The 49,181-nt window shown below is 69.4% G+C and carries 43 protein-coding genes; 18 read left to right on the top strand and 25 right to left on the bottom strand.

Annotation, left to right across the window (positions count from 1 at the left end):
- From Q0R13_RS13060 to Q0R13_RS13040, 5 genes are all read right to left on the bottom strand, one after another.
- Positions 1 to 894: beta-ketoacyl synthase N-terminal-like domain-containing protein (locus Q0R13_RS13060; protein WP_293904564.1), on the bottom strand; the 894-nt coding region annotated here is incomplete at its 3' end.
- 334 nt (positions 895 to 1,228) lie between these two features.
- Positions 1,229 to 1,792: a hypothetical protein gene (locus Q0R13_RS13055; RefSeq protein WP_293904562.1), complete on the bottom strand. Its 564-nt coding sequence runs from the start codon at positions 1,790 to 1,792 to the stop codon at positions 1,229 to 1,231.
- A gap of 49 nt (positions 1,793 to 1,841) precedes the next feature.
- On the bottom strand, positions 1,842 to 3,890 hold the full coding sequence (locus tag Q0R13_RS13050; protein ID WP_293904560.1) for a prolyl oligopeptidase family serine peptidase: 2,049 nt from the start codon (positions 3,888 to 3,890) through the stop codon (positions 1,842 to 1,844).
- A 4-nt stretch (positions 3,891 to 3,894) separates the two neighbouring features.
- On the bottom strand, positions 3,895 to 5,304 hold the full coding sequence (locus Q0R13_RS13045) for an amidase (protein ID WP_293904558.1): 1,410 nt from the start codon (positions 5,302 to 5,304) through the stop codon (positions 3,895 to 3,897).
- A gap of 498 nt (positions 5,305 to 5,802) precedes the next feature.
- On the bottom strand, positions 5,803 to 6,495 hold the full coding sequence (locus tag Q0R13_RS13040; protein WP_293904556.1) for an N-formylglutamate amidohydrolase: 693 nt from the start codon (positions 6,493 to 6,495) through the stop codon (positions 5,803 to 5,805).
- A 104-nt stretch (positions 6,496 to 6,599) separates the two neighbouring features.
- On the opposite strand from Q0R13_RS13040, the gene Q0R13_RS13035 reads away from it, so the two are divergent.
- Together Q0R13_RS13035 and Q0R13_RS13030 are read left to right on the top strand one after the other, a co-directional pair.
- On the top strand, positions 6,600 to 7,514 hold the full coding sequence (locus Q0R13_RS13035) for a transglutaminase family protein (RefSeq protein WP_293904554.1): 915 nt from the start codon (positions 6,600 to 6,602) through the stop codon (positions 7,512 to 7,514).
- 16 nt (positions 7,515 to 7,530) lie between these two features.
- Positions 7,531 to 8,355 carry a transglutaminase family protein gene (locus tag Q0R13_RS13030; protein WP_293904552.1) on the top strand — a complete coding sequence of 275 codons (825 nt, stop codon included), beginning with the start codon at positions 7,531 to 7,533 and terminating at the stop codon, positions 8,353 to 8,355.
- A gap of 81 nt (positions 8,356 to 8,436) precedes the next feature.
- On the opposite strand, the gene Q0R13_RS13025 is transcribed toward Q0R13_RS13030, so the two are convergent.
- A complete protein-coding gene (locus Q0R13_RS13025; protein WP_293904550.1) occupies positions 8,437 to 8,778 on the bottom strand; it encodes an XRE family transcriptional regulator in 342 nt (113 codons plus the stop codon).
- The gene (locus Q0R13_RS13020; RefSeq protein ID WP_293904548.1) at positions 8,775 to 9,095 is read right to left on the bottom strand and encodes a type II toxin-antitoxin system RelE/ParE family toxin; all 321 of its coding nucleotides are present in this window, start codon (positions 9,093 to 9,095) and stop codon (positions 8,775 to 8,777) included. The genes Q0R13_RS13025 and Q0R13_RS13020 overlap by 4 nt, the downstream gene beginning before the upstream one ends.
- 191 nt (positions 9,096 to 9,286) lie before the next feature.
- On the opposite strand from Q0R13_RS13020, the gene Q0R13_RS13015 reads away from it, so the two are divergent.
- Positions 9,287 to 11,299, top strand: coding sequence for a redoxin domain-containing protein (locus Q0R13_RS13015; RefSeq protein WP_293904546.1), 2,013 nt, complete (start codon positions 9,287 to 9,289; stop codon positions 11,297 to 11,299).
- Positions 11,300 to 11,398: 99 nt separating this feature from the next.
- Entirely contained in the window at positions 11,399 to 13,120 is a 1,722-nt protein-coding gene (locus Q0R13_RS13010; protein ID WP_293904544.1) for a phospholipase D-like domain-containing protein, read from the top strand.
- A 3-nt stretch (positions 13,121 to 13,123) separates the two neighbouring features.
- On the opposite strand, the gene Q0R13_RS13005 is transcribed toward Q0R13_RS13010, so the two are convergent.
- The 3 genes from Q0R13_RS13005 to Q0R13_RS12995 form a co-directional block, all read right to left on the bottom strand.
- The gene (locus Q0R13_RS13005; RefSeq protein WP_293904542.1) at positions 13,124 to 14,425 is read right to left on the bottom strand and encodes an MFS transporter; all 1,302 of its coding nucleotides are present in this window, start codon (positions 14,423 to 14,425) and stop codon (positions 13,124 to 13,126) included.
- Between the two features lie 128 nt (positions 14,426 to 14,553).
- The gene (locus tag Q0R13_RS13000) at positions 14,554 to 14,958 is read right to left on the bottom strand and encodes a GNAT family N-acetyltransferase (RefSeq protein WP_293904570.1); all 405 of its coding nucleotides are present in this window, start codon (positions 14,956 to 14,958) and stop codon (positions 14,554 to 14,556) included.
- A gap of 100 nt (positions 14,959 to 15,058) precedes the next feature.
- Positions 15,059 to 15,322, bottom strand: a complete 264-nt coding sequence (locus tag Q0R13_RS12995) for a DUF1778 domain-containing protein (RefSeq protein WP_293904540.1) — start codon at positions 15,320 to 15,322, stop codon at positions 15,059 to 15,061.
- A gap of 283 nt (positions 15,323 to 15,605) precedes the next feature.
- On the opposite strand from Q0R13_RS12995, the gene Q0R13_RS12990 reads away from it, so the two are divergent.
- Complete coding sequence (locus Q0R13_RS12990; RefSeq protein WP_293904538.1) at positions 15,606 to 16,106, top strand: cupin domain-containing protein; 501 nt, start codon at positions 15,606 to 15,608, stop codon at positions 16,104 to 16,106.
- Here Q0R13_RS12990 and scpA read toward each other — a convergent pair.
- Positions 16,063 to 18,222 (bottom strand): methylmalonyl-CoA mutase, encoded by a 2,160-nt coding sequence (gene scpA, locus Q0R13_RS12985; protein ID WP_293904536.1) that lies wholly within the window; start codon positions 18,220 to 18,222, stop codon positions 16,063 to 16,065. The two genes, Q0R13_RS12990 and scpA, sit on opposite strands and share 44 nt — an antisense overlap.
- A gap of 157 nt (positions 18,223 to 18,379) precedes the next feature.
- Complete coding sequence (locus tag Q0R13_RS12980) at positions 18,380 to 19,771, bottom strand: methylmalonyl-CoA mutase family protein (protein ID WP_293904568.1); 1,392 nt, start codon at positions 19,769 to 19,771, stop codon at positions 18,380 to 18,382.
- 195 nt (positions 19,772 to 19,966) lie between these two features.
- Between Q0R13_RS12980 and Q0R13_RS12975 the strand changes: the two genes are divergently transcribed.
- The 7 genes from Q0R13_RS12975 to Q0R13_RS12945 all read left to right on the top strand — a co-directional run bounded on the left by Q0R13_RS12975 (position 19,967) and on the right by Q0R13_RS12945 (position 26,819).
- On the top strand, positions 19,967 to 20,971 hold the full coding sequence (locus Q0R13_RS12975) for a nitronate monooxygenase family protein (RefSeq protein ID WP_293904534.1): 1,005 nt from the start codon (positions 19,967 to 19,969) through the stop codon (positions 20,969 to 20,971).
- Positions 20,972 to 21,102: 131 nt separating this feature from the next.
- Positions 21,103 to 22,692, top strand: coding sequence for a porin (locus Q0R13_RS12970; protein WP_293904532.1), 1,590 nt, complete (start codon positions 21,103 to 21,105; stop codon positions 22,690 to 22,692).
- Positions 22,693 to 22,717: 25 nt separating this feature from the next.
- On the top strand, positions 22,718 to 23,752 hold the full coding sequence (locus tag Q0R13_RS12965; RefSeq protein ID WP_293904530.1) for a sulfate ABC transporter substrate-binding protein: 1,035 nt from the start codon (positions 22,718 to 22,720) through the stop codon (positions 23,750 to 23,752).
- 80 nt (positions 23,753 to 23,832) lie between these two features.
- Positions 23,833 to 24,639, top strand: a complete 807-nt coding sequence (gene cysT, locus Q0R13_RS12960) for a sulfate ABC transporter permease subunit CysT (protein WP_366852911.1) — start codon at positions 23,833 to 23,835, stop codon at positions 24,637 to 24,639.
- 68 nt (positions 24,640 to 24,707) lie between these two features.
- Complete coding sequence (gene cysW / locus Q0R13_RS12955; protein WP_293904567.1) at positions 24,708 to 25,505, top strand: sulfate ABC transporter permease subunit CysW; 798 nt, start codon at positions 24,708 to 24,710, stop codon at positions 25,503 to 25,505.
- 7 nt (positions 25,506 to 25,512) lie between these two features.
- Positions 25,513 to 26,553: a sulfate/molybdate ABC transporter ATP-binding protein gene (locus Q0R13_RS12950; protein WP_293904566.1), complete on the top strand. Its 1,041-nt coding sequence runs from the start codon at positions 25,513 to 25,515 to the stop codon at positions 26,551 to 26,553.
- Between the two features lie 32 nt (positions 26,554 to 26,585).
- Positions 26,586 to 26,819, top strand: a complete 234-nt coding sequence (locus tag Q0R13_RS12945) for a DUF5961 family protein (protein WP_293904526.1) — start codon at positions 26,586 to 26,588, stop codon at positions 26,817 to 26,819.
- On the opposite strand, the gene Q0R13_RS12940 is transcribed toward Q0R13_RS12945, so the two are convergent.
- The 6 genes from Q0R13_RS12940 to Q0R13_RS12915 all read right to left on the bottom strand — a co-directional run bounded on the left by Q0R13_RS12940 (position 26,816) and on the right by Q0R13_RS12915 (position 33,830).
- Positions 26,816 to 28,261 (bottom strand): Fic family protein, encoded by a 1,446-nt coding sequence (locus Q0R13_RS12940; protein WP_293904524.1) that lies wholly within the window; start codon positions 28,259 to 28,261, stop codon positions 26,816 to 26,818. The two genes, Q0R13_RS12945 and Q0R13_RS12940, sit on opposite strands and share 4 nt — an antisense overlap.
- 126 nt (positions 28,262 to 28,387) lie before the next feature.
- Complete coding sequence (locus Q0R13_RS12935; protein ID WP_293904522.1) at positions 28,388 to 30,292, bottom strand: M1 family metallopeptidase; 1,905 nt, start codon at positions 30,290 to 30,292, stop codon at positions 28,388 to 28,390.
- A 12-nt stretch (positions 30,293 to 30,304) separates the two neighbouring features.
- The gene (locus tag Q0R13_RS12930) at positions 30,305 to 30,997 is read right to left on the bottom strand and encodes a hypothetical protein (RefSeq protein WP_293904520.1); all 693 of its coding nucleotides are present in this window, start codon (positions 30,995 to 30,997) and stop codon (positions 30,305 to 30,307) included.
- A gap of 60 nt (positions 30,998 to 31,057) precedes the next feature.
- Positions 31,058 to 32,515 carry an MFS transporter gene (locus tag Q0R13_RS12925; RefSeq protein ID WP_293904518.1) on the bottom strand — a complete coding sequence of 486 codons (1,458 nt, stop codon included), beginning with the start codon at positions 32,513 to 32,515 and terminating at the stop codon, positions 31,058 to 31,060.
- Positions 32,512 to 32,955, bottom strand: a complete 444-nt coding sequence (locus Q0R13_RS12920; RefSeq protein WP_293904516.1) for a MarR family transcriptional regulator — start codon at positions 32,953 to 32,955, stop codon at positions 32,512 to 32,514. Before Q0R13_RS12920 ends, Q0R13_RS12925 begins: the two co-directional genes overlap by 4 nt.
- Positions 32,956 to 33,065: 110 nt before the next feature.
- A complete protein-coding gene (locus tag Q0R13_RS12915) occupies positions 33,066 to 33,830 on the bottom strand; it encodes a PhoH family protein (RefSeq protein ID WP_293904514.1) in 765 nt (254 codons plus the stop codon).
- Positions 33,831 to 34,155: 325 nt separating this feature from the next.
- Between Q0R13_RS12915 and Q0R13_RS12910 the strand changes: the two genes are divergently transcribed.
- A complete protein-coding gene (locus Q0R13_RS12910) occupies positions 34,156 to 34,686 on the top strand; it encodes a gamma carbonic anhydrase family protein (protein ID WP_293904512.1) in 531 nt (176 codons plus the stop codon).
- Positions 34,687 to 34,749: 63 nt separating this feature from the next.
- Here Q0R13_RS12910 and cysN read toward each other — a convergent pair whose 3' ends face one another.
- Both cysN and cysD read right to left on the bottom strand, forming a co-directional pair.
- Positions 34,750 to 36,651 carry a sulfate adenylyltransferase subunit CysN gene (gene cysN / locus Q0R13_RS12905; protein ID WP_293904565.1) on the bottom strand — a complete coding sequence of 634 codons (1,902 nt, stop codon included), beginning with the start codon at positions 36,649 to 36,651 and terminating at the stop codon, positions 34,750 to 34,752.
- A gap of 14 nt (positions 36,652 to 36,665) precedes the next feature.
- Entirely contained in the window at positions 36,666 to 37,586 is a 921-nt protein-coding gene (cysD, locus tag Q0R13_RS12900) for a sulfate adenylyltransferase subunit CysD (RefSeq protein ID WP_293904510.1), read from the bottom strand.
- A 296-nt stretch (positions 37,587 to 37,882) separates the two neighbouring features.
- On the opposite strand from cysD, the gene Q0R13_RS12895 reads away from it, so the two are divergent.
- Entirely contained in the window at positions 37,883 to 39,190 is a 1,308-nt protein-coding gene (locus tag Q0R13_RS12895) for an MFS transporter (RefSeq protein ID WP_293904508.1), read from the top strand.
- Here the strand turns inward: Q0R13_RS12895 and galE are convergent.
- From galE to Q0R13_RS12880, 3 genes are all read right to left on the bottom strand, one after another.
- Positions 39,187 to 40,221 (bottom strand): UDP-glucose 4-epimerase GalE, encoded by a 1,035-nt coding sequence (galE, locus tag Q0R13_RS12890; protein ID WP_293904506.1) that lies wholly within the window; start codon positions 40,219 to 40,221, stop codon positions 39,187 to 39,189. The two genes, Q0R13_RS12895 and galE, sit on opposite strands and share 4 nt — an antisense overlap.
- Before the next feature lie 89 nt (positions 40,222 to 40,310).
- Positions 40,311 to 41,201, bottom strand: coding sequence for a glycosyltransferase (locus tag Q0R13_RS12885; protein WP_293904505.1), 891 nt, complete (start codon positions 41,199 to 41,201; stop codon positions 40,311 to 40,313).
- Between the two features lie 90 nt (positions 41,202 to 41,291).
- Positions 41,292 to 42,371: a right-handed parallel beta-helix repeat-containing protein gene (locus tag Q0R13_RS12880; RefSeq protein ID WP_293904503.1), complete on the bottom strand. Its 1,080-nt coding sequence runs from the start codon at positions 42,369 to 42,371 to the stop codon at positions 41,292 to 41,294.
- A 325-nt stretch (positions 42,372 to 42,696) separates the two neighbouring features.
- On the opposite strand from Q0R13_RS12880, the gene Q0R13_RS12875 reads away from it, so the two are divergent.
- The 3 genes from Q0R13_RS12875 (at position 42,697) to Q0R13_RS12865 (ending at position 45,562) form a co-directional block, all read left to right on the top strand.
- The gene (locus tag Q0R13_RS12875) at positions 42,697 to 44,208 is read left to right on the top strand and encodes an AlkA N-terminal domain-containing protein (protein WP_293904501.1); all 1,512 of its coding nucleotides are present in this window, start codon (positions 42,697 to 42,699) and stop codon (positions 44,206 to 44,208) included.
- The gene (locus Q0R13_RS12870) at positions 44,189 to 44,722 is read left to right on the top strand and encodes a methylated-DNA--[protein]-cysteine S-methyltransferase (protein ID WP_293904499.1); all 534 of its coding nucleotides are present in this window, start codon (positions 44,189 to 44,191) and stop codon (positions 44,720 to 44,722) included. Before Q0R13_RS12875 ends, Q0R13_RS12870 begins: the two co-directional genes overlap by 20 nt.
- A gap of 132 nt (positions 44,723 to 44,854) precedes the next feature.
- Positions 44,855 to 45,562, top strand: a complete 708-nt coding sequence (locus Q0R13_RS12865) for a bifunctional 2-polyprenyl-6-hydroxyphenol methylase/3-demethylubiquinol 3-O-methyltransferase UbiG (protein ID WP_293904497.1) — start codon at positions 44,855 to 44,857, stop codon at positions 45,560 to 45,562.
- An 80-nt stretch (positions 45,563 to 45,642) separates the two neighbouring features.
- Here Q0R13_RS12865 and Q0R13_RS12860 read toward each other — a convergent pair whose 3' ends face one another.
- Entirely contained in the window at positions 45,643 to 46,473 is an 831-nt protein-coding gene (locus Q0R13_RS12860) for a hypothetical protein (protein ID WP_293904495.1), read from the bottom strand.
- A complete protein-coding gene (locus Q0R13_RS12855) occupies positions 46,470 to 47,927 on the bottom strand; it encodes a flippase (RefSeq protein WP_293904493.1) in 1,458 nt (485 codons plus the stop codon). Before Q0R13_RS12855 ends, Q0R13_RS12860 begins: the two co-directional genes overlap by 4 nt.
- A gap of 408 nt (positions 47,928 to 48,335) precedes the next feature.
- Between Q0R13_RS12855 and Q0R13_RS12850 the strand changes: the two genes are divergently transcribed.
- Positions 48,336 to 49,181: right-handed parallel beta-helix repeat-containing protein (locus Q0R13_RS12850; RefSeq protein ID WP_293904492.1), on the top strand; the 846-nt coding region annotated here is incomplete at its 3' end.

Below are 49,181 nucleotides of genomic sequence, written 5' to 3'. Positions count from 1 at the left end.
CCGGGCGCGCGGCTTCAGGCCGTTCTTGCGGGCATACTCCGGCGAGGCCATCAGCACCGCGGCCGCCCCGTCCACCACGCCTGAGGAATTGCCGGCATGGTGGAAGTGCTGGATCTTCAGGTCCGGATAGACTTGGTTGATCAGGCCCGCGAAGGTGGTGCCCTGGTCGTCCAGCGGCGCATTGGCCATGGCCTCGAACGAGGGCTTGAGGGCTCCGAGGCCTTCCATGGTGGTCTGCGGACGCGGAAACTCCTCACGGTCGAGGGCGAGGCTGCCGTCGAGGTGATAGACCGGCACCAGGGCGCGGTCGAAGTAGCCGTTCTTGATGGCGTGGTCGGCGCGCTGCTGGCTGACATAGGCCAGCTCGTCCAGGGCTTCCCGGGGAATCCCCTCAAGCGTGGCGATGGCGTCGGCGCAGATGCCCTGATGCGACTGCGGGTGCAGCTTGCGCAGGTGGACATTGCCGGCGTCCATCAGCGGCGGGCCGTCGCCGGGCTGGCGCGGCGGCGCCGACGAGGCGGTGTAGGACATCATCTCGCAGCCGCCGGCGATGACCAGGTCTTCCATACCCGACATGATCTGGGCGGCGGCCAGGTTCACCGAGGTGATGCCCGAGCCGCAGAAGCGGTCGAGGGTGACGCCCGAGGCGCGGACGTCGAAGCCGGCGTCGAGGGCAGCCATGCGGCCCATGTCGCTGCCCTGCTTGCCGCGCTGGGACGAGCAGCCCCAGATCACGTCGTCGACTTCGGCGGTGTTGAGGTCGTTGCGCTTGGCGAGCGCGGCCAGGACGTGGGCGGCCAGGCGCTGGGGATGCTCGTCGGCGAGCGCGCCCTTGCCAACCTTGCCGATGCCGCGCGGGGTGCGGCAGGCGTCGATGATGTAGGCTTCGGGCATGGTCGTTCCTCGTGAGCTGGCGCGGGGCCTTCGAGCGGAAAATCCGCCCTCGACCCTAGGTCAGTCCAGAGGGAATTGGATCGGCTGTCGATCGCCATCGCTCAGGGGCGCTGACGCCGGGCCTCCGTTGGGCGTGTCCCGCCCTAACCAGGCTTCCAAGCGTCGTCATCCCGCGGCCTGTCCGCGGGACCCATGCCGCGCATCGAACGCCGGGCATGCCGAAGGGCCGCGAGCGGCGAGGCTGCGGTTGATCCGATTTGTCCGGGATGTGGATCCATGGGTCCCGCGAACACGTCGCGGGATGACGCTCAAGGGTCAGATGACGCTCAGGATCTCAATGGGGCGGGCCACGGGGTGCGGCGATGGCCACGTCGGTGGCCCCGGCGGCGGCGCGCCACGCCTCGTCGGGCGAAGGCGCATCCGGCTCCATGCGTGAGAGGCGGCAAGCCTCGGTCACGAGCGCCTTGCAGCGATCGCGGTAGTTGCGGGCCGCTGGCAGGGCCCCGGCCGCCGAGGCCAGGGCGCGGGCGACGGTGGCGATCTGAACGTCCAGGTCGCCGGACGGCAGGCGGTCGAACAGATTTTCGCGGTCGTCGAGGCGTTCGGGTCGTTCCTCGATGAAGTCGGACTCGTCGCGCTCGGTCTCAAGTTCGAGGTCGCGGTCATCGCGGTTCCCAGCGGCCGGGGCCAGGGCTTCGCCCCGCCCAAGGCGCATCGCGAGCGCCAAGGACATGCGCAGGCAGCGGCCGACCTTCGCGAAGGCCTGGGTCAGGCCCATCATCTGGCCGTCGTCGTCGCTCTCGTGGATCGCGGCCGCAAGGTCGCGGGCCACGGCGAGGCTGAGCTCTGCGAGCTCTCCCAACAGGCGTTGCGCGGCGATGTCCAAATCGGACGACATGGAACAAAACTAGAACATATCGGCGACGCCGTCAAGTCGCGGGCGCCCATCAGCGCCCCGCCGCCGGGGCCTTCCCCGCGAAGGCGTCGGCGATGAAGGCAATCATCCGGCGGCGCAGGTCGACGCCGTGCCAGGGTTCGCGGGTGGGGCCGGCGGAGAAGGCGCGGCCGAGGGTGGCGTGGGTCTCGCGGGGGTAGGTGACCAGGACGACCGGCGCCCCGACCTGGGCCATGGCGCGGCGCATCTCCTGGGACTGGCCCAGCGGGTCGGTGGGGTCGTCTTCGCCCTGCAGCAGCAGGAGCGGCGTCCTGGCGTGGCCGACCCGGGCCAGCGGGCTCTGGCGCCAGGCGTCGGCGAAGTGCTCCCAGGGTTTGCCGTAGTACCAGCGGTCGTAGAACGAGCCATCCTCGGTCCCGTATTCGCTGAACTGGTCGATCACCGGGGCGCCGGCGACCAGGGCCTTGAAACGGTCGGTGCGGCCCTCGACGAAGCCGGCCATCTCGCCGCCGTAGCTGTAGCCGATCAGGGCCATGCGGGCGGCGTCGACCGGGTATCGCGCGATCACCGCGTCCACGCCGCTGATGATGTCGGTGTAGTCGCCGCCGCCGAGGTCGTTCCGGTTGGCCGCCGAGAAGGCCGCGCCATAGCCCAGGCTGCCGCGCGGGTTCGGCTGGAAGACCGCCCAGCCCTGGGCCACCAGCAGGTTCACCAGGTTGGCGTAGCGGTCCTGGAACACGCCGGTGGGCCCGCCGTGGACGTTGACCACCAGGGGCACGCGCACGCCGGTCACGGCCTTGGGCAGGTAGAGCAGGCCCTGCAGCGTCATCGCGCCATTGGTCCATTCGACCCGCTGGCTGGGGGTGGCCGGCCATTCGGACGGGACCAGCACCGGCCCGGCCAGCTTCACCAGAGGCGCGCCCAGCTTCGGGGCGAAGAAGGCCGTCTGCGGCTGGGTCGGGCCGCCGGCCAGCAGCACCCAGCCGGTCTCGCGCGGATTGGTCCAGGCGGCGGAGACCACCGGCTGGGCGGCCTCGATCCAGGTCAAGGCCCCGGTGGCGAGGTCGATGCGGGCCAGCTTCTGGTCCACGCCCGCCATCACCGGGGTCACCAGGGTCTTGCCGCCGCGCTCCACAACGAAGCTGTCGGCCAGGGAGCCCTTCAGCCCGCGGGTCAGGCCGTGCGCCATGCGGCGGGCCGGGTCATAGGCATAGAGCTCGAGGCAGCCGGGCGGGGCGTCCTCCTCGCATTGCGCCAGGTAGACGACGCCGGCGGCGGTCCAGGCGGCCTGGCGCACGGTCGTCGCCACGCCGGTCAGCTCGACGGCGGCGGGGTCGGCGGCCTTGACCCGCCACAGGCGCGCGGCCGAGGCCAGGTCCTCGTCGTCGGGGGCGGTCACCACCACGAGCTCGTCCGACGCCGCGTTCCAGCGGGCGGACTGGACGTTGTCGGGCAGGGCGACCTCCCGCGCCTCGCCGCCCGCGGCCAGGACCAGGTAGAGCCGGACCTTGTCGACCCCGTCATGGCCGAAGCGGACGGCGTCGTCCTTCTTCTTGACCTGGGCGGCGCGGTCGGCCGCCTCGCCGTCGGTGGCGAGGACGGCGATGAGCTTATCGTCCGGGGCCACTTCATAGGCGCGGACGGCGGTGTCGACGACGTCCTCGGCCTTGCGGCTCCAGCCGGCGGTGAGGTCGCCCTTGGCGGAGCGCGCCAGGGTCAGGGATTGGGCCTCGCCGCCGGCCATGGGCAGCCGGTGCAGGCGCATGACCTCGCCGCGCTTGGCCAGGAAGAACAGGTGGGCGCCGTCGCCGGACCAGGCGGCGGCCCGCTCGCCCGGCTCCTTGTCGCCGGTCGAGGCGGTGACCTGCCGCGCCGCCTGGCCGTCGGTCCCCAGCAGCCACAGGTGGGTCTGGCCGCCCTCGGCGGTGGAGGCGGTGATCACGGCGGCGGCCTGCGCGCCGTCAGGCGATAGGGCGACCTCGCGGACGTCGCGGATGTCGCGGGCGCTGTCGTCGAGCGGCGGTTCGGCGGCGCGCGCGGCGACGGTCATGGCACAGGCGAGGGCGAGCGCGGCGGCGCCCCGGTGGAAAACTCTGATCATGGGTTCAGCGGTCCCAGAGCTGGTGGGCGAGGATGCCGACGCGGGCCTCGATGGCGGCGGCGGCATCGAGGCAGACGTCCTCGCGGTAGCGCGAGCCGATGAGCTGGCAGCCGACGGGCGCGCCGGCCGCGAAGCCGATGGGGGTGGTGGCGACGGGCAGGCCCAGCACGCTGATGGCGGCGTTGAAGCGCAGGTCATTCTCGAACAGCGTGCGGACCGCGGCGTCGCCCCTGAGGTCGGCGTCGAAAGCCGGGGTGGGCTTGACCGAGACCGGCGCCAGGACCACCGGCCAGGTCTCCAGGAACAGCAGCCACTCGCGCAGCAGGCGGGCGCGGAAGGCCACGGCCCGCATGTAGCCGGCGGCGTCCAGGATGTCGGCGATGTGGAGGATGCCCTCCAGGGCGCCGATGAAGGGCGGGCTGCCCAGGGCCCGCATCTGCTCGGCCTGCACCGTATCGATCTCGGTGGAGATCAGGTCGACCCACAGCTTGAAGGTGGCGGTGATGTCGGGAACGTCGACCTCGGCCACCTCGTAGCCGGCGTCGGCCAGGTAGCCGGCGGCCGCGTCCAGGCGGGCCAGGACTTCGGGGTCGCAGACCATGTCGGCGGGGATCTTCGCCTTGGCGGCACGGCGGGGGACCGCCGGGCCGTGGAGCGGGGCCGGGACCCACCAGGGGTCGCGGACGTCGCGGCGGCTCATCACCTCCAGGGCCAGGCGGACATCGGCCACCTCGCGGCAGATCGGCCCCTGGACGGACATCAGCTGGGCCATCGGCGGGCGCTCGGCGGCGGCGCTGGGGTTGAAGGCGGGGACGCGGCCCAGCGTGGGCTTGATGGTCGAGACGCCGCAGCAGAAGGCCGGCCAGCGCAGCGAGCCGCCGATGTCGTTGCCGTGGGCGATGGCCCCGATGCCGGCCGCCACCGAGGCCCCGGCGCCGCCCGACGAGCCGCCGCAGGTGATGGTCGGGTCCCAGGGGTTCAGGGTCTGGCCGTGCAGCGGGTTGTCGGTGAACCCCCTCAGCGAGAACTCCGGGGTGTTGGTGAGGCCCAGGATGATGCCGCCCGCGCCCTTCAGGTTGGCGACCACCGGGGCGTCGCCAGGCGCGATGACGTGGCTGAGGCCGGGCACGCCGTTGGAGTTGGCCTGGCCCTCGACGTCGACGTTAATCTTCACGGTGACCGGGACGCCGTGCAGCGCGCCCAGGGCCGCGCCCGCCGCCTGGGCGCGGTCGGCGGCGCGGGCGGCCTCCAGGGCCGGGCCGGTCAGGTCGACGACGACGGCGTTGAGGGCGGGGTTGGCGGCGTGCAGCCGCGCGATGTGGGCCCCGACCACGGCTTCCGAGGTGGCCCGGCCGGCGCGGATCGCCTCGGCGGTTTCCACAGCCGACCAGCGCCAGATTTCCGTCGACGACATGTTGGGGATCCCGACTCTTGCCAGCAGGCCACAGGGTAGGGGCCGGCGCATCCCGCGCGTCAACTCCGTACGCCCGCCTCACCGCGGCGGGGGTCTCGCGGGGGCGTTTTCCTCTCCCCCGCCGCCGGTTGAAGGATTCACCGATCCCGCCAAGGCTGGCCGTAAACCCTTCTACATGCTGGCCACACGTCGTCGCGCCGCACCCGCCGCGACCCACCAAAGAGTGTCATCCCGGTTTCGCCGCCAGGCGAAGACCGGGACCCACGACCGGGCGCATTCGCCATCCCGTCTTGCGCGGCGGCGGCGCGGCGAAACGGCCGCCCGTGACGATCGTGGATCCCGGTCTTGGGCTTTGCCCAAACCGGGATGACACCGCGTGGGGGATGGCGTTACGCCATCCATACCTCCTCGCCGCAAGGGGCCGGGCCAGGCGCCGATCAAATCCACCGAATTCAGAGATGTGTGAACGCCGTGGCGCGCCGCGGGAGAGGAAGGGAGTCAGGTGAGGTCGCTGAGCGCCGCCGGGAGCACCCGCGCCAGGCGTTCGGCGACCGCCGCTTCGCCCGCGTCGTCGGCCATCAGGTCCTGGCGAACCTCCAGTTCCACGTAGTCCAGCCCCCGGCCGATCGCGTGATGGGGGACGGTGAAGTCGACCTCGTCCATCTGGTAGGGCTCGTTGTCGCCGACGTCGGGGGCGTCGGACTCGGCGCGCAGGCGGGCCAGCATGGCGTCGGAGAAGGGGCAGGCGCCCAGGTGCAGGATGCCGAACCGCCACGGGCGGGCGACGCCGGCCATGACCGGGGTGAAGGAATGCAGCGCCACCACGATCGTGCGCAGGCCGCGGGCCGCGCGGGCGTCGAGCTCGGCGGCGATCCGGGCGTGGTAGGGCGAGAAGACCTGGGCGATGCGGGCCGCGCGCTCGGCGGCTGTCAGGTCGGCGTTGCCGGGGATCGCCGAGCCGTCGCTGACCTGCGGCATGGAATCGGCGCGGGCCGGATCGCGGTTGCAGTCGATCACCAGGCGCGAATAGCGCTGGGCGATGAACGGGGCGTCCAGGGTCTGCGCCAGGCGGCGGCCGAGGCCCGCGACCCCGATGTCCCAGGCGATATGGCGGGTCAGGTCGGGGCCCGAGAGGCCCAGGTCGGCCAACCGCGACGGCATGCCGCGTCCGGCATGGTCCCCGAGGAGCAAAAAGGGTGAATCGGCGCCCGTTTTCGTAACAACGGCGGCCGCAGGCTCAGCGGCGTCGAAGAGGCCCTTGGACCCGGCGTCGGAATCGACGGAGCTTCGCTGCAATGCCTGTCGTCTCCATCCGCCATCGGACGACCTACCGCTACCGCAACCCGGTGGCGTTCGGCGAGCATCGCGTGATGTACCGGCCGCTGGAAAGCTTCGACCAGCGGGTGATCTCGGCGACGCTGGAGATCGGCCCGGAGCCCTCGCTGCTGCGGCATGTGCAGGCGGCGAGCGGGGGCGTGGTGGCGGTGGCGCGGTTCGACACGCGCTCCGAGCGGCTGCAGTTCGAGAGCCGCGTGGTGGTCGACCACACCCCGGGCGTCGCCTTCGAACTGGAGGGCGAGCGCATCGCCATCGGCGCAGGCGCCTTTGCCTATGCGCCCGACGAGGCGCCGGACTTGGCGCGGGCCATCGCGCGGCGGCACCCCGACCATGGCGAGCTGGAAGCCTGGGCGCGGCGGTTCGTGCGGCCGGTAGGCCGCACGCGCCTGTCGACCGTGCTGTCGGACATGACCCATGCGATCCGCGGCGGCTTCACCTACGGCACGCGCCTGCATGGCCCGCCGCAGACGCCGGCCGAGACCCTGGCGCTGGGGACCGGAAGCTGCCGCGACTTCGCGGTGCTGATGGCCGAGGCGGCGCGCAGCCTGGGTCTCGCGGCGCGCTTCACCTCCGGCTACGTCTATTCCGGATCGGGCAAGTCCGGGCGCCGGGGCGGCGGCCACAGCCACGCCTGGACCCGGGTCTACCTGCCCGATTGCGGCTGGACCGACTTCGACCCCACCAACGGGATCGTCGGCAATCACGACCTGCTGCGGGTCGCCGATGTGGTCGATCCGCGGGCGGCGCTGCCCTTGCATGGGGCATGGTCGGGCCTGAAATCCGATTTCCTGGCCATGGAGGTCGAAGTCGACGTCAAGGCCGCATCTTCGACGCAACCGGCGTCCATCGTGAGAGTTGCGCAGTTGCGTTAGCCTCAGGGGACTGTCGATGAGAATTCGAGCCGGATACCAGATCACCTACGACTGTCCGGCGCCGACCCCCATGCTGCTGATGCTGAACGTGCGTCCCGAGCGGCTGTCGGACCTCGAGACCCCGGACCTGATCCACACCCAGCCCCACGTGCCGCTGCGCCAGTATCGCGACCAGTTCGGGAACCTCTGCGCCCGCATCCTGGCGCCCGCCGGCCGCATGGTTCTGAGCGCCGACTTCGTGATCCGCGACAGCGGCCGGCCCGACCCGGTGTTCCCCGACGCCGGGCAGATGCTGATCGACCAGCTGCCGGATGACGTGATCGTCTTCCTGCTGGGCTCGCGCTACTGCGACACCCAGGAGCTAAACGACCTGGCCTGGAAGCTGTTCGGCGATATCGCGCCGGGCTGGGCGCGGGCCCAGGCGATCGTGAAGTACGCCCACGAGCGGATCACCTTCGGCTACGAGCACGCGCGGCCGACGCGGACCGCCTTCGAGGCGCACGAGGAGCGGCTGGGCGTCTGCCGCGACTACGCCCACCTGGCGATTACGCTCTGCCGCTGCATGAACATCCCGGCGCGGTACTGCACCGGCTACCTCGGCGACATCGGCATTCCGCCGTCCGGTCCGGGGGACTACAGCGCCTGGATGGAGGTCTATCTGGGCGGCCAGTGGCGCACCCTGGACGCGCGGCACAACAAGCCGCGGATCGGCCGGATCATGATGGCCCTGGGCCGCGACGCCACCGACGTGGCCATCGTCACCAACTTCGGCCCCGCCACCCTGGCCGACTTCCAGGTGATCACCGACGAACTGCCGGAGACCCTGGCCCGGGTGGGGTAGGGCGAGCAAGGGGCTGCGGCGCCGGTTCCTCCTCCAACGTCGCAATTCAGGCCGGCCGTCGCGCGTTCGGACAGGCTGGACTCAGCGTGAAGACCCCGGCGGCAGATCACCAATCGCCGCAAAATTGCTGATCGTCACCGCGCCCTCGGGAAATTGCGCCACAATATGAAGCTCGCCGCCCATCGCTTCGATAAAGCGGCGCAGGTTGCTCACATACATGTCCGCCCGTTTCTCCATTTTCGCGACGGCAGCCTGGCCGACGTGGAGCGTCTCGCCCAGCGTTTCCTGGGTGAGCAAGCGGGCCTGGCGAAGCTCGGAGAGCGACATCTCTTCACGCAACGCAGCCGCCTTCGTCGCGGCGTTCGCGCGCTGCGCCGGCGTCATGGCGTCCCGCAGAGATTGAAACGAGTTGCGTCCGGTCATGGCAGCGACCCTTCCCTTCTGAGCCCTTCAATATGTTCGTCGTACAGGCGGTCCGCCACCGGGACGAAGGTCTCGTAGAACCGGTCGTCACCGGTCTTGTCGCCGCCGATCAGGAGGATCGCCATCCGTCGCGGATCGAACGCGTAGAAGATCCGAATAGGCCTTCCGCCGCTTTGCACCCGCAGTTCGCGCATAGGGCTGTGACGCGATCCGTTGATCCCCGACGAATAAGGATGGCCCAACCGCACGTCGCGCTCTTCCAACAGCGCGACATGGGCTGAAACATCCTCCTGCTCAGCCTCGTCAGGGCATTCCACCACGCCCCGAGCTGATCGATGTATTCGACCTCACATGCCACTCATGGAATATTCCATCAACGGAATTTCCCGTCAAGGGCGTCGCGCCCCTGCGGCGGGGGAAATATTCATGTAATGTGGGTTCGGCATACTGCGTAAGCGGTTGCGACTCTGACACAGGGTCGCCCGCGATCAACTGGGGGAATAGCCTGATGACCACCGCCCGCCTCAGCGTCCTGGCGCTGCTTGCCTCGACCGCCCTGGTCGCCGGCTGCGCCAGCGACACCGGCGCGCCACAGGCCATGGGCAAGGCCTCGGCCGTGAACGCCTCGGCGACGATGCGGGCCAACGTCGACAACTTCATGCTGGTGGACGCCAACCTCGAGGCGCACGAACTGTACCGGCTGTCCGACGCGCCGGCGGTGGTGATCGTCACCCAGGCCAATGGCGACGCGGTGCTGCAGGGCGAGGCCCCGGCGCTGAAGACCCTGGCCGCCCGCTACGGCGCCAAGGGTGTGGAGTTCATGATGATGAACTCCAGCCTGAAGGACAGCCGCGAGGCGATCCAGGCCGAGGCCCGGAAGGCCGGCTACGACCTGCCGATCCTGATGGACGCCTACCAGATCGTCGGCGAGAGCCTGGGCGTCACCCGCTCGGCCGAGGCCTATGTCATCAACCCCAAGACCTGGGCCGTGGTCTACCACGGCCCGGTGTCGGGCGCGGCCGGGGCGCTGGACGCGATGCTGGCCGGTCAGCCCGCGCCGGCGGCGACCGTGGCCTCGACCGGCGCCCTGGTCGCCTTCCCGGAACGCGGCGCGCAGAAGATTTCCTACGTCAGGGACGTGGCGCCGATCCTGGAAGCCAAATGCGTCGCCTGCCACCAGGAAGGCGGCATCGGCCCCTTCGCCATGACCAACTACGACATGGTCAAGGGCTTCTCGCCGATGATCCGCGAAGTGCTGCGCACCGACCGGATGCCGCCCTACAACGCCGACCCGCACGTGGGCAAATTCTCGGACAGCAAGAACCTGAGCCCCGACGAGGTGAAGACCCTGGTCCACTGGATCGAGGCCGGCGCGCCGCGCGGCGAGGGGACCGACCCGCTGGGCGCCGTCAGGCACGTGGCCGCCGAGTGGCCGCTTGGCAAGCCGGACCTGATCCTGAACGTGCCGAAGTACACGGTCCCCGCCTCGGGCGTGGTCGACTACCAGCGCCCCTACGTGGTCAATCCGGAGACCGAGGGCCACTGGATCCGCGCCACCACCGTCAAGCCGGGCGACCGCCAGGTGGTGCACCACCTGCTGACCGGCTGGATGAAGGACGTGCCGGCCGACGGCCATTCCTCGGAGATGAAGTGGCAGGGTTCGGTGGGCGGCTATGCGGTCGGCGCCGAGAGCAATATCCAGCCCAAGAACGTCGGCGGCTACCTGCCGGCGGGCGGGGCCATCGGCATGCAGGTCCACTACACGCCGGACGGCAAGGAGACGGTCGATAACAGCCAGATCGGCGTCTACTTCTACGACAAGCCGCCGGAGCTGATGATGCGCAACGTGGTGGTGATCGACCCCACCATCGAGATCGGCCCCAACGAGGCGCGCCACCAGGAAGTGGCCTATGTCGAGTTCCCGAACGACGCGCTGCTGTACTCGGCCTTCCCGCACGCCCACTACCGCGCCTATTCCAGCGACCTGTGGCTGCAGACGCCGGACGGCAAGAAGACCCTGCTGCTCAGCCTGCCGCGCTACGACTTCAACTGGCAGCGTTCGTATACGTTCGCCACGCCGATCAAGGTCCCGGCCGGCTCGAAGCTGATCGCCCACTACGTTTACGACAACTCCAGGCGCAACCCCGCCAACCCCGACCCGAACCGCAAGATCACCTGGGGCGAGCAGTCGTGGGAGGAGATGTTCTTCACCTCCGTGGCCTTCCGCTGGATGGACGAGACGGCGGCCAGGAAGGTCGATTCCGACGCCCGCTTCGCCGGCACGCGCATGCTGGGCATGCTGGACGACAACATCGACGGCAAGATCGAGAAGTCGGAGCTGCGGCACGGCCCGATGGGCGACATGCTGGGCAAGTATTTCGCCGTGCTCGATACCAACCACGACGGGGCGCTGGACAAGGCCGAGCTGGCCAAGGCCCAGGCGATGATGGGCGCTCGCCGGCGCGGATCGGAAGCGACGGTCGACGGGCCGTCCGCCTCGACGCCGCTGGGCGGGCGCTAGGCTTTCCGACCCGCCCGGTTGTCATGGAAGCTGCGCGAGCCCTGACGTAGTCTGGGTTGTGTGGGCCGGGCGTCGCCGCGGCCCGTCCGGAGGCTGGCGATGGCTGATGCCGCGATCGCGTTCGCGAACAACGACATGGTGCTGCTGGTCTGGCGCTATGGCCAGAAGCTGGACGGCTGCCTGGGGTTCAGCGTGCAGCGCAGGGCCGGGACGGCCAACGCGCCGGGCCGCTGGATCCCGCTGCCGGCCTGGGTGGGCTTCGAGGGCCAGGACAATCCCGCCTGGAAGGCCAGCGACACCGACATCTGGCCGATCCAGAAGTTCTCCTGGAAGGATCTCACCGCGCGGCGGGGCCGGACCTACAGCTATCGCATCGTGCCGATGATGGGGGCGGTGGGGGCGCTGACGCCTGACCTGGGCCGGGCGGTGGAGACGCCGCACCCGGTGGTCCTGTCGCCCAAGCGCGGCGTGTTCCGGACCTTCTTCAACCGCGGCATCCTGTCGACCCAGTTCGTCACCCACGCGCTGCCGAAGGCGGCGGACGGGTCGCCCGACACGGTGAGCCTGCTGACCCACGGGACCACGCCGGGCGACCCGCTGCGCGAGGCGCTGGCGGGCGACATCCTGACCGGTCTGCTCACCCTGCTGCGGCGGGTGAAGGTGTATGGCGGACGCTGCTACGCAGCGCTGTACGAGCTGGCGGACAAGCAGCTGCTGGCCGCGCTGGTGGAGTCTCCGGCGCTGAGCATCATTCTCAGCAACACCGGCGCCGACGACGCCGAGAACCATGACGCGCGCACCGCCCTGCACGCCCAGGCCGACACCCAGGTCACCGACCGCTTCATCACCAACGGCATCGGCCACAACAAGTTCGTGGTCTACGAGGATGCGCGCGGGGTCGCCCAGGCGGTGCTGCTGGGCAGCACCAACTGGACCTGGACGGCGCTGGTCGGCCAGTCGAACAACGCACTGATCGTGGAGTCGCCGGAGCTGGCGGCCCGCTATCTGGACTATTGGCGGCGGCTGAAGGCCGACACCCGCGCCGACGGCCATGGCCAGCAGGGCGAGCCGCTGCGGACGTCCGACAACCAGCCCGGCGACTGGTTCGCCATCGATCCCAAGGGCGCGCCGGACGCGCGGGCCAGGGTGTGGTTCTCGCCCAACACGGCGCGCAAGCGGGCCAGCCCGGTCCCGGCCCAGGAGCCCGCGCCCGGCGACCTGGCCGAGGTGTTCGCGCTGATGGACGCCGCTCAGCACGCGATCCTGTTCCTGGAGTTCCAGCCCGGCTCGCCCAGCGTGATCGACCATGCCGCGGCGATCTCCCTGGCGCGGCCGGACCTGTTCGTGCGCGGGGCGGTGACCGATCCGGCCGCGGCGCAGAACTTCCGCACGGTGCTGTTCCACCGGCCGGGCGCGGATCCCGAGGCGGTGGCGCCGGCCAGCGCGATCAAGGACCAGTTCGCCTTCTGGCAGGCGGAGCTGCTGAAGAGTTCGGCCGGCGCGCACGCCATCATCCACGACAAGATCGTGGTGATCGACCCGATCTCGCCGGACTGCGTGGTGGTCACCGGCAGCCACAACCAGGGCTACACGGCCTCGCACAACAACGACGAGAACCTGCTGATCGTGAAGGGCCACGGGCCGCTGGCCCAGGCCTATGCGGCCCATGTGATGGACATCTACGACCACTACCGGTTCCGGTTCATCCTGCAGGAGAAGGGGCATCAGGCCTTCTCCGGCCTGCACCGCGACGACGGCTGGCAGGACCCCTATTTCACCGGCACGCGGCTGGCGGACGAGAGCCGGCCGTGGGGGCTGTGAGCGCTAACCCAGAGCCAGGGCGGACCGCCGCGCGCGGGAGCGCAGCACCAGGATGATCACGGCGGCGATCGCGACGTTGCCCGCCACCACCGCGAGCCCGGCGTGGTAGGTCCCGGTCGCGTCCTTGGCGACGCCCCACAGCGCCGGGATCACGAACGAACCCAACTGACCCAGCGAGTTGATCGCCGCCACGCCGACCGCCGCTGAACGCGGGTGCAGTATCGCGCCGGGCGTCGTGAAGAACAGCGCAATGGCGGCGACATTGAACGCCGTGAAGGCGACGTAGCCGGCGATCACCAGAGCGGGCGCGTCGGTCAAGGCCATGAGCGCGAAGGCGGCGGCGATGACGACCATCGGCGCGGCCACGAAGGCGCCGCGGTGGCCGGTTCGGTCGGAGAGCCAGCCGTTGGTCAGGATCAGGGCGGCCCCGAACAGGTTGGCGCCGGCGGCGATGTAGCCGATGGCGTCGGCCGAAAGGCCGGTGGCGGTCCGGACGATCTGCGGCGCGGACAGGGTGAAGGCATAGCCCGATCCCAGGGCCAGGAAGTTCACCGCCACCAGGGCGGCGAAGGTCGGATTGAGCAGGGCGCGGAACGGATTGTGGTGATCGCCCGCGCGCCCCTCGGCGTCGGCGGCCAGCCGCTCCCCAAGCCAGGCCTTCTCGGCCGTCGAGAGCCAGCTGACCGTCTCCGGGCCGTCGGGCAGGCAGAACAGGATGACGCCGCTCAACAGCACCGCCGGCAGGCCCTCGGCCAGGAACAGCCACTGCCAGCCGGCCAGGCCCAGGCGGCCCTGCAGCCCCAGCAGGCTTCCGGCCACAGCCCCCATCAACGCCGCGCCCAGGGGCACGGCGAAGTAGAACCGGGTGATCGCCCGCGCCCGATACGTCTCCGGAAACCACAGGGTCACGTAGTAGAGCACGCCCGGGAAGAAGCCGGCCTCGGCCGCGCCCAGCAGGAAGCGTATCGTGTAGAACTGCCAGGGCGTCCGCACGAAGGCCATGCCCATGGCCAGGACGCCCCAGGTGATCATGATCCGCGCGATCCAGCGCCGCGCGCCGACCTTGGCGAGGATCATGTTGGAAGGGATTTCCAGCGCCGCGTAGCTCAGGAAGAACAGGCCGGCGCCCAGGCCGTAGACCGTGGCCGAGAACCCAAGGTCGCGGTTCATCTGCAGGGCCGCGAAGCTGATGTTGACGCGGTCGACGTAGGCGATGGCGTAGCCCAGCGCGATCAGCGGCAGCAGGCGCCAGGAGATCTTGCGCAAGGTCGCGGCCTCCGAGACCCCCTCGGCGGTCGTGGTCATAGCAAAGTCCCCCCGAACTCAGGCCGGCTACGGCGCCCGGTAGACCTCGATGGCATGTCCATCGGGATCGCGACAGCCGAACCATACGAAGGCGGTCTCTTGCGATGGGTGAAAGACAAGCTCACCCCTTAACTGCTCGCCAGAGAGGCTCGGATGTCGTCGAGGCTCCGAAGCAGTTGGAAGGGGTTGCTCGGGGAGGGGACAAAACCCCATCCGCGCCAGAACCCGACCGCCGCCTGATCGACCGCGTTCACGATCACCGCCCGTCCGCCTGTGAGATCGGCGCTGAGCACGATCCGCTCCAGGGCGTGAAGCACCAGCAGTCCGCTGAGACCTCTCCCCTGATGGCGGCGGTCCACCGCGAGTTGGCCGATGAGCAGGCAGGGCAGGGGATCGGGAGGCTGGCCGGTTCGGATCTTCCGCGGCGCCGCGCGAGGCGCGACCGCCGTGGGCGCCAACCCGTAGTAGGCAATGACCCTGCCCTCATCCCGGATCACCATGACGACAGAGAATCCGCGTTCCTGGTTCCGCAGCGCGCGTTCGCTGAGCCATCGATTCAGCGACGGCTTTCCGCAGTCGAAGTCGGAGATGTCGTGATGCGGGCCCAGCCGTTCGGGTTCGACGAGCAGGGCGCTACGCTCCCCGCAGCCGACGGGCCTTGCGCAGCCGATCGACCATTTCCGGAACGAGCTTGCCGGGCGCCGAGATCAGCGCCTTGAACGCGGCGAAGTGCTCAGCGGACATCCGGATCGTGGACTGCTCCATCAGCACCTGCTCCGCCGCCTGCACAGCCGCGTCGCGCATGAAGTCGGTTCGCGAACGCCCGCGCAGCTCCGCCGCCTGATCGATGATCGCCAGATCATCTTCGGGAAGGCGCATTGAGATGGGGGCTGGCATGGGCGGCTCGCTTCTGGACACCGGACTATAGTGCAAAATGCACTACAGATCAACGGTCCGAGCTCTCTGAGTGGCGGAGATGAAGCCGCCACGCTCCGGGCAGAAGTCCCAGCTTACAAACGTCCTACCGCGTCGCCGGCGCATGCGCATAGCCCAGCTGGTCGTTCAGGCGGTCCGGTACGGCGCCCGCCGTTTGCGCCGAACGCCGGGTCCGAAACCGGCGAGCGAATCGGAGCGCAACGTGATCAAGGATTGCATATCCCCTTGGCCCGGAGCCTTCGCCATGCCGACAAGACTCTTCATCGCCGCCCTGTCCGGGGCGTTGACGCTGTCCGGCGGCGCGATGGCTCAGGAGACGTCCGCAGCCTGGGACCCTGACCACATCGCCTGGCAGCGCACCGACCCGCAGGGAACCAGGTTCGCCCTGCTGGAGGGCGTTCGCGACAAGGCCGGCGTGTCATTCTCCTACGCCTTCTTCATTCCCGCCGGCGTCTGGAACGCGCCGCACTCGCATAGCGCCACGGCGCGGGTGTTCGTCGCCCGAGGCGTTCTGCGCATGGGATACGGCAACGTGCTGGATAAGGCCTCGGCCACCGCCTATCCGGCCGGCAGCTATGTGCTGGTGCCGGCGGGCGCGCGTCACTTCGACGGTTCGGACCAGGACACCGTGATCTTCGGCGTTGCGGTGGGGCCCTGGAGCACGACCTACCTCGATCCCAAGGCCGCAGGCTCCGCCGGGACTATTGCGCCGCCTGTTCCTGGGCGTAGCCGAGCTGCTCGTTGAGGCGTTCGAGGACGGTGATGGCCGCCTCCGGGATCACCGTGCCAGGGGTGAAGATGGCGGCGACGCCCATCTGCTTCAGGGTCTTGAAGTCCTCGGGCGGGATGACGCCGCCGACGAAGACCAGGATGTCCGCGCGACCGAGTTTCGCCAGCTCGGCCTGCAATTGGGGGACCATAGTCAGATGGCCGGCGGCCAGCGAACTGGCGCCCACCGCGTGGACGCCGGTTTCGACAGCCTCGGCGGCGGCCTCGGCGGGGGTCTGGAACAGGTCGCCGATCTCGACCTCGAAGCCCAGGTCCGCGAAGGCCGAGGCGATCACCTTCTGGCCGCGGTCGTGGCCGTCCTGGCCCATCTTGGCGACCATGATGCGGGGCCGCTTGCCGTCGGCCTGGGCGAAGGCGTCGGCCATGGCGCGGGCGCGGTCCGAAGCGGGGGTGGCGCCGGCCTCGCGCAGGTAGACGCCCTTGACCGCGTCGGCGTGGGCCTTGTGGCGCTTGAACACCTTCTCCAGCGCGAAGGAGATCTCGCCGACCGTGGCCATCGCCCGGGCGGCGTTGACGGCCAGTTCCAGCAGATTGGCCTTGCCCGAGGCGCCGGCGGTCAGCGCGTCCAGCGCGGCGGCCACGGCCTCCGGGTCGCGCTCGGCCTTCAGGCGGCGCAGCTTCTCCAGCTGGGCGTTGCGCACGGCGGTGTTGTCGACCTTGAGCACCGGCAGGTCGTCGGGAACGTCGGGGCGGTAGCGGTTCACGCCCACCACGCTCTGCTGGCCCGAGTCGATCCGCGCCTGGGTGCGGGCCGAGGCCTCCTCGATGCGCCGCTTGGGCAGGCCGTTCTCGATGGCCTTGGCCATGCCGCCTAGGGCCTCGACCTCGGCAATGTGGATCAGCGCGCGCTCGGCCAGGTCGGCGGTCAGGCGCTCGACGTAGTAGCTGCCGCCCCAGGGGTCGACGACCCGGTCCTGGCCGCTCTCCATCTGCAGGAACAGCTGGGTGTTGCGGGCGATCCGCGCCGAGAAGTCGGTCGGCAGCGCCAGGGCCTCGTCCAGGGAGTTGGTGTGCAGGCTCTGGGTCTGGCCGCCGACCGCGCCCATGGCCTCGACGGCGGTGCGGGGCACATTGTTGTAGACGTCCTGGGCCGCCAGCGACCAGCCGCTGGTCTGGGTGTGGGCGCGCAGCGACAGCGAGCGGGCGTCCTTCGGGTCGAACTCGGCCCTCATCAGCCTGGTCCATAGCAGGCGCGCGGCCCGCTGCTTGGCGACCACCATGAACATGTTCATGCCGGCGCACCAGAAGAACGACAGGCGCGGCGCGAACTGGTCGACGGTCATGCCCGCCGCGACGCCCGCGCGGACATATTCGATGCCGTCGGCCAGCGTGTAGGCCAGCTCCAGGTCCAGCGTCGCCCCGGCTTCCTGCATGTGGTAGCCGCTGATCGAGATCGAGTTGAAGCGCGGCATCTCCTTGGACGTGTACGCGAAAATGTCGGCCACGATCCGCATCGAGGGGGTCGGCGGGTAGATGTAGGTGTTCCGGGTCAGGAACTCCTTCAGGATGTCGTTCTGGATGGTGCCGGCGAGCTTCTCGTGCGGGACGCCCTGTTCCTCGGCCGCCACGATGTAGAGCGCCAGGATTGGCAGCACCGCGCCGTTCATGGTCATCGACACGCTCATCTTGTCGAGCGGGATGCCGTCGAACAGGGTCCGCATGTCGTAGATGCTGTCGATCGCCACGCCCGCCATGCCGACATCGCCGGCGACGCGCGGGTGGTCGGAGTCGTAGCCCCGGTGGGTGGCCAGGTCGAAGGCGATGGACAGGCCCATCTGCCCGGCCGCCAGGTTGCGGCGGTAGAAGGCGTTGGAATCCTCGGCCGTGGAGAAGCCTGCGTACTGGCGGATGGTCCACGGGTTGGTGGCGTACATGGTCGGATAGGGGCCGCGCACGAACGGCGCCAGGCCCGGGAAGCCGCCCATGGCCGGGAAGCCCTCGATATCGGCGGCGCTGTACGCCGGGCGGACGGCGATACCCTCGGGCGTGTTCCAGGGCTCCGCCTGGGCCGGCGGCGTGGCGGGCGAGGGGCCGTCGAAGGGCAGGGTGGCGAAATCGGGGAAGGGGGTCATGGGAACATCATCCTTCCCCCGCTTGCGGGGGAAATGTCGCCTATGCCCGAAGGGCGGGCGACAATGGGGGAGACATGCCGAGCGGCGTCCCCCATCGGCCGCTCGCCTGCGGCGTCGGGCCGCTTTCCCCCGCATGCGGGGGAAGGTTTGAGGCTTCTCAAGCCGCCACCTCGTAGCGTTGCGACAGCCGCATGGGCTTGAGCGGCACGCAGACGCTGTCCGGGCCGGGCAGGCGGGCGGAGGACTGGTCGGCGGGCGGGGCGGCGGGCTCGAACTCGGCGGTGGCGTCGGCGGTGGGCGGGAAGACGGTGACCCCGAGGATTTTCGGCTCGCCGCGGGCCGTCACGGCGGCCGCCACCTCGGTGGCGATCAGACCGGACTGCAGGGCGGCGATCAGGCCGCCGGCCGCCTCGATGGCCTGCAGGCGCTCCCAGGCGGCCCGCGCGATCTCGTCGGTGAGCGCCTCGAGGTAGCCCGACCCGGCGGCGGGGTCGGCGACGCGGCCGATATTGGCCTCCTCCATCAGCACCAGCTGGGTGTTGCGGCTCTGGCGGCGCGCGAAGGCGGTGGGCAGGCCCAGCGCATCGGTGAAATGACCCAGCACCACGGCGTCGGCGCCCCCGGTCGCCGCCCCGAACCCGGCGGCGGCCAGGCGGATCATGTTGGTCCAGGGGTCCTGGGCGGTAAGCATGCGGCGCGAGGCCCGGGCCTCGACGCGGCCCTGCGGGGCGGCGCCGGAAGCGATGGCTAGGCGGGCGAACACCGCGCGGGCGGCGCGCAGTTTGGCCATCGCCACGAAGTAGTCGGCGTCGGCGCTGAGCCCCAGGGTGATCCGCGCGAAGGCCTCGGCCACCGGCAGGCCGGCGCGGACCAGGGCCTTGGCGTAGGCGACGGCGGCGGTGGCGGCGACCGCCACCTCCAGGGCCTCGCCGGCTCCGGCCTCATGGGCGACCCGGCCGGAGGCGAGGAACAACTGCGCCTGGGGATAGGTCTGGGCCAGACGCACGGCGACGGTGGCGGCGCTGGCCAGATGGCTCTCGATGGGCCCGGGACTACCGCCGGCCTCGGCGAAGGCGCCTAGCGGGTCGAGGTTGAAGTTCAGCAGCGCGGCCGGCGAGGACTTGGCCACCGCATGCAGGGCCTCGGCCGCCCTGGGGCCCAGCAAGCCGGCGTCCAGGCCCACCGGCGCCAGCTCGACGACGACGCCGTTCAGGGCGCGGGTCAGCGCCTCGGCCGTGGCGTGGCCCTTGACGATCACCGAGGCCGCGCCGCCCTCCAGGTCGGCCAGCAGCTCGGCGTTGACCCGGGCCGGGTCGGGATGGGCCGACAGGGTGCGCGCGTCCCAGGGCCGGTCGGCGTCGAACGGGCGCGGCGGGAAGGTGGCGGGATGGTCGGCGGCGGCGTAGAGCGGCGCGATCGCCAAGCCCTCGACGGTGGCCCGCGCCAAGCTCTCGAACGGCTTGTCGCCCAGGGTCTTGGCGACCAGGGCGCGCCAGGCGTCCTCGCCGGCGGGCGGGAATCCGGGGTCCAGAAGACGAGCGTCGGCCATGCCCCGGAATTGCGCCCGCGCGCCCGCGGGCGTCAAGTTCACGCAGGGGTAGCCGGGCGGCACGGCGACAAAGCGTTGCATTCAGCCTGCCAGAACGGGCAGGCTGTCCGAGCCTCCAGCGTCCCGCGAGCAGTTGCGGCGCGCCTCACTTTGTGCGTACGACGTAAATATTCAATAGGATCGAAGGACCCGTCCATGGCCCTGCCACCCGTTCTCCGCGACCGCCTCCGTCTGCCGGTGATCGCCAGCCCGCTGTTCATCATCTCCGTGCCCGAACTGGTGATCGCCCAGTGTAAGGCCGGCGTGGTGGGCTCGTTCCCCGCGCTCAACGCGCGGCCGGCCTCGATGCTGGACGAGTGGCTGCACCAGATCACCGAAGAACTGGCCATCTGGGACCGCGACCATCCGGACACGCCCTCGGCGCCGTTCGCCGTGAACCACATCGTCCACAAGACCAGCGACCGGCTGATGCATGACGTCGAGGCCACGACCAAGTGGAAGGTCCCGATCATCATCACCTCGCTGGGCGCGCGGGAGGACGTGAACGCCGCGGTCCACTCCTACGGCGGCGTCGTGCTGCATGACGTGATCACCGACCGGTTCGCCCGCAAGGCCATCGAGAAGGGCGCGGACGGCCTGATCCCGGTGGCGGCGGGCGCTGGCGGCCACGCCGGGTCGCTGTCGCCCTTCGCCCTGGTGGGCGGCCTGCGGGAGTGGTTCGACGGGCCCATCGCGCTCTCGGGCGCCATCGCCAACGGCCGCTCGATCCTGGGCGCCCAGGCCATGGGCGCGGACCTGGCCTATGTGGGCTCTGCCTTCATCGCCACCCAGGAAGCGGCGGCCGGGCAGCCCTACAAGGACATGATCGTCGCCTCGAGCGGGGAGGACATTGTCTACACCAACCTGTTCACCGGGGTGCACGGCAACTACCTGGGCCCGTCCATCGTCGCGTCCGGCCTGGACCCCAGCGACCTGCCCAAGTCGGACCCCTCGGCGATGAATTTCGGCTCCGGCGGCAACCAGAAGTCCAAGGCCTGGCGCGACATCTGGGGCTGCGGCCAGGGGATCGGGGCGGTGAAGCACATCCCCACCGCCGGCGAACTGGTCGCTCGGCTGTCCGAGGAATACGAGGCGGCCAAGGCGGAACTGGCGGCCAAGACCGCCTTCACCGCCGGCCGCGTCCTGATGGCGGCGGAGTAGAGGCGACCAGGCGCGCGCCCGAAGCGGGTCGCCGGAGTCATAGATTTTCTGTGACGGTCTTCAGCTTATTCCCACTTAACGACTAGGAATAGGCGACATAGCTTCACCCTCAGACGGCTGAGGGAGAACTTATGTCCGCGCATCCATTGCATCGCCTGGTGGCGAGCGCTGGCCTGGCCGCGCTGCTCGGCGCCGCCGCACCGGCCGCGCGGGCGCAGCCGGCGGTGGCGACCGCCGGGGCGGCGCCGGTGGCGATCAGCCAGGAGCAGCTGCTGGCCCTGGTCGGGCGGCTGGACGCGCTGGAGAAGCACAACGAGGAGCTGGAAGGCCAGATTCTCGACCTGAAGGCGCAGGCGGCCGGCAACAACCAGGCGATCCGCGAGCAGGTCAACAATGCGCCGACGGTCTCACTGGCCAACGGTCGGCCGACCTTCGCGAGCGCCGACGGCCAGTTCACGGCCTCGATCCGCGGCATCGTCCAGCTGGACGCCGCCCACTATGACCAGCATAGCCCGGGCCCGCTGGCCACCGACTTCCGGCGCGGCTCGGTGGGCGACGCCACCGAGGCGGACCGGGCCCGCGACCTGGGCGACGGGACGAATTTCCGCCGCGCCCGGTTCGGGGTCGAGGGCAAGGCCTGGGGCGACTGGAACTACAACCTGCTGTTCGACTTCGGCGGCTCAGGCGTCGAGGACGTCGGCAAGATCACCAACGCCTATGTGGAATACGCCGGCTTCACCCCGGTGAAGCTGCGGGTCGGGGCGTTCGCGCCCACCACCGGCCTGGAGGACGCGACCGCCAACACGGCCTCGCTGTTCCCGGAGCGGCCGGCGGTGGCGGAACTGGTGCGCGGCCTGGCCGGCGGCGATGGGCGCACCGGCGCCGCGGTGCTGGCCAACGGCGACCGCTGGAGCATGTTCGGGGCGATCACCGGCAACACCATCGCCGTCCAGACTTTCGACGAGCAGCTGGGCTTCGTCGGGCGGCTGACCTACGTGCCCTACAAGGACGCCGACAACCTGGTCCACATCGGCGCCAGCGCCAACATCGTGATCAACCCGGCGGCCACCGGCCCGGACGTGGCGCCGGCCGGGGCGGCGACGCCGATCCGGCTGCGCGAGCGGCCGGAGCTGCGGGTCGACGGCACGCGGCTGGTGGACACCGGCAACATCGACGCCGACGACGTGCGCGCCTACGGCCTGGAGGGCGGGCTGCAGCACAGGCAGTTCAGCCTGGCCGGCGAGTACTTCTGGCTGGACGTGAACCGCCGCGCCAGCGTGCTGGCCGACCCCAGCTTCGACGGCTGGTACCTGCAAGGCGCCTGGACCCTGACCGGCCAGCCGCGTCGCTACAATGTGGCGGCCGGCGGCTTCGACGCCCCCAAGATCGACAAACCCTTCAGCCTGAGGGAGAAAAACTGGGGCGTCTGGGAGCTCGCGGCCCGCTATTCCGAGCTGAACCTGGACTACCGCGCCGGCCTGGCCGGGACCGCCCAGGCCACCTCGTCGATCCGCGGCGGGGACCAGAAGATCTTCACGCTCGGGCTCAACTGGTACGCCAACAGCAATGTGCGTTTCCTCGCCGACTACCAGCGTGTTGATGTGAACCGGCTGTCGGCTGGCGGAACCGCCTTCGGCGCGGGCGCACTCACGCCGCCGGCGGGAGCGCAGATCGGCCAGACCCTCAACATCTGGTCCTTCCGCACCCAGTACGCGTTCTAGGCCGAACTTAGGGACCCCCAAGCCTATGACCCACGACCTCACCCTGAGCCGCCGCAGCCTGCTCGCCACCGGCGGCGCCGGCGCCGTCGGCGCCCTGCTGCCGGGCGTCGCCCTGGCGCAAAGGGCCAAGCCCGTCACCCTGCTGAACGTCAGCTACGACCCCACCCGGGAGCTCTACAAGGACATCAACGCCGCCTACATCGACTACTGGAAGGGCAGGACCGGCCAGGTGCTGACCATCCAGCAGAGCCACGGCGGGTCGGGCAAGCAGGCGCGCTCGGTGATCGACGGGCTGCAGGCCGATGTGGTGACCCTGGCGCTGGCGGCCGACATCGACGAGATCGCGACCCGGGCCAAGCTGCTGCCGGCCAACTGGCAGACCCGGCTGCCCAACAACTCGACGCCCTACACCTCGACGATCGTGTTCCTGGTGCGCAAGGGCAACCCCTGGAAGGTCCGCGACTGGCCGGACCTGGTGAAGCCGGGGATCGGGGTGATCACCGCCAACCCGAAGACTTCCGGCGGTGCGCGCTGGGCCTATCTGGCGGCCTATGCGGCGGCGGCCAAGGCGGGCGGCGGCGACGCGGCGGCCCAGGCCTATATGTCGAAGCTGTTCAAGAATGTCCCGGTGCTGGACACCGGCGCGCGGGGCGCCACCACCACCTTCGCCCAGCGCAGGATCGGCGACGTTCTGCTGTCGTGGGAGAACGAGGCCTATCTGACCCTCGACGAGTTCGGGCCGAACTTCGACATCGTCTATCCGTCAAGCTCGATCCTGGCCGAGCCGCCGGTGGCGCTGATCGACAAGAACGTCGACCGGCACAAGACCCGCGAGCAGGCGACCGGCTACCTGAACTTCCTCTACAGCCCGCGCGCCCAGGACATCATCGGCAAGCACCACTTCCGGCCGCGCGAAGCGGCGGCGGCGGCCAAGTACGCCGCCTCGTTCAAGCCGATCCCGCTGGTCACCATCGATGGCGCGTTCGGCGGCTGGAAGAAGGCCCAGGCGACGCACTTCGCCGACGGCGGGGTGTTCGACAAGATCTATAAGCCGTCGTGACCGACTTCGTCGCCTCGCCCCCGGTGATCCGTCCGGGTGGGACCGTGAGGCCCCGCCCGCGGCGTTGGAAGGAACACTCGATCCTGCCGGGCTTCGGGCTCTCGCTGGGCGTGACGCTGATCTACCTGGGCCTGATCGTGCTGCTGCCGCTGGGCGTGCTGGCGATGCGGCCGTGGGAGATCGGGCTGGACGGGATCGTCAGGACCCTGACCGACGCGCGGGTGGCGGCGGCGCTGAAGATCACCTTCGGGATCTCATTCCTGGCGGCCCTGACCAACGGGCCGCTGGGCCTGCTGATCGCCTGGACCCTGACCCGCTACGAGTTTCCCGGCCGGCGGATCATGGACGCCCTTGTGGACCTGCCGTTCGCGCTGCCGACGGCGGTGGCCGGGATCGCGCTGACCACGCTCTATGCGCCCACCGGGCCGCTGGGGGCCCTGGCCGCGAAGATCGGCATCAAGACCGCCTATTCGCCGCTCGGCATCTTCATCGCCCTGGTATTCATCGGCCTGCCGTTCGTGGTGCGCTCGATCCAGCCGGTGCTGCAGGACCTGGACCGCGGCGTCGAGGAGGCGGCCCAGACCCTAGGCGCCACCGACCTGCAGCGGATCGCCTATGTGGTGATCCCGGCGCTAGGGCCGGCGATCCTGTCGGGGATCAGCCTGGCGTTCGCCCGGGCGGTCGGCGAGTACGGCTCGGTGATCTTCATCGCCGGCAATATGCCGATGAAGACCGAGATCGCGCCGCTGCTGATCGTCATCAAGCTTGAGCAGTACGACTACGCCGGCGCGGCGGCGATCGGGGTGGCCATGGTGGCGATCTCGTTCGGCGCGCTGATCGGGATGAACATCCTGCAGATGGCCCTGGCGCGCCGGGGGCGCACATGATCGACGCCGTCGCGCCCGGCGCCTCGCGCCCGCTGTTCCGCATCGTCCTGCCGGGGATCGCGCCCCTGATGCTGCTGGCCTCGGCCGCGGCGATGGCCGGGCTGATCCTGCTGCCGCTGGGGGTGGTGTTCCAGGAGGCGCTGGCCAAGGGCCTGATGCCTTACCTGGCCGCCCTCAAGGAAACGGACGCCATCGCGGCGGTGAAGCTGACCCTGCTGGTGGCGGCGATCTCGGTGCCGCTGAACGCGGTGTTCGGGGTGGCGGCGGCCTGGACGATCACCAAGTTCGAGTTTCGCGGCAAGAGCGTCCTGCTGACCCTGATCGACCTGCCGTTCTCGATCTCGCCGGTGGTCTCGGGCCTGGTCTGGGTGCTGCTGTTCGGGGCCCAGGGGATCTTCGGGACCTGGCTGATCGATCACGACGTGAAGATCATCTTCGCCACGCCGGGCCTGGTGCTGGCGACCATCCTGGTCACCTTCCCGTTCGTGGCCCGCGAGCTGATCCCGCTGATGCAGGAGCAGGGCTCGGACGAGGAGGCCGCCGCCCTGACGCTCGGCGCCAGCGGCTTCACCACCTTCTGGCGGGTGACCCTGCCCAACATCAAATGGGCGCTGCTCTACGGCGTCCTGCTCTGCAACGCGCGCGCGATGGGCGAGTTCGGCGCGGTCTCGGTCGTTTCCGGCCATATCCGCGGGCTCACCAACACGCTGCCCCTTCACGTCGAGGTGCTTTACAATGACTATGACTCCGTCGGCGCCTTCGCCGCAGCGTCCATCTTGGCCGGCCTCGGGATCATCACGCTTGTCCTCAAGACCGTCCTCGAATGGCGTCATTCCGGTGAACTTTCGGCGAGCCGAAAGCACTGACGAGCGCCTGGCCCTGGAGATCAAGGGCGTCTCCAAGCAGTACGGCCGCTTCCCGGCGCTGAAGGACGTGTCGCTGCAGGCCAAGGACAAGGAGTTCCTGGCGCTGCTGGGGCCGTCCGGGTCGGGCAAAACCACGCTGCTGCGGGTGCTGGCCGGGCTGGAGGAACCCGACGCCGGTGAGGTGCGGTTTGGCGGCGAGGATTTCCTGGCCCTGCCGGTGCGCCTGCGGAAGGTGGGCATGGTGTTCCAGCACTACGCCCTGTTCCGCCACATGACCGTGGCCCAGAACATCGCCTTCGGCCTGACCGTGCGCCGCCGCTCGGAGAAGCCGTCGAAGTCGGAGATCGGCGACCGGGTCGCCGACCTGCTGTCGCTGGTGCAGCTCGAGGGCCTGGAGAAGCGGTTCCCGTCGCAGCTGTCCGGCGGCCAGCGCCAGCGCGTGGCGCTGGCCCGGGCGCTGGCGATCGAGCCCAAGATGCTGCTGCTGGACGAGCCGTTCGGGGCCCTGGACGCCCAGGTACGGCGCGAACTGCGCCGTTGGCTACGGGAACTGCACGACAAGGCGGGGGTCACCACCGTCTTCGTCACCCACGACCAGGAGGAGGCCCTGGACCTGGCCGACCGGGTGGCGATCCTGAAGGACGGCCAGCTGATCCAGCTGGGCACGCCCAACGAGGTCTATGAGCATCCGGCCACGCCGTTCGTGTTCGACTTCCTGGGCGCCGCCTGCCGGATGCCGGGCGTCGTCGACGGCAGCCGCCTGCTGGTCGCCGACTGGGAGTCCGAGGCGCCGAAGGGGGCGCCGCAGGGCCCGGTCGACGTGTTCTTCCGCCCGGACGAGGTGGCCTTCGCGCCCCTCGATGGCGCGGGGCTGGCGGCCGAGGTGCGCGGGGTCACCCAGCGCGGGCCCGACGTGCGCATCGACTGCCTGATAGAGGGCCAGACCGTCGAGCTGCAGGCCCACGGCCCGACCCTGCCGCCAGGGGTAGCGACGGGCCTGCCGGTGCGCATCAAGCCGCTGCGTCCCCAGGTTTACGCGGCGGGCTGACGCCTTCTGGGCGAGTCGTGCGTTGAGGGGGCATGACTGAAACCACCGCTCAACGCCGCTTCTCGGTCCATGGCGTGGCCGAGGGCGCCTCGCGCGCCCACATCGTCGAAGGCGCCAGCTTCGAGGACGCCGCGCTCAGCTTCGTGGAGCACCAGCATCCCGTCGCGGACGACGACGTCAGCCTCTACGTCGAGGACTGCGAGACCGGGGAGCGACAGTGCTTCCGGGTCGATCCGGAGACCGGCGAGACGGCCCCATGTGACTAGGCCTCGCGGTCTTGCCCCCTGGTTGCCCTTCCGAGCGCATTGTTTGCTGATGATTTGCGGGCGCCGTTGTGGATGGCCTCCGCAACGGCGGAGACGAGCGGATTGGTCGGATGAGAGCCGTAGCTCATCAGCCGCCGCAGGAGCTTCTCGAACTCAGAATAGACGACACTGCGCGCCTGCGCCGCTTCGGCCAGTCGCTCGATCTCATCGGCCGTCGACCGGATCGCCTGCGTCCGGCGGGCCTTTTCCTCGGGCGTGAGGAGCCGGGCTCCGTCCGTCACGGCGATCTCCGCGTGCTGCCTGACGTAGCGAGCCACCGCACCTAGCGCGTGGGCCGCCGGCGTCGGCAGGGAGTAGCTGGTGCTTCGGCCGCCCTTGCGGTCCTTCATGAGGACCCCCCGCCTTGTGAGATCCTCGATATCGCGGAGCGCGGTGTCAGGCGAAGTCCTGGTGAGAACGGCCCATTTCGAAGACGTCAGGTTGCCTTCGAAGCCCTCAAGCAGCCTGTTCAGAACCAACGCCTGCCGGGCCGAGATCGGCTCCATGGCGATGGAATCCCAGAACCTGGCCTTGCGTATGACCGCAGCGAGGATCGCTTCGGCGCCGTTGAAGGCGCGGTCGAGGCAATCGAGGAACCACAGGAGCCAGTCGGTGATGTCAAGGCCGCCCTTCTGGGTGGTCTCGAGCGCCTTGTAGTACGCTTCGCGCTCGGCGCGGATTTGGGACGACATGCTGTAGAAGCGCTGGGGGCTCTCTTCGGATCGCGCCAGGGCCATGTCGGCAATGGCCCGTGCGATGCGCCCATTCCCATCCTCGAAGGGATGGACTGTGACGAACCACAGGTGGGCGACGGCCGCCTCCAAGACGGGATCCATGGCCTTACTTGCGTTGAGCGCCTTGAGGAACGCCGACATTTCGGCCGGCAGTCTTCCAGCCTCCGGCGCCTCGAAGTGGACCCGCCCGCGGTTGATCGGCCCGGAGACGACCTGCATTGGGCCGCTGTCGGTCGTGCGCCATCCTGCGACGACGATCCGGTGCATGCCGCTGTGGCCCGTTGGGAAGAGGGCGGCATGCCACGCGAACAACCGCTCCGTCGTGAGCGGCGCGTCGTAGTTTTGGGTGGCGTCGAGCATCATCTCGACGATGCCTTCGACACTTCGGTCTGCTGCGGCCAAGCCGCCTATGTCCATGCCGAGGCGACGTGCGATCGAAGATCGGACCTGATCCCGGTCAAGATTTTCCCCCTCGATCTCGCTGGACTTGATGACCTCCTCGGTGAGGTTGGCGAGGACAGCTTCTTCGCGCAGCTGGAAGCCGAGCGCGCGCATCCTCCCGATGAGAAGGCCCTGATGACGGCTGACGGAGACGAGCCGTTCGGAAACGTGTTCGACGTTCCAACGGAATTCCGGCCACGCATCTAGTTCGTAGATGTAGTCAGACATTCCCCGCATCTCCTGCGGAGATTGTGGCCCTCTATTGCGGCAGAGTTCAAGGGTATTCTCCGCACCAAGTGCGGATCTTAAATCTCCTATACGCCGCAATAGCTTGGATTGTGTCGCTACGGGGCGTCAGTTCGCCGCCAGCCAGCGGTCCATTTCGGGCAACCGGTTGGCGATGACCTCGACGCGGTAGCGGACGGCGGCGACGGACTTGTCGAGCTCGCTGCGGCTGGAGGCCGGGACGCTGGCGGCGAAGCGGGTCAGCTTGTCGATCATCGCCGGGTCGCGCGAGCTCTGGGCCAGGCGGGCGAAGTAGGAGGTCTGGCTGCTGGGTTCCAGGAACGGCTGTAGCCGGGCGCGGTTGGCGAGCGCGAAGTCGAAGGCCTTGTCCGGGAACGGGTTGGAAACCGCCCCGAGAAGCAGCGGAACCTCGGTCGCGCTGGGTTCGCCGCTGAGCGCCAGGGCCAGCGCCCGGTCGGCCAGGGCCGGGTCCAGGGCCGAGCCCAGGTAGCCATAGAGGCGGGCGCGGTCGGTGATGTCCTTCGACTCCCGGGCCTTGCGGTGGAGCGTGTCCCAGGTCGCGGCGTCGGCGTTGGCCGCGACGATGGACAGCACCGTGCGGCGACCGGTCCCGGTCAGGCTGTCCGGGTCGGTGAGCCAGCGCTCGAAGCGCCGGCGCGCCTCGGCGAGGACGGCCGGGTCGCCGAGCGCGCCGAGGTTTTCCAGGATGGCGCGGCGGGTGACGGCGTCGTTATCGGCCTCGCCCGGCTTGGGGTCCCAGCCGAGCCGCTGGGCCACCGGGCCGAGACGCCCGCGGGCGAAGGCGCGGAAGGCGGCCTGGTTCGGCCGGCGGTCGTACAGCCAGTCGATGGCCGACAGCTGGTCGGAGAGGGTGTTCAGCACGATGGGATCGCCGTCGGCCGGGGCGTTCTTGGCCAGGGCCAGGAAGTCGCTCATCGGCACGATGCCGACCTCGCCCAGGGCGCGGCTGTCGTAGAGCAGTCCCAGCTGGTCGGCCGGCGGAAGCTGGGCGTAGCGCGGCGCCAGCCTGGCCCACAGGTCGGTCGAATAGGCGGTGCGGAAATAGCTGGTCTGGCCGGCATTGACGACCGCGGGGGCGGCGACGTCGGCGGTCTTCGGCGCGCCGGCGGCGACGACGCCCTGCCAGGTCCTGCCGTCGAGCGAGGTCACCGTCACCGGCGCACGCCAGGTGCGCGGCGTGCGCTGGCCAAGGTCGGCGCCGAAGCGGTCCTGGTTCAGGACCACGCCGCCCGGCCCGGCGGTCGCGCGGATCAGCGGCACGCCCGACTGCAAGGTGAAGTCATGGGCGATGGCGGTGATCTTCTTCGTCGAGACCTTGTCGATCTCGGTCCACAGGTCGTCGCTGACGGTGTTCCCGTAGGCATGGGCCTTGATGTAGTTGCGCACGCCGGCCCGGAAGGCGGCCTCGCCGGTGTAGGCCTCCAGCATGCGGATCACCGCCTGGCCCTTCTGGTAGGTGATGGCGTCGAAGGCGCTGGACGCGGCGAACACGTCGCGGATCGGGGTGACGATCGGGTGCGTGCCGGCCCGGCTGTCCGTGCGCATGGCCCCCTGCTGGCCGGCCTGGGTGGAGAGCCAGACGTTCCACTCCGGGTGGAAGTGGTCGGTGGCCTTGTTCTCCATCCACGAGGCGAAGCCCTCGTTGAGCCAGAGGTTGTCCCACCAGTCCATGGTCACCAGGTCGCCGAACCATTGGTGGGCCATCTCGTGGGCGACGACGGTGAAGACGTTTTGCCGGTCGGTCTCGGTGGACAGCTTCGGATCGATCAGCAGGGCGTAGTCGAAGTAGAAGATCGCCCCCCAGTTCTCCATGGCGCTGAAGAACTGGCTGTTGCCGGGCCCGGCCACCAGGTCGAGCTTGGGCAGCGGGTAGGGCGTTTCGAAATACTCATTGTAGAAGCTGAGCAGCTTCACCGCGGCGTCGAGAGCGTACTGGCCCTTGGCCGCGTCGCCCCTGCGCACGATGACGCCGACGTCGGTCTTGCCGACCATCTGGTGGATGCGCTAGAAGTCGCCCAGCCCCATGAACAGCAGGTAGGAGCTCATCTTCGGGCTGTCTGCGAAGCGGACGCTCTGCAGCCCGTCGGCGGCCGGGGTGGTCTGGGCGACCGGCATGTTGGAGACGGCCATCTGGCCGGCCGGGGCGTCAACGGTCAGCGCGAACACCGCCTTCACCCCGGGTTCGTCCCACAGAGGGGCCAGGCGCCGGGCGTCGGAGTTTTCGAACTGGGTGTACAGGGCGCGCTGCTTGCCGGCCTTGCCCTCGTAGTCCAGGGCGAACAGGCCGGACGCCTGCTCATAGATCTTGCCCGTATAGGCGATGGAGAGGGTGTAGCGGCCGGGCGCCAGGGGCTTGGCGAAGACGAAGGCGGCGGTCTGCCGACCGGGGTCGAGGACTGTGCGGGGCGCGGCCTTGGCCCCTGACAGGCTCACCGCCTTGAACTCGAGGTCGGCGGCGTTGAGCACGATCCGGTCGGTGGCCTTCAGCACGGTGAGGGCGATCTTTTCCCCGCCCTTGAAGGTCAGGTGGTCGGCGTCCGGGGTGATGTGGATCTCATAGCGGTCGGGCCGGACGTTGGTCGGCAGGACGATGCGGGCCGGGGTGGCCGCCCGGGTCTTGGCCTTCGCCGGCGCGGCGGCCCAGGCGGGCGAGGTCAGCGCGACTAGCGCGGCGGCGAACACGGCAAGGAATTTCATCGATCGGGACTCAACGCGGCAAAAATGAGCACGCACCTTAAGGTCATGGGGCGCCGTCCGCTAGACGGGGAGCCGACCGTTCATCTCATCGCCGGCGTCCTTTGGCAGACGCGCGAACCAGAACAGCGAGACCAGGGTCAGTCCGCCGATCACGGCGAAGGCCGGGGCCACCGAGCCAGCGGTCAGGTGGGTTTCGCCACGCCAGCGCATCAGGAAATGCAGCAGGGTGGCGGCCAGGCCGATGCTGACCGACTGGATGAACTGCTGCGCCATGGCGGCGGTGGTGGTCCCTCGGCTCATCTGCGACTGCTCGATGTCGGCATAGGCCATGCCGTTCAGGCTGGTGAACTGCAGCGAGCGGAAGAAGCCGCCCACCGCCAGCGCGACCATGATCAGCCAGTGCGGGGTCTCGGGCTTGAACAGCGAATAGACCATGAAGGTCGCCGCGCAGATCACGCCGTTGACCAGCAGCACCTGCCGGAACCCGAAGCGGCGCAGGATCGGCGGCGCGGTGGTCTTCATCACCAGGGCGCCGACCGCGGATATGAAGGTCATCATCCCGGCGGCGAAGGCGGTCATGCCGAACCCCACCTGCAGCAGCATGGCCAGCAGGAAGGGGGTCGCGCCGGGCACCAGGCGGAAGAATGACCCGCCCAGCACCGAGGCCTGGAAGGTGGGGATCCGGAAGATCGACAGGTCGACCACGGCGTTGGGCGTGATCCGCGCGTGGGCGCCGTAGAGGCCCAGGAAGGCCAGGCCGCCGGCGAACAGCCCGGCCACCGCCAGGGGCGGCAGCACGTCGCGGCCCAGGTTCTCGAAGCCGAAGATCAGGCCGGCCAGGCCCAGGCCGGTGAGCGCCATGCCCAGCCAGTCGATCGGCTGCACCTCCTGCTCCCGCACATTGGGCACGAAGGCGCGGACCAGGAACAAGCCGACGATGGCGATCGGCAGGTTGAGGAAGAAGATCCAGCGCCAGCTCACGAAGGTTACGATCGCGCCGCCCAGCACCGGCCCGACCACCGGCCCCAGCAGCGCCGGCATCGTCACCACGGACATCGCGCCCACCAATTCGGACTTGGGCGTGGTGCGCAGCAGGACCAGGCGGCCGACCGGCCCCATCATGGCGCCGGCCATCCCCTGGAACAGCCGCGCGGCGATCAGCTGGGGCAGGCTGCCCGCGAACCCGCACAGCGCTGACGACAGGGCGTACATCACCATCGCCAGCATGAAGATGCGCCGCGCGCCGAAGCGGTCGGCCATCCAGCCGGAGATCGGCAGGAACACCGCCGAGGCCAGCAGGTACATGGTGATCGCCAGGTTGAGCCGGAGCGGCTCCACGTGCAGGGCGCGGGCCATGGCGGGCAGGGCGTTGTTGATCGAGGTGGCGTTCAGGGTCTGCATCAGCAGCGCCGAGCCGATGATCGCCGGCACCACCCAGCCGCGGGTGAAGCGCGCGGCGTCGACCGGGGCGGTCTCCGGCTGCGGGACGACCTCGAGGGTTTCGTCGCTGGGGCTCATCGGTCGGCCGCCAGCGCCAGCAGGGGTTCGGCGGCGGCGGCCAGGGCGGCGCGCTCGTCCGGCGAGAGGCGGGCCAGGCGCGCGGCCAGCCAGTCGTTGCGCTCGCGCCGGATGATCTCGAGCTTGCGCGCGCCGGCCGCCGTGACCGTGAAGCCAGAGCGGCGGCCATCCTCGGCGTCGCCGCTGCGCGCCACCAGGCCCGCGGCCTCCAGGCGCTTGATATGGGCGCTGATGGTCGGGCGCGAGGTGCGCTCGGCGTCGGCCAGGGCGCTGACCCCCGCGCCGGGGTGCTTGCGGATGTAGCCCAGCAGCAGGGCGTCCTGGGCCGAGAGGCCGGCCTTCTGCGCCTCCTGCCGCAGGCGGCGCGAGACGCGCAGGATCGCGGGCCGCAGCGCCTCGGCCAGGTCGATGACGTCAACATGGATGAGAGGGTCTGGCACGCGCGTCCTAGATAGTTAGGTTGGCGAACTATCTAGTCTGCGAGCGGTCCAAAGGCAAGGCCCGCCCCCTTGCGAGGGCGGGCCTGCTTACGCTCTCCTCGGCACTGAGGTCAGAGGACGCCCAGCATCTCGGCGACCAGGGGGTGGCGGACGATGTCGCGGTCGGCGAGGCGGACGACGGCGATATTGGCCACGGCTTCCAGGCGGGTGGCGACAGGGCCCAGGCCGGAGAGCTCCGGCAGCAGGTCGGACTGGTTGGGGTCGCCGGTGACCACCATGGTGGAATTCCAGCCCAGGCGGGTCAGCAGCATCTTCAGCTGGCCGTAGGTGCAGTTCTGCGCTTCGTCGATCACCACGAAGGCGTTGTTCAGGGTACGGCCGCGCATGAAGCCGACAGGGGCGATCTCGATGGCCCCTTCGCCCATCAGGGCCCGGACCCGCTTCATCGACAGGCGGTCGGAGAGCGCGTCGTAGAGCGGGCGCAGGTAGGGGGCCAGCTTGTCCTCGGCGTCGCCGGGCAGGAAGCCGATGGATTCGCCGGCCTCGACGGCGGGACGGGACAGGACGATGCGGCCGACCCGCCCGGCCTCCAGCGCCTCCACCGCCTTGGCGATGGCAAGATAGGTCTTGCCGGTGCCGGCCGGTCCCAGGGCCAGGACCAGGTTCTTGGCGTCGACGGCGTCGATCAGTTCCTGTTGTCCGGGGGATTTCGCCTTGATGGTCTTGAGATAGGCTTGCTCGCGATCGTCGTTGTGATGGTTGAGGGGGGACCAGGCTCTGTCCAGCGGCAGCCGGCGGATCTTATCGTCCCCCTCGAACTGTCCCACGTCGAACGCGCCTTCGCGCAGTTGTCGCTTCAGGGCTCGCTTGGTCATCAAAAGCCTCCGTAGGGGCAAGAAAAAAGGGCGTCCCGGAACTGGGAGCGCCCTTAACAATGCGGGAGAGAACGATGCGGCGGCGTGCGGAACGCCCCAAGACAATAGGAGCCCGGGGCTCTTTTGTTGCGGGTTCGGGCGAAATCGCCCGTGGGAACAACAGACTTGGCGCCATCCACCCCGTCCAGCGCGAAGACACGGAGGCGGCGCCTCCGTGGCGGCTTTCCAGAAGGCTATCGCCCTCTCGAATCGCCCGACTAGAATGAGCCTAGCGACCTTTACGACTCGTTAAAGGCCGGATCGACATAAGCAATGAGGTGGGAAATTGTCCGTCTACAACTTAGGTAATGTGACACCTGAATTACCGAACGATGACGAATACTGGATTGCGCCGACCGCAGCGGTTATGGGGCGGGTGATTCTGAAGAAGAACGCCTCGGTCTGGTGGGGTGCGACACTTCGCGGCGACAACGACCCGATCGTGATCGGCGAGGGGTCGAACATCCAGGACGGCAGCGTCTGCCACACCGACACCGGCTCGCCGCTGATCATCGGAGCCAATGTCACGGTGGGGCACATGGTGATGCTGCACGGCTGCACGATCGGCGACAACAGCCTGGTGGGGATCGGCTCGATCGTGCTGAACGGGGCGAAGATCGGGAAGAACTGCCTGATCGGGGCCGGCAGCCTGATCTCCGAGGGCAAGGAGATCCCGGACAATTCCCTGGTCATGGGCGCGCCGGGCAAGGTGGTGCGCGAACTGAGCCTGGAACAGGCGGCCCGGATGGCCCTGGGCTCGGCGCACTATGTGGAGAACTGGAAGCGGTACCGGCGGGAGCTGACGCAGGTCTCTTGAGTCATCCCTGCCCGGAAGAGCGGGGGTGACGAACCGGGGCGGAGGGGCGGCGCGGCCCCGCCCTCAGATCCCCGGGTCGAAGGCGCCGTCGAGCCAGGCGAAGATCTGTTCGGCGGCCTGTTCGGGGTCGATCGCCGTGGTGTCGATGTGGATTTCCGGGGCTTCCGGCGCCTCGTAGGGGCTGTCGATGCCGGTGAAGTTCTTCAGTTCGCCGGCGCGGGCCTTGGCGTAGAGGCCCTTGACGTCGCGCCGCTCGGCCTCGGCCAGGGGGGTGTCGACGAACACCTCGACGAACTCGCGCTCGCCCAGCAGCTCGCGGGCCATGGCGCGTTCGGCGCGGAACGGCGAGATGAACGAGACCAGCACGATCAGGCCGGCGTCGACCATCAGTTTCGATACCTCGGCCACGCGGCGGATATTCTCCACCCGGTCCTGGTCGGTGAAGCCCAGGTCGCGGTTGAGGCCATGGCGAACGTTGTCGCCGTCGAGCAGGTAGGTGTGCCGGCCCTCGGCGGCGAGGCGCTTTTCCACCAGGTTGGCGATGGTCGACTTGCCCGAGCCGGAGAGGCCGGTGAACCAGACCACGCGCGCCTTCTGGCCCTTGGCGGCCGAGCGGGCGGCCTTGCTGATATCCATCGCCTGCCAGTGGATATTCTGGCTGCGGCGCAGCGCGAAGTGCAGCATGCCGGCCCCGACCGTGCGGTTGGAGACCCGGTCGATCAGGATGAAGCCGCCCAGGTCCTTGTTCTGCGCATAGGCGTCGAAGGCGATGGGGGCGGCCAGCGAGAGGTTGCAGACCCCGATCTCGTTCAGCTCCAGCCGCTTGGCGGCCAGCTTCTCCAGGGTGTTGACGTTGACCTTGTGCTTGGGCTCGGCGACCTGGGCCGAGACCGTGCGGGTCCCCAGCTTCAGCAGATAGGGTCGGCCGGGCAGCAGCGGCTCGTCGTCGAACCAGACGATGGTGGCCTCGAACTGGTCGGCGACCTCGGGCGGGGCGCCAGCCACGGCAAGAACATCGCCGCGCGAGACATCGATCTCATCGGCCAGGGTGAGGGTCACCGACTGGCCGGCCACGGCCTGGGGCAGGTCGCCGGTGAAGGTGACAATGCGCGCCACCGTGCTCTCGCGGCCGGACGGCAGCACCTTGACCCGGTCGCCGGGCCGGATGACGCCGGAGGCGATCAGGCCGGAAAAGCCGCGGAAGTCGAGGTCGGGGCGGTTGACCCACTGGACCGGCATGCGGAACGGCTTGCCCTGCAGGTCGTCCTCGACCGGGGCGTCCTCCAGCCAGCGCAGCAGCGGCGGGCCGGAATACCAGGGCGCCTTCTCGCTGGGCGCAGTGATGTTGTCGCCCTTCAGCGCCGACATCGGGATGGCGGTGAAATCCTTGATGCCGATCTGGGCGGCGAAGTCGTGGTACTCGGCCACGATGGTGTCGAAGACGTCCTGGCTCCAGCCCACCAGGTCCATCTTGTTGATCGCCAGCACCACGTGGCGGATGCCCAGCAGGCTGACCAGATAGCTGTGGCGCCGCGTCTGGGTCAGCACGCCCTTGCGCGCGTCGATCAGGATGATCGCCGCGTCCGCCGTCGAGGCGCCGGTGACCATGTTGCGGGTGTACTGCTCGTGGCCAGGCGTGTCGGCGACGATGAACTTGCGCTTGTCGGTGGAGAAGAAGCGGTAGGCGACGTCGATGGTGATGCCTTGCTCGCGCTCGGCGGCGAGCCCGTCCACCAAGAGGGCGAAGTCGATGTCGCCGCCCTGGGTGCCGACCCGCTTGCTGTCCGCTTCGAGGGCGGCGAGCTGGTCCTCGAAGATCATCTTGCTGTCGTAGAGCAGCCGCCCGATCAGGGTGGACTTGCCGTCGTCCACCGAGCCGCAGGTCAGGAACCTGAGCAGCGACTTGTGCTGGTGCTGGTGGAGATAGGCCTCGATGTCCTCGGCGATCAGGTCCGAGACGGCCATTTCGAACTTGGCCATCAGAAATACCCCTCCTGCTTCTTCTTCTCCATGGAGGCGGCCTGGTCGTGGTCGATGACCCGCCCCTGGCGTTCGGAGGTGGTGGCCAGCAGCATTTCCTGGATGATCAGCGGCAGGGTGTCGGCGGTGCTCTCGATGGCGCCGGTCAGCGGGTAGCAACCCTGGGTGCGGAAGCGGATCGACTTCATCGTCGGGACCTCGCCCGGCAACAGCCGGAAGCGCTCGTCGTCGACCATGATCAGGTTTCCGTCGCGCTCCACCACCGGGCGCTCGGCGGCGAAGTAGAGCGGCACGATCGGGATGTCCTCCAGGTAGATGTATTGCCAGATGTCGAGCTCGGTCCAGTTGGAGATCGGGAAGGCGCGGAAGTTCTCTCCGGGCCCCTTGCGCGTGTTGTAGAGCCGCCAGAGCTCCGGGCGCTGCATCTTGGGGTCCCAGCGGTGCTGGGCCGAGCGGAACGACAGGATGCGCTCCTTGGCGCGGGACTTCTCCTCGTCGCGCCGGCCGCCGCCGAAGGCCGCGTCGAATCCGTATTTGTCGATGGCCTGCTTCAGCCCCTCGGTCTTCCACATGTCGGTGTGCAGCGAGCCGTGGTCGAAGGGGTTGATGCCGCGCGCCTTCGCCTCCGGGTTCTGGTGGACGACCAGCTCCATGCCGCTCTCGCGCGCCATCCGCTCGCGCATCTCGTACATGGCCCGGAACTTCCAGGTGGTGTCGACGTGCAGCATCGGGAACGGCGGCTTGGACGGGTAGAACGCCTTCTGGGCCAGCCGCAGCATGACCGCCGAGTCCTTGCCGATGGAATAGAGCATCACCGGGTTCTCGCACTCGGCCACCACCTCGCGGAAGATGTGGATGCTCTCGGCTTCCAGCCGCTGCAGGTGGGTGAGGATCTGCGTGGACAAGGTCTGGGGGGACAAGGCGGCGTCCGGTTTGACGGGGCGGGGCAGGACACGCGTGTCCATGAGCGAACCTTACTATGGATATCTGAAAGGCGCGGACGGCCCAGGCTGGAACGCTGAGTTAGCGGCCCCCCGGGGGCCGCACAAGGCGAGCCGCCCCCAGGAATTCTTGGGGCGACGACAGGGGAGATGGACGTGGCCCAACCCTCTTGGCGGTCGCAGGGTCGCATGTCACAAGCGGACGCGGCGGAAGCGCGTACCCGTTTTTCGAGCCGGAACACCGGCGGGGACGGGCCGTTAGGGGCAGACGATCGATGACCACGACCCAGGTGACGGCCGCGCCGAAGGCGGCCACCGGCTACAGCTATTTCGTCGTCGGCTTCCTGGCTGTGGTCTACACGATGAACTTCCTTGACCGGCAGATCGTCTCGATCCTCGGCAAGCAGATCTCCGCCGAACTGCACCTGACCAAGACCCAGTTCGGCCTCCTGGGCGGCACCTTCTTCGCGGTGCTCTACACCACCTGCGGCATCGCCGTGGCCTACATGGCCGACCGGATGAGCCGCAAATGGATCATCGCGTTCGCGTGTGCGATCTGGAGTGTGTTCACCGCGCTCTGCGGCACGGCGCAGACCTTCACCCAGATCCTGTTTTACCGGATGGGCGTGGGCTTCGGCGAAGCCGGCGGGTCGCCGCCGTCCTATTCGCTGATCTCCGACTATTTCCCGGCCAGTCAGCGCGGAACCGGGCTGGCGATCTATTCGCTGGGCGTCCCCCTGGGCTCGATGATCGGCGCCTTCGCGGGCGGCAAGATCGCCGTGGCCTACGGCTGGCGGGCGGCGTTCTACGTGGTGGGCGCGCCGGGCATCGTCCTGGCGATCCTGATGCTGCTGCTGGTGCGCGAGCCCAGGCGCGGCGGGCTGGACGCCTATGCCGACGGCGCCACCGAGCACCCGCCGGCCCCGCCGCTGCTCGACGCCGTGGCCGGGTTCTTCGCCAACCGCACCCTGGTGCTGACCGCGATCTCCAGCGGCCTGTCGGCCTTCGTGGGCTATGCGGGCCTGGTCTGGAACCCGCAGTTCCTCGAGAACGTCAAGCACATGAGCGAGAGCGACGTGGCGGTCTATTACGCGCTGGTCCTGGGGCTGACCGGCGTGATCGGCACCTTCGGCTCGGGCTGGTTCGTGGACCGGCTGGGCCAGAGGGATCGCCGCTGGTTCGCCTGGCTGCCGGCCGCGGCGTTCGCGCTGTCGATTCCGTTCTGGCTGGCCCTGCTGTGGGCGCCGACCTGGCAGATCTCGATCCTGTGCCTGGCGGGGCCGCTGTTCCTGAACAACATGTACCTGGCCCCGGCGCTCACGGTCGCCCAGAACGCGGTGTCGCCGGCGCGGCGGACCATCACCGGGGCGATCCTGCTGTTCGTGCTGAACCTGGTCGGCCTGGGCGCGGGGCCGGTCTATGTGGGCTGGGTCGCGGACCGGATGACGCCGGCGCATGGCGAGGCGGCGCTGGCCTATGGCTACGCTGCGGTGATCCCGTTCATCGTGCTGACCATCGCCGCCCACGTGGCCGCCTCGATCTCCATCGGCCGCGACAAGCGCCTGGCGGCGGCCCTGGGCTAGATTTTCCGGGCTGACCGGCTGCCGGCGCCATAGGCCGGTTGGCCTTCCCAGCGCAGGGCGTCGCGCACGATCTCGTCCAGCGAGGAACAGGCCGGCTCCCATCCCAGGAGCTCCCTCGCCCGGGTCGGGTCGGCGACCAGGCTGGTCGGATCGCCGGCGCGGCGCGGGCCTGTCGCGTGTGGCACCGGGCGGCCGAGCGCGCGCGCGACGGCCTGCACGACCTCGCGGACGGAGCGGCCCTGGCCGGTGCCGATGTTGACGGCCTCGAAGGCGCACGCCGCCAGATCGACCTCCAGCGCCGCGATGTGGGCGGCGGCCAGGTCGTTCACATGAATGTAGTCGCGCAGGCAGGTGCCATCGGGCGTGTCGAAGTCGTCGCCGAAGATCGTCAGCGGCTTGCCGTCGCCCAGGCCCGCCGCGATCGCGAGGGGAATCAGGTGGGTCTCCGGCTCATGCGCCTCGCCGATGATGCCGGACGGATCGGCGCCGGCGGCATTGAAATAGCGCAGCGCCACCGCGGACAGGCCATAGGCGCGGCACTGGGCCGAGATCATCCATTCGCAGGCCAGCTTGGTGTCGCCATAGGGGCTGGACGGCGCCTTGCGGGCAGCTTCCGGGATGGTCTCCAGCGGGCCGATACCGGCCTGGCCATAGACGGCGGCGCTGGAGGAAAACACCAGCCGCGCCACGCCATGCTCGCGCATCGCGGTCAGCAGGGAGGTCGTGCCGGCGACGTTCACCTCCCAGAACAGGTCGGGGCTGGCCACCGAGCGGCCGACCTCTATCAGGCCGGCGAAGTGGATGACCGCCTCGACGCCATGGGTTTGCATCGCACGCCTGAGCGCCGCCGGGTCGCGGATATCGCCCTCGACGAGCTCGCCCCAGCGGGTCGCCTCGCGAAAGCCGGAACTCAGGTTGTCGAACACGACCGGCCGATAGCCGCGCGCGCTGAGCGCCTGGGCGGTATGGGCGCCGATATAGCCGGCGCCGCCGGTGACGAGGACGGACGCCCCGGACGCAACGCGGGTCATGGGGCGGTGGCCTCCGGCGCGTTGCGGCCGCATTCGGCCAGGTTCCAAACGCTATGCATCTGTGCACATGCCTTCGATCGAGCTGGGGTTCAGGGGCGTCGGGCCAGGAGTCGCAGGGAGTCGGCCGCGCGCCAAAATCGCATCAGATAGAGCATGCGCAGCGCGCTCAGCCGGTCGCGGCCCGCGGTCAGCTTTGGCGTGGAGAACGGCCGCGCCGTCTGGGCGATGGCTGAAAGCGGCATGGCGAGCGCCTTGACCAGCCATTTGACCCGCCCCATCCGCTCGGTCCGCGCCAGCCCGAACGCTTCCTCGTTCAGCCGCGACCATTTGCGAACGATCTCCGTCCAGGTCCGCCGGGCGGGATGGCCGACCCGCGCGTCCGGGGCATATCCAATGCGATAGCCGGCGGCGCGCGCGCGGTGACACCAGTCGAGATCCTCGGGCACGCCGACGCGAAAGCCGCCGACGGCCTCGAAGACCGCCCGCGCGCAGAACAGGTTCGCGGTCACGGTGAAGCCCTTGCGGATCACATAGTGGCGATTGTCGAAGGCGAAGACCCGTTCGAACGCCTCCGCGGGGGTCATGTCGGCTTCGTCCGCGACCAGCACCTGCATCGCCCCCCCGACGATGTCGACGTTTTCGAGTGCGGCCAGACCTTCGGCCAGCCACTGGGGTTCCGGAATGCAGTCGGAGTCCGTGAAGGCCAGCAGGCGGCCCGTGGAGGCGGCGACCCCGCCGTTGCGCGCCGGTCCCGCCCCCTGCTCGGTCACCACCGCCAGTTTCGCCCGACCGGCGACGACCGCGGCCACCGCGGCCTCGCCCTCCGGCGAATTGTTGTCGGCGACCACGACCTCGAAGCGGGCGCGCGGATAGGTCTGGAGGTCCAGCGCCGCCAGGCAGACCCGCAGCCCGTCGAGGTCACGGTAGTGGGGCACGATGACGCTGACGAGCGGCAGGGCGTCTGGCGTCGCGGATGACATTCGGCCCTCGCGGCAATCGGTTCGACAGAGGGCTTAGGCATAAACCCTGCACAGCTCGTAAATCGAGACCGAGCTGCAGGCCGCGCTCATCTAGCGCTTGTCGCAGCCGGGGTCCTTGGACCCCCGCTTGCCGCCGCCGCTTTCCACGATGTTGCCGCAGCGCACCACGCCGGTGTTCTTCGCCAGGTTGATGTTGGCCATGAACGGGGCGTCGGGCAGGCTGGCGACCCGATTGTTGCGCACCGTGATGTCGGTCGCGCCGGACACGCCGATGGCGTTGCCGCCGCTCATGGTGATCTGGTTATCTTCGATCAGGACCCGCGCGAAGCCGCCGTCGTCGTGGACCTGGCCGTCGACATAGGTGCGCACGTGGTTGCCCAGGAAGACGCCCTGCATCTTGCCGTCGACGCGGTTGTTGCGGATCTCGAGATCCGAACTGGGCGGAGCCGGGGTGGTGGAGCCGGGATAGAAATACCGCGACCACACCTGGATGCAGTCGGGGTGCTCCTTTCCGGTGATCAGCGTCGTGTGGCAGTAGACCCGGCTGATTTTCGCGCCCCACACCTGGCCCAGGTCCATGCAGTCGCTGCGCATGAAGCCGCATTCGATATTGTCCACCGTCACCCGCGACGAGAGGCCGAACAGCAGGGCGTTGCTGAAGCCGGTGAAGACGCTGTCCTTCACCACCAGATCCTGGCATCGCAGGAAATTCACACCGTAGCCATCGCCCGGTTGATAGGGCTGGCCGGGCGCGTCATTGAACGGCCCCACCACCTTGGCGTTGTGGATCGCGATCCGGCGACAGTCCGTGCCCGGCGTTCCGTCCGCGTTGCGCGAGCCCTCGAACGCCACCGCCGAGGTCCAGCGCGGTCCATTGTTGCGGTTCTTCCAGGTTCCCCCCTCGATGGTCAGGCCCGATACCCCGCGGGCCGTCCAGTTGATCAGGGTGGCCCCCTTGGCCTCCAGCGTGATGGGGTTGTCGGCGCAGGCCTTCGGCGTCAGCACGCGTGGGCCATATTCCTCGGCGGCCAGGGTGAGCGTGGAGCCGCAGCCGGCGGCGGTCCAGGTCGAGTCGAAGGTCGCGGGCGTCGCCGACCGGTTGGCCGCGGCGCTGCAGTGGCTGCTCAGCAGCGGTGCGATGGCGCCCAGCAGGACAAAAAGGCTTCTCATGGACCTGAACTCCTGGCCGCGCATGGCGCGGGGGCTGGCGGCTGGCTATAGTTCAACCCCAAGGGGTGTCTTGAGAGCCCGGGGGAAAGCGCACAATGGGTAAGCAGTTGCTGGCCGGCCTGCCATGGTTTCTGGGCGGGTTGATCGTTGGTGGGGTCATGCTGTACGGCGTCATTCGCGCCCTGGGCCTGATCCTCACGATGCTGACCTAGCCTAGTCACGACCGGATTGCGGCGCGACAGAGGCCGCCGCGAACGTTCGGCCTTGAGTGTCCGAAAACCGCGAGACTTGGCGCCGCCGAGCGCCCATCTTCCGGCCCATGGACATGGATTTCGAAGCCTGCCGCCGCGCCTTCGTCACCCGCGACCCGCGGTTCGACGGGCGCATCTTCGCCGGCGTGAAGACCACCGGCATCTACTGCCGGCCGATCTGCCCGGCGCGCACGCCCAAGCCGCAGAACATGACGTTCTATCCGACGGCGGCGGCGGCCCAGGAGGCGGGCTACCGGCCCTGCCTGCGCTGCCGGCCGGAAGCCTCGCCGGATCTTGGCGCCTGGCGCGGCACGTCGAATACCGTGTCGCGCGCCCTGGCGCTGATCGAGGGCGGGGCGATGGACGCCGGCGACGTGGAGGCGCTGGCCTCGCGGCTGGGGGTCGGCGAGCGGCAGCTGCGCCGGCTGTTCCGCCAGCATCTCGGCGCCTCGCCGGTCTCGGTGGCCCAGACGCGCCGCGTGCTGCTGGCCAAGCAGCTGATCCAGGAGACCCGCCTGCCGATGGGCGAGGTGGCGCTGGCGTCCGGCTTCGGCAGCGTGCGGCGGTTCAACGAGACCTTCCAGCAGCTGTTCGGCCGTCCGCCGGGCGACCTGCGCCGCAGCCACAAGGCCGAGACCCCCGCCGCCGACGGCATCACCGTGCGGCTGCCCTACAAGCCGCCCTACGACTGGGAGGCCATCGTCCGCTTCCTGACCGACCGGGCGATCCCCGGCGTCGAGCGGGTGGAGCCCAGGCGCTACGCCCGCACGCTGGAGATCGACGGCGCGCGCGGGGTGGTGATCGTGACGCCGCGCAAGGACGGGGCGCTCTGCGCTGAAATCCACTTCCCGAAGCTGCAGGCGCTGCCGGCGGTGATCGCACGCATCCGCCGCGTGTTCGACCTCTCCGCCGACCCGACCCTGATCGGCGCGCACCTGAGCCAGGACCCGGCGCTGGCGCCGCTGGTCGCGGCCCGGCCCGGCTTGCGCGCGCCCGGGGCTTGGGACGGGTTCGAGCTGGCTGTGCGCGCCATACTGGGCCAGCAGATCACGGTCGGCGCAGCCCGCGGCCTGGCGGCCAAGCTGGTGGCGGCCTATGGCGAGCCGATCGACGATCCCGCCGCTGCCGAGCTGGGCCTGACCTGCGTGTTCCCGACGGCGGCGCGGCTGATCGGCCAGGATATCGCGGCGCTGGGCATGCCGCGGGCCCGCGGGGCGGCGCTGGAGGCGCTGGCCCGCACGGTCGCGGCCGATCCGACCATCTTCACCCCCCGCGCCGACCTGGCGAGCGCCATCGCCGCGCTGAAGGCCCTGCCGGGGGTGGGCGAATGGACGGCGCAGTACATCGCGCTGCGCGAACTGCGCGAGCCCGACGCCTTCCCGGGCGCCGACATCGGCCTGATGCGGGCCATGGCCGATGGCGATGGGGTCCGCCCGACGCCCGACCAGCTGCTCGCCCGCAGCGCGGCCTGGAGGCCCTGGCGGGCCTATGCCGCGCAACATCTCTGGGCCGCCGATCCGGGCCTCGCCCCGGCGAAGGCGGCCCCCGCAAAAAGGACCAAGACCGATGACCGCCGCGCCGCCTGAAACCCTGACCCTCGAACGCATCGCAACGCCCATCGGCACGGCCCTGGTGGTCACCGACGAGGCCGGCGTGCTGCGCGCGTTCAACTGGACCGACTACGAAGCCGCCATGCTGGGGTGGATCCGCCGCCGCTATCCCAAGGCGGCGCTGTCGGAAGGGCGAGGTCCGCTCGGCCCGGTGTTCGACGCCTACTTCGCCGGCCGGATCGACGCCTTCGAGACCGTCGCCTGGGAGGGTGCGGGCACCGCCTTCCAGCGCCAGGTCTGGGCGGCGCTCTGCACCATCCCGGCCGGCGAGACCTGGAGCTACGCGCAGCTCGCCGCGCGGATCGGCCGGCCGACCGCGGTGCGGGCGGTCGGGCTCGCGAATGGCTCGAATCCCGTCGCCCTGGTGGTGCCGTGCCATCGGGTGATCGGCTCCAACGGCGCGCTGACGGGCTACGGCGGCGGCCTGTCGCGCAAGCGCTGGCTGCTCGAACATGAAGGCGCGCGCTTCCGGGAGCAGGCCGCGGCCTGATCGCCGGCGGCATAAATGCGACGGGAACGCTTCCCCGGTAGCTTTGGCTTTACATCCTTGTGCAAGGCCATTGATGCATGGTCACCCGACCGCGCGACGCCGCCTGTCCTGTCCGCCCTGGAGTAAACCCGGATGATCGAGCCGAAGCCCTCCGAACCGGCCGAGCCCCGCGTCGCCACGATCCAGTCGATCTATGAAGACAAGCCGGTCAGCTATTTCGCCAATGCGCGGGCCGACATCGTCGCGATGCTGCCGACCGGTCCCGACTCCGCGATCCTGGAGCTGGGCTGCGGGGCCGGCGGTACGGGCCGCGCGGTGCTGGAGGCCGGGAAGGCCGGGCGGTACGTGGGCCTCGAACTCAGCCCCGTGGCCGGCGCGGCCGCCGCCGAGCACCTGAGCGAGGTGCTGGTGGGCGACGTGGAGGCCCTGGACCTGGCGCCGCTGCAGGGCGCCTTCGACGCCCTGATCGTCAGCGAGGTGCTGGAGCACCTGACCGACCCCTGGACCACCCTGAAGCGCCTGGCCGGATGCCTGAAGCCGGGCGGCCGAGTCTATGCCAGCTCCCCGAACGTCGCCAACTGGAAGGTGATCCGCGGCCTGCTGCGGGGCCGGTTCGACTATGCGGACAAGGGGGTGATGGACCGCACCCACCTGCGGTGGTTCACGCCCGACACCTACGCCGACCTGTTCCGCAGCGCGGGGTTCGAGGTCCTGGAATGCCGTCCGGTGACGCCGCTGCGCTCCAGGTCGCTGGTCCTGGACCGGATCACCGGCGGCCGCCTGCGCCACCTGCTGTTCACCCAGATCATGGTCGTCGCCCAGCGCCCCGGCGCCGCCTGAGTCCGCGTGAGATCCAGACTCCGCCAGACCTTTGAAGTTTCAAGGCCTTCGCCGGGATGAGCGGTGTTGAGTGAGGACCCTTAGGCCGGCGCCTCGAAGCCCAGGCGCACGGCGATCGCCGACGGATCGTCGGTGGGCTCGGTCGGGCGTGCCTTGCCGCGATGCTTGCGGCGGATACGCAGGTCGCGCAGTAGCAGCGTCAACGGCGAGCGGGTGATCGGGCAGACCAGGTTGGGGATCGGCAGCTGGGCGCGCCACTTGCGCTGCATGTACCGGTAGGCCTTGCGGTAGCCGCCATCGAGGGCGACGACGGCGCGGCTGTGGTGGATTGCCGGTGCGTCGATCACATAGCTGCCCAGGCCACGCGCCCTGGCGATCTGGACCGCGTCGGCCGCGTAGAGGTGGAAGCCGGGCAGGTCCTCGTCGAAGCGAAGCCCGGACGCGCAACGCACGAAGATCAGCATCTCGTCCAGCGTCTCGACCGCCACCGGTGCGGCCGGCCGCTCGCCCAGGAGCTGGCCCAGACCCGAGGACCAGGTGCGGCCGTGGAACACCTTCTGGGCGTCCAGCCCGGTCACGCCGGCAAGCGCCCAGCTGGGCTGCAGGGCGTCGAGACGACGCAGTTCTGCGCGCGCGTGCTCGAGGAACCCGGCGGGCAGGTAGACGTCCTGATGGGCCAGGACGAGGACATCCGCGGCGGTGTCTGCCAGCGCGCGGTTGTAGGCCTGGCTGGCCGAGCGACAGGCCTCGTAGGTGCGCAACGTCAGCGCGCCGGACGCGATGTCCGGTGAGCGCTGCAGGCAGTTGGCGAGCACGCCGCGGCTGTTGACCGCGGCGGCGACGTCGATCGTGGGGCTGGACGTCGCGGCGGCGGGCATGGGTCTTTCCGTGATGGTGGCGGCGCGGGTCATGACGCCCGCCTGAGCCGGCCGCCCACCTGGTCCAGGGCGCGCAGTTTGAGCTCCGGCGGCAGATTCATCCAGCTCAGCACGGTCGCGGCCGACAGGGTTCCCGCGGCCATGAGCCACCAGACCGGCTCGTGCAGGGTGGCGAACTGGCAGACCACCAGCGCCACGCACAGGATGGCGAAATTGAGCAGCAGCAGCACCGCGTGGTGATAGCGCCGCTTGGCCGCGAAGCCGAGCAGGAGGTAGTCGACGATGCAGCGGCCGCTATAGGCCAGGGCGCATCCCAGCAGGCCGAAGTACTTCATCCCGCCGTAGAGCCCGGCCAGATAGAAGGGGATCTCCAGCAGGTGCATCTTGGGTGGCAGGTCAGGACGGCCGGACGACTGCAGGAAGATGAAGGGGATCAGGGCGAAGGCGTTCGCCCAGAACCCGACGAACAGCACCCGGCCGATCGGCGCCGCCTTGGTCGCCAGATCGGCGCCGACCCAGACATGCAGGAAGGGCTCCAGCGCCAGCACGCCCAGCAGCACCATGGGACTGACGACGCAGGCCAGGGTCTGGGTGGCCCGCTGGGCCAGCACGTCGCGGGTGGCGTCGTCGCTGGCGGCCATGCGCGGGAAGAGCGCGTTGGTCAGGGCGCCGGGGACGATGGCGATCCGCTGGGCGAGCTGGAAGGGCACGGTGTAGACCGCCAGCTGGGCGGCCCCCAGGATGGCGCCGATGGCGAACCGGTCGACGATGACCAGCACCGGCCCGACGATGGAGGTCAGGTTCACCCAGCCGCCGAACTTGAGCAGGAGCGGGATCTCCTCCGGATGGAACTTCGGACGCACGCCTTTGAGCAGTTCCTGGTGGCAGCGGAAGGCCAGCACCACGATCGCGAACACCCGCGCACCGACCGCGGCGGTCAGCAGCAGCGGCAGGTCCGGCCCCAGCATGTAGGCCGTGGACAGCGGCAGCAGCTGGAACAGCGCGGTCGAGAGCACCGAGATGATGTTGGTCTCGAGGAACTTCTCCCGGCCCTGCATGGCCCCGGTCAGGACGCCCGTCACCGTGGCGATCGGCACCGAGGCGGCCAGCATGGGAACCCCCCGGAGGATCTCGGGCCGCAACGACTCCCTGACCTTCAGCACATGCTCGAAGAAATATCCGGCGGCGAACCACAGAACGACGCCGCCGACCAGCCCGATGGCGGCGTTGACGCACAGCGCCGACCAGAACGTCGCCGCGCGGGCTTCGCGTGAGGCATCGCGCAGGGACGCGACCCGGAACGAGGTCGCCCGCCCCAGCCCTAGGTCGAAGAGCCCGAAATAGCCCAGCAGCAGCCAGGCGATGGCCAGGACGCCATACCGGTCGGGCCCCACCTGCTTCAGGTACAGGGGCACGGTCAGCAGCGAGAGGCCGATCGGGATCAGCGCGCCGATCAGGTTGTAGCTCGCGTGACGCTTGACGCTCAAGATGACACCCAGGTTGGCCCGGTCTCTGTACGACGGACTTCGAATGGTGAGGAGGCTACGGGCGAAGAATGCCGTCCGGGCCAGTCAAGCCGACCATGTCGCCAAATTCTTTCACAACATTGAAAGCGTAACGCATGCGGAACGAGCTCCGCCGAACGTACCGGCTGCGACAAAGTATCCATGAATTGACACACGACTATATTGCTAAGGCAACCAAGTAAGACCTGATATTTTGAGGTGGTGTTTGCAAATACAAGACCGTTCCAGGTGGTATCTAGGGTTAATCGCAGTGAAACCATCTCTCTTAGGTGGCCTCTAATCTCTGAAACCTAAGTTCCTTGTCGATGGGCGTCCCTAACCGAGGCGCACGGGCAAAAAAATAAGGAACTTGGCGTGGCAACTATCAACGTGAGCAGCACCGCTTCGCTGACCAGCGCCCTAAAGGCCGCGGTCGCGGGCGACACGATCAAACTGGCGGGCGGCACCTACAACGGCCTCAACGTCGGCAACCTCTCCTACGGCACGGGGATCACGATCACCTCGGCGGATGCGTCGAAGCCGGCGATCATCACGGATTTCAGCCTGGCGAACATGCATGGCGTGACGTTCAGCAACGTCCAGATGGCGACCGTGGATCATCCGGACGTGATCGCCGCCGACACCGGCTACTTCGCGTTCAAGGTCAGCAAAGGCAGCAGCGACATCAGCTTCGACCACGTGAATTTCCACGGGTCGGTGGATGGCAACGCGGCCAACGACGTGATGGGCCTGCAGATCCGCGACAGCAGCAACATCTCGGTCACCAACTCCGAGTTCCACGACCTGGCGCGGGCCATGGCGGTCGGCCAGACCGACAACATCAAGATCGCCGGCAACAACGTCCACGACCTGCGTTCCGACGGCTTCGACTTCGCTGAGGTCGGTCATATCTCGATCACCGGCAACACCTTCCGCAATTTCACGCCCACCGCCGGCGACCACCCGGACGCGATCCAGTTCTGGACCTCCGGCACCACCACCGCCTCGCATGACATCAATATCTCGGGCAACGTGATCGCCCGGGGCACCGGCGAGTACACGCAAGGCATCTTCCTGCGCGACCAGGTCGGCACCCTGCACTACGAGAAGGTGACGATCTCCGACAACCTGATCGTCGGCACCGGCTACAGCGGCATCCGCGTCCAGGGCGCCAACGGCATCACCATCAGCAAGAACGAGCTGGTCTCCTTCGACGGCGACAACAAGACCTACATG

It is taken from the genome of Phenylobacterium sp., assembly GCF_025351295.1.
GTDB lineage: Bacteria > Pseudomonadota > Alphaproteobacteria > Caulobacterales > Caulobacteraceae > Phenylobacterium.
Note: the sequence above shows the minus strand (reverse complement) of the source record. Positions and strands in the feature narration are given on the sequence as shown.

Coding starts and splice junctions, on each gene's coding strand:
- Q0R13_RS12915 (WP_293904514.1), bottom strand. CDS start 33,830: ATGACCAAGCGAGCCCTGAAGCGACAACTGCGCGAAGGCGCGTTCGAC.
- Q0R13_RS12865 (WP_293904497.1), top strand. CDS start 44,855: ATGATCGAGCCGAAGCCCTCCGAACCGGCCGAGCCCCGCGTCGCCACG.
- Q0R13_RS12925 (WP_293904518.1), bottom strand. CDS start 32,515: ATGAGCCCCAGCGACGAAACCCTCGAGGTCGTCCCGCAGCCGGAGACC.
- Q0R13_RS12935 (WP_293904522.1), bottom strand. CDS start 30,292: ATGGTCGGCAAGACCGACGTCGGCGTCATCGTGCGCAGGGGCGACGCG.
- Q0R13_RS12940 (WP_293904524.1), bottom strand. CDS start 28,261: ATGTCTGACTACATCTACGAACTAGATGCGTGGCCGGAATTCCGTTGG.
- Q0R13_RS13025 (WP_293904550.1), bottom strand. CDS start 8,778: ATGACCGGACGCAACTCGTTTCAATCTCTGCGGGACGCCATGACGCCG.
- Q0R13_RS12885 (WP_293904505.1), bottom strand. CDS start 41,201: ATGTCATCCGCGACGCCAGACGCCCTGCCGCTCGTCAGCGTCATCGTG.
- cysN (WP_293904565.1), bottom strand. CDS start 36,651: ATGGCCGTCTCGGACCTGATCGCCGAGGACATCGAGGCCTATCTCCAC.
- Q0R13_RS12975 (WP_293904534.1), top strand. CDS start 19,967: ATGGCCCTGCCACCCGTTCTCCGCGACCGCCTCCGTCTGCCGGTGATC.
- Q0R13_RS13015 (WP_293904546.1), top strand. CDS start 9,287: ATGACCACCGCCCGCCTCAGCGTCCTGGCGCTGCTTGCCTCGACCGCC.
- Q0R13_RS12995 (WP_293904540.1), bottom strand. CDS start 15,322: ATGCCAGCCCCCATCTCAATGCGCCTTCCCGAAGATGATCTGGCGATC.
- Q0R13_RS12895 (WP_293904508.1), top strand. CDS start 37,883: ATGACCACGACCCAGGTGACGGCCGCGCCGAAGGCGGCCACCGGCTAC.
- Q0R13_RS12875 (WP_293904501.1), top strand. CDS start 42,697: ATGGATTTCGAAGCCTGCCGCCGCGCCTTCGTCACCCGCGACCCGCGG.
- Q0R13_RS12970 (WP_293904532.1), top strand. CDS start 21,103: ATGTCCGCGCATCCATTGCATCGCCTGGTGGCGAGCGCTGGCCTGGCC.
- Q0R13_RS12945 (WP_293904526.1), top strand. CDS start 26,586: ATGACTGAAACCACCGCTCAACGCCGCTTCTCGGTCCATGGCGTGGCC.
- Q0R13_RS13035 (WP_293904554.1), top strand. CDS start 6,600: ATGCCTGTCGTCTCCATCCGCCATCGGACGACCTACCGCTACCGCAAC.
- galE (WP_293904506.1), bottom strand. CDS start 40,221: ATGACCCGCGTTGCGTCCGGGGCGTCCGTCCTCGTCACCGGCGGCGCC.
- Q0R13_RS12870 (WP_293904499.1), top strand. CDS start 44,189: ATGACCGCCGCGCCGCCTGAAACCCTGACCCTCGAACGCATCGCAACG.
- Q0R13_RS12980 (WP_293904568.1), bottom strand. CDS start 19,771: ATGGCCGACGCTCGTCTTCTGGACCCCGGATTCCCGCCCGCCGGCGAG.
- cysW (WP_293904567.1), top strand. CDS start 24,708: ATGCTGCTGGCCTCGGCCGCGGCGATGGCCGGGCTGATCCTGCTGCCG.
- Q0R13_RS12930 (WP_293904520.1), bottom strand. CDS start 30,997: ATGAAATTCCTTGCCGTGTTCGCCGCCGCGCTAGTCGCGCTGACCTCG.
- Q0R13_RS13005 (WP_293904542.1), bottom strand. CDS start 14,425: ATGACCACGACCGCCGAGGGGGTCTCGGAGGCCGCGACCTTGCGCAAG.
- Q0R13_RS12990 (WP_293904538.1), top strand. CDS start 15,606: ATGCCGACAAGACTCTTCATCGCCGCCCTGTCCGGGGCGTTGACGCTG.
- Q0R13_RS12880 (WP_293904503.1), bottom strand. CDS start 42,371: ATGAGAAGCCTTTTTGTCCTGCTGGGCGCCATCGCACCGCTGCTGAGC.
- Q0R13_RS13050 (WP_293904560.1), bottom strand. CDS start 3,890: ATGATCAGAGTTTTCCACCGGGGCGCCGCCGCGCTCGCCCTCGCCTGT.
- Q0R13_RS13055 (WP_293904562.1), bottom strand. CDS start 1,792: ATGTCGTCCGATTTGGACATCGCCGCGCAACGCCTGTTGGGAGAGCTC.
- Q0R13_RS13010 (WP_293904544.1), top strand. CDS start 11,399: ATGGCTGATGCCGCGATCGCGTTCGCGAACAACGACATGGTGCTGCTG.
- Q0R13_RS12965 (WP_293904530.1), top strand. CDS start 22,718: ATGACCCACGACCTCACCCTGAGCCGCCGCAGCCTGCTCGCCACCGGC.
- Q0R13_RS12860 (WP_293904495.1), bottom strand. CDS start 46,473: ATGACCCGCGCCGCCACCATCACGGAAAGACCCATGCCCGCCGCCGCG.
- scpA (WP_293904536.1), bottom strand. CDS start 18,222: ATGACCCCCTTCCCCGATTTCGCCACCCTGCCCTTCGACGGCCCCTCG.
- Q0R13_RS13045 (WP_293904558.1), bottom strand. CDS start 5,304: ATGTCGTCGACGGAAATCTGGCGCTGGTCGGCTGTGGAAACCGCCGAG.
- Q0R13_RS13030 (WP_293904552.1), top strand. CDS start 7,531: ATGAGAATTCGAGCCGGATACCAGATCACCTACGACTGTCCGGCGCCG.